Source organism: Nitrosomonas sp. (assembly GCF_024282095.1).
Taxonomy (GTDB): domain Bacteria; phylum Pseudomonadota; class Gammaproteobacteria; order Burkholderiales; family Nitrosomonadaceae; genus Nitrosomonas.
Genome location: NZ_JAMWZS010000020.1, coordinates 1 through 48,236 on the forward strand (window position 1 = coordinate 1; position 48,236 = coordinate 48,236).

63 protein-coding genes and 1 pseudogene are annotated in these 48,236 nt (G+C 43.7%); 56 read left to right on the plus strand and 8 right to left on the minus strand.

Annotated elements, in window-relative coordinates:
• The 34 genes and pseudogenes from tuf to hemB form a co-directional block, all read left to right on the plus strand.
• Window positions 1–261, plus strand: a pseudogene (gene tuf / locus Q0K92_RS07315) (elongation factor Tu); the annotation flags it as partial.
• Window positions 262–336: 75 nt separating this feature from the next.
• Window positions 337–645 carry a 30S ribosomal protein S10 gene (gene rpsJ, locus Q0K92_RS07320; RefSeq protein ID WP_013966801.1) on the plus strand — a complete coding sequence of 103 codons (309 nt, stop codon included), beginning with the start codon at window positions 337–339 and terminating at the stop codon, window positions 643–645.
• Window positions 646–741: 96 nt separating this feature from the next.
• The gene (gene rplC / locus Q0K92_RS07325; protein ID WP_297325153.1) at window positions 742–1,395 is read left to right on the plus strand and encodes a 50S ribosomal protein L3; all 654 of its coding nucleotides are present in this window, start codon (window positions 742–744) and stop codon (window positions 1,393–1,395) included.
• 35 nt (window positions 1,396–1,430) lie between these two features.
• Window positions 1,431–2,048 (plus strand): 50S ribosomal protein L4, encoded by a 618-nt coding sequence (gene rplD, locus Q0K92_RS07330; protein WP_297325154.1) that lies wholly within the window; start codon window positions 1,431–1,433, stop codon window positions 2,046–2,048.
• Window positions 2,045–2,383, plus strand: a complete 339-nt coding sequence (gene rplW / locus Q0K92_RS07335; RefSeq protein WP_297325155.1) for a 50S ribosomal protein L23 — start codon at window positions 2,045–2,047, stop codon at window positions 2,381–2,383. Before rplD ends, rplW begins: the two co-directional genes overlap by 4 nt.
• Before the next feature lies 1 nt (window position 2,384).
• Window positions 2,385–3,218, plus strand: coding sequence for a 50S ribosomal protein L2 (gene rplB / locus Q0K92_RS07340; RefSeq protein ID WP_297325156.1), 834 nt, complete (start codon window positions 2,385–2,387; stop codon window positions 3,216–3,218).
• Window positions 3,219–3,225: 7 nt separating this feature from the next.
• Complete coding sequence (rpsS, locus tag Q0K92_RS07345; RefSeq protein WP_297325157.1) at window positions 3,226–3,507, plus strand: 30S ribosomal protein S19; 282 nt, start codon at window positions 3,226–3,228, stop codon at window positions 3,505–3,507.
• Between the two features lie 8 nt (window positions 3,508–3,515).
• Window positions 3,516–3,863, plus strand: coding sequence for a 50S ribosomal protein L22 (gene rplV / locus Q0K92_RS07350; protein ID WP_297325158.1), 348 nt, complete (start codon window positions 3,516–3,518; stop codon window positions 3,861–3,863).
• A gap of 14 nt (window positions 3,864–3,877) precedes the next feature.
• On the plus strand, window positions 3,878–4,732 hold the full coding sequence (rpsC, locus tag Q0K92_RS07355; protein WP_297325159.1) for a 30S ribosomal protein S3: 855 nt from the start codon (window positions 3,878–3,880) through the stop codon (window positions 4,730–4,732).
• Window positions 4,716–5,132, plus strand: a complete 417-nt coding sequence (gene rplP, locus Q0K92_RS07360) for a 50S ribosomal protein L16 (RefSeq protein ID WP_297325160.1) — start codon at window positions 4,716–4,718, stop codon at window positions 5,130–5,132. Before rpsC ends, rplP begins: the two co-directional genes overlap by 17 nt.
• 2 nt (window positions 5,133–5,134) lie before the next feature.
• Complete coding sequence (gene rpmC, locus Q0K92_RS07365) at window positions 5,135–5,335, plus strand: 50S ribosomal protein L29 (RefSeq protein WP_297325161.1); 201 nt, start codon at window positions 5,135–5,137, stop codon at window positions 5,333–5,335.
• Complete coding sequence (gene rpsQ / locus Q0K92_RS07370; protein WP_297325162.1) at window positions 5,325–5,582, plus strand: 30S ribosomal protein S17; 258 nt, start codon at window positions 5,325–5,327, stop codon at window positions 5,580–5,582. The genes rpmC and rpsQ overlap by 11 nt, the downstream gene beginning before the upstream one ends.
• Window positions 5,583–5,764: 182 nt before the next feature.
• The gene (gene rplN / locus Q0K92_RS07375) at window positions 5,765–6,133 is read left to right on the plus strand and encodes a 50S ribosomal protein L14 (protein ID WP_297325163.1); all 369 of its coding nucleotides are present in this window, start codon (window positions 5,765–5,767) and stop codon (window positions 6,131–6,133) included.
• Between the two features lie 17 nt (window positions 6,134–6,150).
• Window positions 6,151–6,468 (plus strand): 50S ribosomal protein L24, encoded by a 318-nt coding sequence (gene rplX / locus Q0K92_RS07380; protein WP_297325164.1) that lies wholly within the window; start codon window positions 6,151–6,153, stop codon window positions 6,466–6,468.
• Between the two features lie 25 nt (window positions 6,469–6,493).
• On the plus strand, window positions 6,494–7,033 hold the full coding sequence (rplE, locus tag Q0K92_RS07385; protein WP_297325165.1) for a 50S ribosomal protein L5: 540 nt from the start codon (window positions 6,494–6,496) through the stop codon (window positions 7,031–7,033).
• A 7-nt stretch (window positions 7,034–7,040) separates the two neighbouring features.
• A complete protein-coding gene (gene rpsN, locus Q0K92_RS07390; protein WP_297325166.1) occupies window positions 7,041–7,346 on the plus strand; it encodes a 30S ribosomal protein S14 in 306 nt (101 codons plus the stop codon).
• A 60-nt stretch (window positions 7,347–7,406) separates the two neighbouring features.
• Complete coding sequence (rpsH, locus tag Q0K92_RS07395) at window positions 7,407–7,802, plus strand: 30S ribosomal protein S8 (RefSeq protein WP_297325167.1); 396 nt, start codon at window positions 7,407–7,409, stop codon at window positions 7,800–7,802.
• Window positions 7,803–7,814: 12 nt separating this feature from the next.
• Window positions 7,815–8,348 (plus strand): 50S ribosomal protein L6, encoded by a 534-nt coding sequence (gene rplF / locus Q0K92_RS07400; protein WP_297325168.1) that lies wholly within the window; start codon window positions 7,815–7,817, stop codon window positions 8,346–8,348.
• Between the two features lie 11 nt (window positions 8,349–8,359).
• Complete coding sequence (gene rplR / locus Q0K92_RS07405) at window positions 8,360–8,716, plus strand: 50S ribosomal protein L18 (protein ID WP_297325169.1); 357 nt, start codon at window positions 8,360–8,362, stop codon at window positions 8,714–8,716.
• A 33-nt stretch (window positions 8,717–8,749) separates the two neighbouring features.
• Window positions 8,750–9,265 (plus strand): 30S ribosomal protein S5, encoded by a 516-nt coding sequence (gene rpsE, locus Q0K92_RS07410; protein ID WP_297325170.1) that lies wholly within the window; start codon window positions 8,750–8,752, stop codon window positions 9,263–9,265.
• Complete coding sequence (gene rpmD, locus Q0K92_RS07415; RefSeq protein WP_297325171.1) at window positions 9,265–9,453, plus strand: 50S ribosomal protein L30; 189 nt, start codon at window positions 9,265–9,267, stop codon at window positions 9,451–9,453. Before rpsE ends, rpmD begins: the two co-directional genes overlap by 1 nt.
• Before the next feature lie 13 nt (window positions 9,454–9,466).
• Window positions 9,467–9,898 carry a 50S ribosomal protein L15 gene (gene rplO, locus Q0K92_RS07420; protein ID WP_297325172.1) on the plus strand — a complete coding sequence of 144 codons (432 nt, stop codon included), beginning with the start codon at window positions 9,467–9,469 and terminating at the stop codon, window positions 9,896–9,898.
• Between the two features lie 34 nt (window positions 9,899–9,932).
• Window positions 9,933–11,249: a preprotein translocase subunit SecY gene (gene secY, locus Q0K92_RS07425; protein ID WP_297325212.1), complete on the plus strand. Its 1,317-nt coding sequence runs from the start codon at window positions 9,933–9,935 to the stop codon at window positions 11,247–11,249.
• Between the two features lie 17 nt (window positions 11,250–11,266).
• The gene (gene infA / locus Q0K92_RS07430) at window positions 11,267–11,485 is read left to right on the plus strand and encodes a translation initiation factor IF-1 (RefSeq protein ID WP_013966779.1); all 219 of its coding nucleotides are present in this window, start codon (window positions 11,267–11,269) and stop codon (window positions 11,483–11,485) included.
• Window positions 11,486–11,518: 33 nt separating this feature from the next.
• Window positions 11,519–11,632, plus strand: coding sequence for a 50S ribosomal protein L36 (gene rpmJ, locus Q0K92_RS07435; RefSeq protein WP_297325173.1), 114 nt, complete (start codon window positions 11,519–11,521; stop codon window positions 11,630–11,632).
• A 37-nt stretch (window positions 11,633–11,669) separates the two neighbouring features.
• The gene (gene rpsM, locus Q0K92_RS07440) at window positions 11,670–12,029 is read left to right on the plus strand and encodes a 30S ribosomal protein S13 (RefSeq protein ID WP_297325174.1); all 360 of its coding nucleotides are present in this window, start codon (window positions 11,670–11,672) and stop codon (window positions 12,027–12,029) included.
• Between the two features lie 50 nt (window positions 12,030–12,079).
• Window positions 12,080–12,469 carry a 30S ribosomal protein S11 gene (rpsK, locus tag Q0K92_RS07445; protein WP_297325175.1) on the plus strand — a complete coding sequence of 130 codons (390 nt, stop codon included), beginning with the start codon at window positions 12,080–12,082 and terminating at the stop codon, window positions 12,467–12,469.
• 10 nt (window positions 12,470–12,479) lie between these two features.
• Window positions 12,480–13,106 (plus strand): 30S ribosomal protein S4, encoded by a 627-nt coding sequence (gene rpsD / locus Q0K92_RS07450; protein ID WP_297325176.1) that lies wholly within the window; start codon window positions 12,480–12,482, stop codon window positions 13,104–13,106.
• A 41-nt stretch (window positions 13,107–13,147) separates the two neighbouring features.
• Entirely contained in the window at window positions 13,148–14,152 is a 1,005-nt protein-coding gene (gene rpoA, locus Q0K92_RS07455; protein ID WP_297325177.1) for a DNA-directed RNA polymerase subunit alpha, read from the plus strand.
• Window positions 14,139–14,543, plus strand: coding sequence for a 50S ribosomal protein L17 (gene rplQ, locus Q0K92_RS07460; RefSeq protein ID WP_297325178.1), 405 nt, complete (start codon window positions 14,139–14,141; stop codon window positions 14,541–14,543). The genes rpoA and rplQ overlap by 14 nt, the downstream gene beginning before the upstream one ends.
• A gap of 119 nt (window positions 14,544–14,662) precedes the next feature.
• Window positions 14,663–15,652: a biotin--[acetyl-CoA-carboxylase] ligase gene (locus tag Q0K92_RS07465; protein WP_297325179.1), complete on the plus strand. Its 990-nt coding sequence runs from the start codon at window positions 14,663–14,665 to the stop codon at window positions 15,650–15,652.
• Window positions 15,653–15,665: 13 nt separating this feature from the next.
• Complete coding sequence (locus Q0K92_RS07470; RefSeq protein WP_297325180.1) at window positions 15,666–16,424, plus strand: type III pantothenate kinase; 759 nt, start codon at window positions 15,666–15,668, stop codon at window positions 16,422–16,424.
• Window positions 16,425–16,444: 20 nt separating this feature from the next.
• Entirely contained in the window at window positions 16,445–17,041 is a 597-nt protein-coding gene (gene yihA, locus Q0K92_RS07475; RefSeq protein WP_297325181.1) for a ribosome biogenesis GTP-binding protein YihA/YsxC, read from the plus strand.
• Window positions 17,042–17,260: 219 nt separating this feature from the next.
• Complete coding sequence (gene hemB / locus Q0K92_RS07480; RefSeq protein ID WP_297325182.1) at window positions 17,261–18,265, plus strand: porphobilinogen synthase; 1,005 nt, start codon at window positions 17,261–17,263, stop codon at window positions 18,263–18,265.
• A 2-nt stretch (window positions 18,266–18,267) separates the two neighbouring features.
• Here hemB and Q0K92_RS07485 read toward each other — a convergent pair whose 3' ends face one another.
• The gene (locus Q0K92_RS07485; RefSeq protein ID WP_297325183.1) at window positions 18,268–20,592 is read right to left on the minus strand and encodes a penicillin-binding protein 1A; all 2,325 of its coding nucleotides are present in this window, start codon (window positions 20,590–20,592) and stop codon (window positions 18,268–18,270) included.
• A 222-nt stretch (window positions 20,593–20,814) separates the two neighbouring features.
• Here Q0K92_RS07485 and Q0K92_RS07490 point away from each other — a divergent pair, with 222 nt between their 5' ends.
• The 5 genes from Q0K92_RS07490 to pilQ are packed head-to-tail and all read left to right on the plus strand — an operon-like array spanning window position 20,815 to window position 25,784.
• Window positions 20,815–21,918: a pilus assembly protein PilM gene (locus Q0K92_RS07490; protein ID WP_297325184.1), complete on the plus strand. Its 1,104-nt coding sequence runs from the start codon at window positions 20,815–20,817 to the stop codon at window positions 21,916–21,918.
• Window positions 21,915–22,472 (plus strand): PilN domain-containing protein, encoded by a 558-nt coding sequence (locus Q0K92_RS07495; protein WP_297325185.1) that lies wholly within the window; start codon window positions 21,915–21,917, stop codon window positions 22,470–22,472. Before Q0K92_RS07490 ends, Q0K92_RS07495 begins: the two co-directional genes overlap by 4 nt.
• A 50-nt stretch (window positions 22,473–22,522) precedes the next feature.
• Window positions 22,523–23,134 (plus strand): type 4a pilus biogenesis protein PilO, encoded by a 612-nt coding sequence (gene pilO, locus Q0K92_RS07500; RefSeq protein ID WP_297325186.1) that lies wholly within the window; start codon window positions 22,523–22,525, stop codon window positions 23,132–23,134.
• Between the two features lie 3 nt (window positions 23,135–23,137).
• Window positions 23,138–23,656: a pilus assembly protein PilP gene (locus Q0K92_RS07505; protein WP_297325187.1), complete on the plus strand. Its 519-nt coding sequence runs from the start codon at window positions 23,138–23,140 to the stop codon at window positions 23,654–23,656.
• A 25-nt stretch (window positions 23,657–23,681) separates the two neighbouring features.
• Window positions 23,682–25,784 carry a type IV pilus secretin PilQ gene (gene pilQ / locus Q0K92_RS07510; RefSeq protein ID WP_297325188.1) on the plus strand — a complete coding sequence of 701 codons (2,103 nt, stop codon included), beginning with the start codon at window positions 23,682–23,684 and terminating at the stop codon, window positions 25,782–25,784.
• 4 nt (window positions 25,785–25,788) lie between these two features.
• Here the strand turns inward: pilQ and Q0K92_RS07515 are convergent, their stop codons facing one another.
• Together Q0K92_RS07515 and Q0K92_RS07520 are read right to left on the minus strand one after the other, a co-directional pair.
• On the minus strand, window positions 25,789–26,253 hold the full coding sequence (locus Q0K92_RS07515; protein WP_297325189.1) for a tRNA (cytidine(34)-2'-O)-methyltransferase: 465 nt from the start codon (window positions 26,251–26,253) through the stop codon (window positions 25,789–25,791).
• 21 nt (window positions 26,254–26,274) lie between these two features.
• A complete protein-coding gene (locus Q0K92_RS07520; RefSeq protein ID WP_297325190.1) occupies window positions 26,275–26,970 on the minus strand; it encodes a ComF family protein in 696 nt (231 codons plus the stop codon).
• Window positions 26,971–27,101: 131 nt separating this feature from the next.
• Here Q0K92_RS07520 and bioB point away from each other — a divergent pair, with 131 nt between their 5' ends.
• The 14 genes from bioB to Q0K92_RS07590 all read left to right on the plus strand — a co-directional run bounded on the left by bioB (window position 27,102) and on the right by Q0K92_RS07590 (window position 37,136).
• On the plus strand, window positions 27,102–28,106 hold the full coding sequence (gene bioB / locus Q0K92_RS07525; protein WP_297325191.1) for a biotin synthase BioB: 1,005 nt from the start codon (window positions 27,102–27,104) through the stop codon (window positions 28,104–28,106).
• Window positions 28,107–28,117: 11 nt separating this feature from the next.
• The gene (gene bioF / locus Q0K92_RS07530) at window positions 28,118–29,281 is read left to right on the plus strand and encodes an 8-amino-7-oxononanoate synthase (protein WP_297325192.1); all 1,164 of its coding nucleotides are present in this window, start codon (window positions 28,118–28,120) and stop codon (window positions 29,279–29,281) included.
• Entirely contained in the window at window positions 29,278–30,048 is a 771-nt protein-coding gene (gene bioH / locus Q0K92_RS07535) for a pimeloyl-ACP methyl ester esterase BioH (RefSeq protein WP_297325193.1), read from the plus strand. The genes bioF and bioH overlap by 4 nt, the downstream gene beginning before the upstream one ends.
• Window positions 30,026–30,904: a malonyl-ACP O-methyltransferase BioC gene (bioC, locus tag Q0K92_RS07540; RefSeq protein ID WP_297325194.1), complete on the plus strand. Its 879-nt coding sequence runs from the start codon at window positions 30,026–30,028 to the stop codon at window positions 30,902–30,904. The genes bioH and bioC overlap by 23 nt, the downstream gene beginning before the upstream one ends.
• A 9-nt stretch (window positions 30,905–30,913) precedes the next feature.
• Window positions 30,914–31,588: a dethiobiotin synthase gene (gene bioD / locus Q0K92_RS07545; protein ID WP_297325195.1), complete on the plus strand. Its 675-nt coding sequence runs from the start codon at window positions 30,914–30,916 to the stop codon at window positions 31,586–31,588.
• A 60-nt stretch (window positions 31,589–31,648) separates the two neighbouring features.
• Window positions 31,649–31,945 (plus strand): DUF3175 domain-containing protein, encoded by a 297-nt coding sequence (locus Q0K92_RS07550; RefSeq protein ID WP_297325196.1) that lies wholly within the window; start codon window positions 31,649–31,651, stop codon window positions 31,943–31,945.
• Window positions 31,946–31,988: 43 nt separating this feature from the next.
• Complete coding sequence (locus tag Q0K92_RS07555) at window positions 31,989–32,627, plus strand: hypothetical protein (RefSeq protein ID WP_297325197.1); 639 nt, start codon at window positions 31,989–31,991, stop codon at window positions 32,625–32,627.
• Between the two features lie 62 nt (window positions 32,628–32,689).
• Window positions 32,690–32,875, plus strand: coding sequence for a hypothetical protein (locus tag Q0K92_RS07560; protein ID WP_297325198.1), 186 nt, complete (start codon window positions 32,690–32,692; stop codon window positions 32,873–32,875).
• Window positions 32,863–33,159 (plus strand): type II toxin-antitoxin system RelE/ParE family toxin, encoded by a 297-nt coding sequence (locus tag Q0K92_RS07565; RefSeq protein WP_297325199.1) that lies wholly within the window; start codon window positions 32,863–32,865, stop codon window positions 33,157–33,159. The genes Q0K92_RS07560 and Q0K92_RS07565 overlap by 13 nt, the downstream gene beginning before the upstream one ends.
• 294 nt (window positions 33,160–33,453) lie before the next feature.
• Window positions 33,454–34,710, plus strand: coding sequence for a glycosyltransferase (locus Q0K92_RS07570; RefSeq protein WP_297325200.1), 1,257 nt, complete (start codon window positions 33,454–33,456; stop codon window positions 34,708–34,710).
• A 126-nt stretch (window positions 34,711–34,836) separates the two neighbouring features.
• A complete protein-coding gene (locus Q0K92_RS07575; protein WP_297325201.1) occupies window positions 34,837–35,433 on the plus strand; it encodes a hypothetical protein in 597 nt (198 codons plus the stop codon).
• Between the two features lie 162 nt (window positions 35,434–35,595).
• Window positions 35,596–35,889, plus strand: a complete 294-nt coding sequence (locus tag Q0K92_RS07580; protein ID WP_366084188.1) for a DUF190 domain-containing protein — start codon at window positions 35,596–35,598, stop codon at window positions 35,887–35,889.
• Window positions 35,890–36,054: 165 nt separating this feature from the next.
• Window positions 36,055–36,579, plus strand: a complete 525-nt coding sequence (locus Q0K92_RS07585; protein WP_297325203.1) for a hypothetical protein — start codon at window positions 36,055–36,057, stop codon at window positions 36,577–36,579.
• Between the two features lie 110 nt (window positions 36,580–36,689).
• Window positions 36,690–37,136, plus strand: coding sequence for a helix-hairpin-helix domain-containing protein (locus tag Q0K92_RS07590; RefSeq protein WP_297325204.1), 447 nt, complete (start codon window positions 36,690–36,692; stop codon window positions 37,134–37,136).
• 94 nt (window positions 37,137–37,230) lie between these two features.
• On the opposite strand, the gene sixA is transcribed toward Q0K92_RS07590, so the two are convergent.
• Window positions 37,231–37,743, minus strand: coding sequence for a phosphohistidine phosphatase SixA (sixA, locus tag Q0K92_RS07595; protein ID WP_297325205.1), 513 nt, complete (start codon window positions 37,741–37,743; stop codon window positions 37,231–37,233).
• Between the two features lie 47 nt (window positions 37,744–37,790).
• Between sixA and ppx the strand changes: the two genes are divergently transcribed.
• Window positions 37,791–39,287 (plus strand): exopolyphosphatase, encoded by a 1,497-nt coding sequence (gene ppx / locus Q0K92_RS07600; protein ID WP_297325206.1) that lies wholly within the window; start codon window positions 37,791–37,793, stop codon window positions 39,285–39,287.
• A 21-nt stretch (window positions 39,288–39,308) separates the two neighbouring features.
• On the opposite strand, the gene Q0K92_RS07605 is transcribed toward ppx, so the two are convergent.
• Both Q0K92_RS07605 and Q0K92_RS07610 read right to left on the minus strand, forming a co-directional pair.
• A complete protein-coding gene (locus tag Q0K92_RS07605; RefSeq protein ID WP_297325207.1) occupies window positions 39,309–39,728 on the minus strand; it encodes a hypothetical protein in 420 nt (139 codons plus the stop codon).
• Between the two features lie 94 nt (window positions 39,729–39,822).
• Window positions 39,823–40,587 carry a glycoside hydrolase family 19 protein gene (locus tag Q0K92_RS07610; RefSeq protein ID WP_297325208.1) on the minus strand — a complete coding sequence of 255 codons (765 nt, stop codon included), beginning with the start codon at window positions 40,585–40,587 and terminating at the stop codon, window positions 39,823–39,825.
• 401 nt (window positions 40,588–40,988) lie between these two features.
• Here Q0K92_RS07610 and Q0K92_RS07615 point away from each other — a divergent pair, with 401 nt between their 5' ends.
• Together Q0K92_RS07615 and Q0K92_RS07620 are read left to right on the plus strand one after the other, a co-directional pair.
• Window positions 40,989–42,773 (plus strand): FecR domain-containing protein, encoded by a 1,785-nt coding sequence (locus Q0K92_RS07615; RefSeq protein ID WP_297325209.1) that lies wholly within the window; start codon window positions 40,989–40,991, stop codon window positions 42,771–42,773.
• Window positions 42,770–45,619, plus strand: coding sequence for an EAL domain-containing protein (locus tag Q0K92_RS07620; RefSeq protein ID WP_297325210.1), 2,850 nt, complete (start codon window positions 42,770–42,772; stop codon window positions 45,617–45,619). Before Q0K92_RS07615 ends, Q0K92_RS07620 begins: the two co-directional genes overlap by 4 nt.
• A gap of 258 nt (window positions 45,620–45,877) precedes the next feature.
• Here the strand turns inward: Q0K92_RS07620 and ppk1 are convergent, their stop codons facing one another.
• Window positions 45,878–47,953, minus strand: a complete 2,076-nt coding sequence (gene ppk1 / locus Q0K92_RS07625) for a polyphosphate kinase 1 (RefSeq protein ID WP_297325211.1) — start codon at window positions 47,951–47,953, stop codon at window positions 45,878–45,880.
• Between the two features lie 123 nt (window positions 47,954–48,076).
• Entirely contained in the window at window positions 48,077–48,208 is a 132-nt protein-coding gene (locus Q0K92_RS07630; protein WP_297325213.1) for a PQQ-dependent sugar dehydrogenase, read from the minus strand.
• Window positions 48,209–48,236: the final 28 nt, after the last annotated feature.

A 48,236-nucleotide genomic window follows, 5' to 3' on the forward strand; every position in this document is an offset into this window, starting at 1 on the left:
ATATATGTTCTGAGTAAGGAAGAAGGCGGAAGGCACACTCCATTTTTTCCTGGCTATCGTCCACAGTTTTATTTTAGGACGACGGATGTTACCGGAGCGATTGAATTGCCAGCAGGAACGGAAATGGTGATGCCTGGGGATAATGTATCAGTAACGGTGAATTTAATAGCCCCTATAGCGATGGAAGATGGGCTGCGCTTTGCGATACGCGAAGGCGGAAGAACTGTCGGTGCAGGTGTGGTTGCAAAAATTATTGAATGATTTGATAGAAACATTAGAAAGATAAAGTTCAATAAGATAAAAATCTATTGAATTGATAAATCCAAGGCTGAGTAAATGCAAAACCAGAAAATTAGAATTCGCCTCAAGGCATTTGATTATCGATTAATTGATAAATCGGCACTTGAGATTGTTGAGACTGCGAAAAGAACAGGAGCTGTAGTTAAAGGTCCTGTCCCGTTACCGACTCGAATTGAGCGCTTCGATGTATTGCGATCACCCCATGTAAATAAAACATCACGCGATCAATTTGAAATACGAACACATCTGAGATTAATGGACATAATTGATCCAACCGACAAGACAGTCGATGCACTTATGAAATTAGATTTACCAGCTGGTGTAGATGTTGAAATTAAACTATAAATTATCTTAGTTTAAAAATTAAAGAGTCATCAGTACGATTATTATTTTAATTTAATAGTACAGTTAGTTAGATAAGCGCCTTTAAAAGGGAAAAAAATGAGTTTAGGGTTAATCGGTCGAAAAATCGGTATGACACGTATATTTACTGAAAATGGGGATAGTTTACCAGTGACAGTTATAGATGTATCAAATAATCGTGTGACTCAGACCAAGAATAATGAAATAGATGGGTACCTCGCGATCCAGCTATCTTTTGGGCAAAAAAGAGCGAGTCGAATGAGTAAGTCAATTGCTGGTCACTATTCGAAAGCTGGTGTGGAAGCAGGCAGTGTCCTGAGAGAATTTAGAATCGATAAGGATGATTATTTTAAGTCGATAGAGACGGGAACGATAATCACAAGTGATATTTTCAAAGTTGGACAGAAGGTTGATGTATCTGGAGTAACAATAGGTAAAGGCTATGCCGGAGTTATCAAACGCCATCATTTTTCTTCAAATAGAGCTAGTCATGGCAATTCAAAAGCGCATAATAAGCCTGGGTCTATAGGAATGGCGCAAGATCCTGGACGTGTTTTTCCAGGTAAACGTATGTCAGGGCATATGGGTAATGTTAAAAGAACTACACAAAATCTTGAAATTCTGAAAATCGATAGTGAAAGAAATTTATTACTGATTAAAGGTGCAATACCCGGTTCTAAAGGAGGCAATGTTATGGTGCGACCAAGTGTTAAAGATAACAATGCCAATTAATAAGCATAAATATATAGCAAGAAGGTGATCGGGTAATGGAACTTAAGCTTATCGGTAGCGGAAATCAAACAGAAAATATTGTTGTTTCTGACGTGCTTTTTAATAGAGATTATAATGAGGCGCTTGTTCATCAGGTCGTAACTTCATATTTATCAAATGCGCGTGGTGCCACCAGAGCGCAGAAAGGTCGATCTGATGTAGCCAAATCTACAAGAAAGCCGTGGAGGCAAAAAGGCACTGGTAGAGCGCGAGCTGGGATGGCATCAAGTCCAATTTGGCGTGGAGGTGGGCGAATTTTTCCAAATAGTCCGGATGAAAATTTTCAGAAAAAATTAAATAAAAAAATGTACCGGGCGGGGATTAGTGTAATTCTATCGCAACTTATTCGTGATGAGCGGTTGCTAATTACAGATACGTTTAATATTGATACCTGCAAAACTAAAAAACTGTCAGAGAAATTAAAAGAAATTGGATTGAGTGAAGTTCTGGTAATAATAGATGAAATAAATGAGAATTTATACTTATCCGCTCGCAATATTCCGCATGTTGCAGTCGTTGAAGTTAAAAATGTAGATCCAGTAAGCCTGTTAAGATTTGAAAAAATATTAATTACAAAGAGTGGATTAAAGAAATTTGAGGAACTTCTCTCATGAAAAGTATAAATATCAGTCATGAAAGACTATTAAAAATAATATTAGCACCATATGTATCGGAGAAAGCGACTTTCTTGGGAGAGAAAAATAATCAGACTATATTTCGTGTTGTAACAAATGCAACTAAGAGTGAAATAAAGGCTGCGATTGAACTATTGTGGGAAGAACAGAAAATAGAAGTCACAGATGTTCGAACTATCAATGTCAAAGGAAAGCAAAAAAGATTTGGGCGCTTTTTGGGGCGAAGAAGTGATTGGAAAAAAGCTATAGTAAATATCAAGAATGGGCAAGAATTGAGTTTTACTAACTTTACAAGTATTACAGAGGCAAAGTGATATGGCGCTAGTAAAACTAAAACCGACATCTCCTGGGCGTAGGGCCGTTATTAAACTTATTAGCAAAGATCTCTATAAGGGAGGGGCTTATAAGGGATTAACGGAAAAACAGTCTAAGACAGCAGGTAGAAATAACAATGGACGTATAACAGTTAGGCATCGTGGAGGCGGTCATAAACAGCATTATAGGTTTATTGATTTCAAGCGCGATAAAATTGATATACCAGCGATTGTAGAGCGCATAGAGTATGATCCAAATAGGACCGCGCATATAGCTTTAGTTTGCTATAGAGATGGTGAAAGAAGATATATGATAGCACCCAAGGGATTGAATGTTGGTATGCAAATTTATAGTGGAAAGAATGCACAAATTAAGGCAGGTGATGCATTGCCTTTGCGCAATATTCCAATAGGCACAATAATACATTGCGTTGAATTATTACCTGGCAAAGGCGCTCAATTAGCACGTTCTGCAGGAGCATCTGTGCAATTGCAAGCTAGAGAAGGAGATTATGCTCAGCTTAAGCTTCGCTCGGGTGAAATTCGAAAAGTTCATGTTGATTGCTATGCGACTATTGGTGAAGTAGGAAACGCAGAGCATAATCTAAGATCGATTGGTAAAGCAGGTGCGATACGTTGGCGCGGAGTTAGACCGACTGTACGCGGTGTTGCAATGAATCCAATTGATCACCCTCACGGAGGAGGTGAGGGTAGGACATCAGCAGGTAGACATCCCGTTAGTCCATGGGGAACGCCGGCGAAAGGCTATAGGACAAGAAATAATAAGAGAACTGAAGTGATGATAATCCGTCATAGATATTCAAAGAAAGGATAATAATTAAATGGCACGTTCAGTAAAAAAGGGTCCGTTTGTAGATGCTCATCTATCAGAGAAAATAGAAAAAGCGCGTAATGCTAATGATAAAAGGCCAATTAAAACTTGGTCTAGACGCTCAACGATACTGCCTGATTTTATTGGAATGACAGTAGCTGTTCACAATGGGAAGCAACATATACCAGTTTTTGTCACTGAAAATATGGTTGGTCATAAGTTTGGTGAGTTTTCACTAACACGCACCTTTAAAGGTCATGCTGGTGATAAGAAGGCTGTTACGAAGCGATAGGAATAATGATGGAAACAACTGCGATATTACGAGGTATCCGCTTATCAGCGCAGAAGGGACGATTGGTGGCTGATCAAGTTCGAGGATTACCTGTAGAAAAGGCACTAAATATCTTGGCATTTAGTCCCAAGAAAGGTGCGGGTATCATAAGAAAGCTTTTAGAGTCTGCTATAGCTAATGCAGAACATAATGATGGAGCTGATATAGATGAACTTAAGGTATCAGTAATTCTGGTGGATCGTGGTACTTCAATGAAGCGTACAAGTGCGCGCGCAAAGGGTCGTGGTAATAGAATTGTAAAACCTACTTGTCATATATTGCTAACAGTCGGCGATAACATTGATCATACTAAATAAAGGCACTAACTGATATGGGTCAAAAAATTCATCCAACCGGATTTCGTCTTTCAGTTCAAAGAAATTGGTTGTCTAGATGGTATGCGAATAGCAATAATTTCGCAACTATGCTCAACGAAGATATCAAGGTACGAGAATTTCTCAGTCATAAACTAAAAAATGCTTCGGTTGGTAGGGTTTTGATTGAAAGACCTTCGAAGAATGCAAGAATAACCATCTTTAGCTCTCGGCCTGGTGTTGTTATTGGGAAAAAAGGTGAAGATATTGAAGTATTGCGCACTGAATTGCAAAAAATAATGGGTGTGTCTGTTCACGTAAATATAGAAGAAATACGAAAACCAGAGCTTGATGCTCAATTGATAGCTGATAATATCGCACAGCAATTAGAAAAAAGAATAATGTTTCGTAGAGCTATGAAACGTGCTATGCAGAATGCGATGCGTCTTGGTGCTCAAGGAATAAAAATTATGAGCTCTGGTAGACTAAATGGAATAGAAATAGCCAGAACCGAATGGTATCGTGAAGGAAGGGTACCTTTGCATACATTGAGAGCTGATCTTGATTATGGAACATCGGAAGCAAAAACTACTTATGGAATTATAGGGATAAAAGTATGGATATTTAAAGGAGAAATACTTGGTAAAGGTAATGAAGTTAACGCTACGATACCAAATGTTTCTTCTATAGATAATGAAAAAAAGAAAAATATCAAAAAAATATCTGGATCTGCTAACAAATTGACTAATTCAAGAAACAAAAAAGATCTCAGTGTCGAGAGTATTGATAGTTTGAGTGAGAATAAAGTAAGTAGTAGTGTAGTGATAAGTGAGTATATAAATTCTGGAGACAAGAATGCTTCAGCCGGCTAGAACTAAATTTAGAAAGCAGCAAAAAGGACGAAACACAGGTGTAGCAACTCGTGGTGCAAAAGTGAGCTTTGGTGAATTTGGTTTAAAAGCGATTGGAAGAGGACGATTAACTGCGCGTCAGATAGAGGCAGCGCGACGTGCTATGACAAGGCATATAAAAAGAGGTGGTCGTATTTGGATTAGAATTTTTCCAGATAAACCAATATCGCATAAACCTGCTGAAGTTAGAATGGGCAAAGGAAAGGGAAATCCAGAATATTTTGTAGCAGAGATTCAGCCCGGAAAAATGTTATATGAAATGGATGGTGTTAATGAAGAATTGGCTAGGGAAGCATTTCGGTTAGCTGCAGCTAAATTACCTATCAGGACAATGTTTACAATAAGACAGATTGGTGGATAGTAATGAGAGCAAATGATTTAAGGAATAAACAATTGCATGAATTGAATAAGGAATTGGTGTTTTTATTAAAAGCACATTTTGGATTAAGAATGCAATTGGCAACACAGCAGCTATCGAATACTAGGCAATTGAGATTAATTAAAAAAGATATAGCAAGAGTAAAAACCGTTATAACAGAAAAAATAAGCAATCATGACAAGTGAAAAAACTAATCGTACTTTAAGTGGGCGAGTTACGAGTGACAAAGCAAATAAAACTGTAACGGTGTTAGTAGAACGTCGAATAAAGCACCATTTGTATGGAAAATTTGTTACTCGCTCAAAGAAATATCATGCACATGATGATAATAATCAATTTTCTATTGGAGATATCGTGCTGATTGAAGAATGTAGACCTATATCCAAAACTAAAAGCTGGAAAGTGATAAAGCTATTAAAAGATGAGGTTTAAAGATTTGGATGATGTTTCTGAAATTATGAATGGTTTTTGGTATTAATTAAAGAAAATAATTCTTGTTTATGAACTTATAGATATGTAAAATAATAAGGTTTTGTTAATTAAGTAAATTCAAAATAGACAATCTAGATCTAGAGAAAAGTTTTACACCGTGTGAAAATTAAAGAGTAAACAAAATGATTCAAATGCAATCAATATTAAGAGTAGCGGATAATACAGGTGCTCGGTCTATTATGTGTATTAAAGTGCTTGGTGGGTCAAAAAGGCAGTATGCTGGAATAGGTGACATAATTAAAGTAAGCGTAAAAGATGCGGCTCCAAGAGGGCGTGTTAAGAAGGGTGAAGTTTATAATGCGGTGGTTGTTAGAACGGCTAAAGGCATAAGGCGACTTGATGGCTCTTTGTTGAAGTTTGATGAAAATGCAGCGGTGCTACTAAATAATAAGTTTGAACCAATTGGAACTCGTATTTTTGGTCCAGTTACTAGAGAACTAAGAAACGCACGTTTTATGAAAATTGTATCGTTAGCCCCAGAAGTTTTGTAGCTGTAAAAGGAAAATATATGCGAAAGCTTAAGAAAGGTGATGATGTTATTGTTATTTCTGGAAAGGATAAAGGAAAAAGAGGATCAATAGTGACGATTGTTGGCACTGATCGTGTTATTGTACAGGGCGTAAATTCTGTTAAAAAGCATCAAAAACCAAACCCAGCAAGTGGTAACATGGGGGGGATTATTGATAGAGAAATGCCTATGCATATATCTAATATTGCAATTTATAATTTTGCTTTGAAAAAACCAGATCGAGTCGGTTTTAAAATTGACGATAATAATAATAAAGTTCGCGTATATAGATCTAACAGTGAAGTAATTGAATCATAATTAAAATATTGGATATTGAAGTTTTATGGCACGCTTGCAAGAATATTATCGTAATACTGTTACTAAACAGTTAACAGATCAATTTAAATATAAATCATTGATGGAAGTTCCGCGTATTATTAAAATCACGCTTAATATCGGATTGGGAGATGCAACAACTGACAAGAAGATAGTTGAGCATGCTCTTTCTGATATGAAAAAAATTTGTGGACAGCAGCCTGTAGTGACGAAAGCAAGAAAATCAATAGCGACTTTTAAAGTGAGAGAAGGCTATCCAATAGGATGCATGGTTACGCTAAGGCATATTAAGATGTATGAATTTTTAGATAGGTTGATAACAATAGCTATTCCTAGAATTCGTGATTTTCGCGGAATTTCAGGAAAATCCTTTGATGGGAGAGGAAATTATAATATGGGAATAAAAGAGCAGATTATATTTCCTGAGATTGATTACGACAAGATAGATGCATTGCGTGGAATGAATATATCAATAACTACGACGGCTAAGAGCGATATTGAAGCTAAAGCGTTGTTATCGGCTTTTAGTTTTCCGTTTAAGAATTGAGGTAGGAATGGCTAAGCTTGCTACTATTAATAGAAATGACAAAAGACAAAGACTAATTCGTAAATATGCTGAGAAACGTTTATTGTTGAATGGAATAATAAGCAATTTCGCTCTAAAAGATGAAGAGAGATTAAATGCTCGTATTAAGTTACAAAAGCTGCCTAGAGACTCAAGTCCAGTGCGTTTGAGAAACAGATGCAAGTTGACAGGTAGACCGCGAGGCGTATATTCGAAATTTGGACTTGGAAGAAATAAATTAAGAGAAATTGCAATGAGTGGTAAAATACCTGGAATAATCAAAGCAAGTTGGTAATGATTGTAATTGATTTTTAATGTAAAGATAGAAAAATAACTTAAATATTTAGGTGCAATCATGAGTATGAGTGATCCAATTGCTGATATGTTAACTCGAATACGTAATGCGCAGATGGCAAAAAAGAAAATTGTTGATATGCCAAATTCGCGTATAAAATTGGCTATAACAAAAGTTTTAAAAGATGAAGGTTATGTGGAAGATTACTATATCAAGAATGATGGAAATAAAAACTTACTTGAAATAACACTTAAATATTATTCTGGAATGCCTGTTATTGAAAATATAAAACGCATAAGTAAACCGGGTTTGAGAATATATAAATCCAGTGAAGATTTACCAAGTGTTATGAATGGATTGGGTATAGCTATTGTAACTACATCGAAAGGCGTAATGACAGAGCGAAAAGCTCGTTTAGCGGGTGTTGGCGGTGAATTATTATGTTTTGTTGTTTAGAGGATTTTTTAAATGTCACGAGTAAGCAGTAACCCAATACTTATACCTTCAAATGTTGAGATTAACATTGGGTCTATGGAAATTTTTGTCAAAGGTCCTTTGGGAAATATGAAGCAAATGCTTACAGATGATGTGTTGCTGGATTTGAGTGAGAATATCTTGAGTATTAAAACCACTAATGACTCGAAACGCGCTAACACTATGTCCGGAACGACGAGGGCACTAATTGCAAACATGGTACGCGGCGTTTCAGTTGGATTTGAAAAGAGATTGTTGTTGATCGGAGTAGGATATAAAGCTCAAGCTAATCAAAATAAAATAAATCTGACTTTAGGTTTTTCGCATCCTATTGATCACATGATTCCTGAAGGAATTATTATAGAGACACCTACTCAAACCGAAATAATAATAAAAGGAATTGATAAGCAAAAGGTAGGACAAACTGCTGCAGAAATTCGTTCTTATAGAAAGCCTGAACCGTATAAAGGAAAAGGTGTTCGGTATTCTGATGAAATTATTCTTCTCAAAGAGACAAAGAAAAAATAATTGAGATAATCATGTTGAATTTAAAAGAAAAAAGAGTTAGACGCTCATTGAAAACAAGAAAAAGAATTTCCGAGTTAAATGTAATACGGCTGTCAATACATCGTACTAATTTGCATATTTATGCACAACTTATTGATAATAAAAACAATAAAACGATAGCTAGTGCATCAACTTTAGAACCTGAAATACGGAAAGGAATTTCGTCTGGAAGCAATATCACGGCAGCTGCTCTTATTGGTAAGCGTATAGCAGAAAAAGGAAAGGAATGTGGAATATCCAATATTGCCTTTGACAGAGCAGGCTATAAATATCATGGACGTGTGAGAGCATTAGCTGATGCTGCACGTGAAAACGGACTTAAATTCTAGATAAAGGTTAATATGGTCAGAGTCGGTAAAGCGATGGATAAAGCGATAGGGGCTGATGAGAATAGCGACGATCTCCACGAAAAGATGGTTGCAATAAACAGGGTCACTAAGGTTGTAAAAGGTGGGCGCATTCTTGGGTTTGCTGCACTTACGGTCGTTGGCGATGGCGATGGTAGTGTTGGTATGGGAAAAGGTAAGTCGCGTGAAGTTCCAATAGCGGTGCAGAAGGCGATGGATGAGGCACGTAGAAAAATGATAAATGTGAAATTGAAAGGTGGGACTATTTATCATCCTCTTATCGGCTCACATGGTGCTGCGAAAGTATATATGCAACCAGCTCCAGAAGGCACTGGAATTATAGCAGGAGGTCCAATGCGAGCTATTTTTGAGGTTATGGGAATGACTAATATTCTTGCTAAATGTATTGGTTCGACGAACCCATATAATGTTGTTAGAGCAACTCTCAATGCGTTAAATACTATGAGTACACCTGCACATATTGCTGCAAAACGTGGAAAAACTGTTAAAGAAATTCTTGGACAAGAATAATGAGTGATGATAAAAATAGATTTATTAAGATAACTCTTGTTAGAAGCATTATAGGAACTAAAAAATCACACCGTGCTACTATTCGCGGTCTCGGATTGAAGAGATTGAATAGTTCTTCAATTCTTCTTGATACACCTGAGACTCGTGGAATGATCCATAAAGTTAACTATCTTTTGAAATGCGACTAACATAAAATATATCATGTACTTAAATTCAATCAAACCTGCTAATGGCGCAAAAAAAAATAAAATACGAGTTGGTCGTGGTATAGGATCAGGTTTAGGAAAAACTTGTGGACGCGGGCATAAAGGTCAAAAGTCGAGAGCTGGTGGTTTTCATAAAATTGGATTTGAAGGCGGTCAAATGCCAATTCAACGTCGTTTGCCTAAGAGAGGCTTTACCGCTTTGAGTCAGTGTAAATATCCAAAAATAAGATTATCCGATTTAAATTTAATACAAGAAACCGAAATTAATATGTCAATTTTGAAAAAGAATAATATTATTTCTATTAAAGATAAGAGAATTAAGATATATAAATCAGGTAATTGCGAAAGAAAAATTACTTTAAATGGCATAACTGTAAGTGATGGCGTAAAAAAAGCTATTGAGATGATTGGTGGTAAGGTTTCATAGCGATTGAGTGAGTAAATTGGCTATAAAAAAAGAAATGACAAATAAATCCGTAGATAAGTTTGCTGAACTCAAAAGGCGTTTGTGGTTTCTACTGCTTGCATTGATAGTATATAGAATAGGTGCTCATGTGCCGGTCCCTGGAATTGACCCAATCATTTTAAAAGATCTATTCGAATCCCAAGAGAGTAGTGTTTTGGGTATGTTCAATATGTTTTCTGGTGGTGCTCTTTCGAGATTCTCAATCTTTGCACTTGGTATTATGCCTTATATATCTGCATCTATCATAATGCAATTAGGTACTGTGGCTGTACCGTATCTTGAATCCTTAAAAAAAGAAGGTGAAAGCGGAAGAAGAAAAATTACGCAGTATACTCGCTATGGAACTCTAGCACTTGCGTGTATCCAAAGTTATGGGATATCAATTGCACTACAATCTCAAGCAGGGCTTGTACTATCGCCAGGTGAAATGTTTACATTGACAACGGTTGTTACATTAGTTACTGGTACTATATTTTTAATGTGGTTAGGCGAGCAAATAACAGAGCGTGGCATAGGAAACGGAATTTCCTTAATTATCTTTGCAGGCATTGCCGCAGGACTTCCAAGTGCTATTGGTGGAACGTTGGATTTAGTAAGTACTGGTTCTATGCATTTTTTAGTAGCTTTAAGTATTTTTATTATTGCGGCACTAATTACTAGTTTTGTCGTTTTTATCGAAAAAGGTCAAAGAAGAATACTTGTTAATTATGCAAAACGCCAAGTTGGACATAAAATTTATGGTGGACAAAACTCACATTTACCTCTCAAGTTAAATATGGCAGGTGTAATTCCACCAATTTTTGCTTCGAGTATTATTTTGTTCCCTGCGACATTGGCAGGGTGGTTTGCAAATAGCGAGTCTATGATTTGGTTAAAGGACTTAAGTGCCGCTTTATCTCCTGGACAACCAATTTATGTAATACTCTATGCTGTCATGATCATTTTCTTTTGTTTTTTTTATACTGCGCTTGTATTTAATCCAAAAGAAACTGCCGATAACCTCAAAAAGAGTGGCGCTTTTATTCCGGGGATAAGACCAGGAGATCAAACAACGCGCTATATTGAGAAAATTATGTTGCGATTGACATTAGCTGGTGCTATATACGTAACACTTGTTTGTTTATTACCGGAATTTTTAATTCTTAAATGGAACGTGCCTTTTTATTTTGGAGGTACTTCTCTATTAATAATAGTTATTGTTACTATGGATTTTATGTCACAAATTCAATCCCATATTATGTCATCACAATATGAGAGTTTATTGAAAAAAGCTAATTTTAAAGGCAGTGCTGGGAAAATTCCTGTAAAATAAACTCATAATGGTAGTTAATGGCTAAAGAAGACACAATACAAATGCAAGGCGAGATTCTTGAAACACTCCCCAATGCTACATTTCGCGTTAAACTTGAAAATGGTCATATAGTTCTCGGTCATATATCTGGAAAGATGCGTATGCATTATATAAGAATATTGCCTGGGGATAAAGTAACGGTTGATCTTACACCTTATGATTTAACACGTGCAAGAATAACATTTCGTGCGAAATAAAAGATAATATTAATTAAAGGATTAAGGAATTTTATGAAGGTAAGCGCATCTGTAAAGAAACTCTGTAGAAATTGTAAAATAATCCGCCGAAATCGAGTTGTTCGTATAATTTGTAAAGATTCTCGCCATAAGCAGCGGCAAGGCTAACTACTACATAATTTAATTATTAATACAGGAAAATCAAATGGCGCGTATCGCTGGCGTAAATATTCCGAATCATCAACATGTAAGTATTGCGTTGACTGCAATTTATGGCATTGGTAGGTCATGTTCTAAAAATATTTGTCAATCTGCTGGAATCGAGACGGATAAGAAGATCAAGGATCTATCAGATGAAGAAATTGATCAATTACGCGATCATATTTCGAAGCTTACAACGGAAGGCGATCTGCGTCGAGAGATTTCGATGAATATTAAGAGACTAATGGATTTGGGGTGTTATCGTGGTTTAAGGCATAGACGCGGTCTCCCTGTACGAGGTCAGCGTACTCGTACAAATGCTAGAACGCGTAAAGGGCCACGTAAAGCGATACGAGCGAGATAATTTCTGGTTATACATTTAATTAATTTCAAAAAATAAGGGATTTTGCTTCTATGGTTAAGGCTGTTTCGCGCATACGAAAAAAAATAAAAAAGAATGTATCAGAAGGCATAGCGCATGTTCATGCCTCTTTTAATAATACCATAGTGACTATAACTGATAGGCAAGGGAATGCTCTTTCCTGGGCTACTTCAGGTGGAGTTGGCTTCAAAGGATCACGCAAAAGCACACCATTTGCGGCTCAGGTTGCTGCTGAAACTGCAAGTAAAACTGCAATTGATTGCGGTGTTAAAAACCTGGAGGTTAGAATTAAAGGACCCGGACCCGGTAGAGACTCGGCGGTTCGCGCTTTAAATGCTGCTGGTTTTAAAATCACGAGTATTTCAGATGTGACACCTGTTCCACACAATGGATGTCGACCACCAAAAAAACGCCGTATTTGAGGAGAATGCATTGGCTAGAAATATTGAACCAAAATGTAGACAGTGTCGACGAGAAGGCGAGAAATTATTTTTAAAAGGTGAGAAATGTTTCTCAGATAAATGTGCAATTGAAAGAAGGAATTATCCGCCTGGTCAACATGGACAGAAAAAAGGAAGATTATCCGATTATGGTGGGCAACTACGTGAGAAACAGAAAGTTAGAAAAATATATGGAATATTAGAACGGCAATTTCGAAATATATATAAGACCGCGGATAAACACAAAGGAATAACCGGAAATATTTTATTGCAGTTGCTTGAGAGTCGTCTTGATAATGTTGCTTATCACATGGGCTTTGGATCTTCACGCGCTGAGGCGAGACAAATAGTAAGGCATAATTGTATTCTTGTTAATGGTAAGCGCGTGAATATGCCATCATATTTAGTTAAAGCTGGCGATACAATTCAGATTACAGATAATGCTAAAAACCAATTACGTATTAAAACAGCCATAGAAGCAGCTGATAATCGTAATTTTCCAACTTGGATTGAAATGGATATTAAAGGAATGAAGGGTATTTTTAAAGCTAAACCAGATCGCTCAGAGCTACCCACATCAATAAATGAGTCATTGGTTGTGGAATTATATTCTAAGTAATTTATCTTTTATTGGTTTGCTTTACGCAAAGGGACCTTACTATGCAAGGTAATGAATTACTAACACCTCGTATTATTGATGTTCAAAATATATCACCGCTGCATGCTAAAGTTGTTATGGAACCTTTTGAAAGAGGATATGGACATACTTTAGGAAATGCTTTGCGGCGGATACTTTTGTCATCTATGACAGGTTATGCTCCTACAGAGATTAAAATTGCTGGTGTTGTTCATGAATACTCAACACTTGATGGAGTGCAAGAAGATATTGTTGATATTTTATTGAATATTAAGGGTATAGTATTAAAGCTACATAATAATAGTGAAGCTATACTATCTCTAAAGAAAACGGGCAAAGGAATTGTCACAGCTGGTGATATTGAAATCGGCCATGATGTTGAAATTATGAATCCTGACCATATAATTGCTCATTTAACTACAGATGGAAAGCTAGATATTCAACTGAAAATAGAAAAGGGACGCGGTTATGTTCCCGCTACTCTGAGAAAAAATAAAAACTCTGAGAAAGCAATAGGTACCATTTTTTTAGATGCATCGTTTAGTCCTATTAGACGTGTCAGCTATACAGTCGAGAGCGCACGTGTGGAGCAAAGAACTGATCTTGATAAACTTGTTATGGATCTTGAGACAAACGGTGTTGTTGAACCTGAAGAGGCAATTCGTTATGCTGCGCGAGTTTTGGTGCAGCAATTATCTATTTTTGCTGATTTAGAGAGCACGCCTATTGCTAAGGAGCAGCCACTCATTCCACAAATTGATCCTATTTTGCTGCGCCCAGTAGATGATTTAGAACTTACAGTGAGATCTGCTAATTGTCTTAAGGTTGAAAATATATATTACATAGGTGATCTGATACAACGAACGGAAGCAGAATTATTACGTACTCCAAATTTAGGAAGAAAATCTCTTAATGAAATAAAAGAAGTACTAGCTGCCCGAGAGCTTACTTTAGGTATGAAATTAGATAATTGGCCACCTGCAAATCTTGATAATATTGCTAAGGATATAAATCATGCGCCACAATAATGCGTTAAGAAAATTAAATCGATCAAGCAGTCATCGTGCTGCTATGTTTCGTAATATGAGCAATTCATTATTGCGTCATGAGATTATTAAGACTACATTACCAAAAGCAAAAGAACTTAGAAGATACGTCGAACCGGTAATTACTTTAGCAAAGAAACCTTCCTTATCCAATCGTAGGCTGGCTTTTAATAGACTCCGGGATCGAGAAATCGTAGTTAAATTATTTTCTGAACTGGGCCCGCGTTATGAAACTCGCCCTGGTGGATATTTAAGAATTCTTAAATATGGTTTTAGAAAAGGCGATAATGCTCCGATGGCGCTTGTGGAACTGGTTGATAGACCAAGTAATGAGCAAACTTCTGAAGCTAATCTTAAAGGAAGTGAAGAATAAGCTGAATTTACCATAGCTAATTGAGATCATATCGATATTACTCTGCTACTGTAATTATTTTGAAGAGATAAAATGAATTAGTAGGATTCGGATTTTTCTGATATTTGAATTCTACTAAAATGAATATATATACCATTTCGATACTTCGCCTACTAAGTGATGGCAAATTTCACTCCAGTGTTTCAATCGTAGAGCACTTTCAATGTTCGCGCAAAACGATTTCTAGAGCTTTAAAATGTATCAATGCCTTAGGGATTTGCTTGACTAAGCTCCGTGGAAAAGGATACCGCTGGGAGCGCCCCATTCGCTGGCTAAACTCAGACGTAATATTGAGGAATTTAGCTTCTAATATTAATTCTAGGCTTTTTGATTTAATAATTCTTGATTCTATTGATTCTACAAATAATTTCCTACTTAAGAATTTAGAGATACAGCAAGAAAGAAACACTCATATTTTAGTTGTAGCTGCTGAATTACAAACGGCCGGACGTGGCCGTCTAGGTCGCACATGGTATAGTGGTTTGGGGGATAGTCTTACATTCTCGTTGCGATGGCATTTTAACTATAGTATCTATGAGTTATCAGGCTTAAGTTTGGTGATTGGCATTGCGATAATTCGTGTTCTTAATTCTTTTTCTATTAAAGATGTGAGTCTTAAGTGGCCTAATGATATCTTGTTTCATCGCTATAAATTGGCTGGTATTCTAATTGAGCTTCGTGGCGAAGTACTTGGTTCTTCTTGTGCTGTAATCGGTGTTGGTATTAATTTTAATCTCTCCGAAAAGATTAAATCTGCTATTGAACAAAAAGCTACAGATTTATTTACTATTACTGGTGATTATATTGATCGCAATGTGATACTCGGTGCATTATTATCAGAACTGAGAGATATTTTAATTGCATTTGAGAAATACGGTTTTGTACATTTTAAGAAAGAATGGATAAGCTACCACGCTTTTGAAGGTGAAAAAGTTTATCTCACTTTGCCTAATGGTTCGGTAATTGAAGGTATTGCTGATGGCATCAATGATGATGGGGCGCTATTTTTAGTAACTGCTGCGGGTAGGAATTCTTATAATGTCGGAGACGTTTCTTTGCGCATGAAGTGACGATGATGATCTTATGGCTTATATATTAGCGATAGATTCTGGAAACTCATATATTAAATGGGGTTTATATGCTGATAATCTATGGATCCAGAAAGGTAAAGTTCTTTATAGTGAAATATCTACCTTAAAAGAAGAATTTTCTGACTTACCTAAGCCGACATTGATTGTTATTTCACATGTCGCGCGTGCTATTACGCGAAGTCAACTCGATATAATCGTTTCAATTTGGTCAACCAGAACGCATTGGGTTGTCGCACAAGCATTTCAGTGCGATGTTTTGAATGGTTATGCAAATCCCGCACAATTAGGCAGTGATCGATGGGCTGCCTTAATCGCTGCTTGGGAAATTCGGCATCATGCTTGTTTGGTTATTAATGTTGGTACTGCTGTGACTATCGATGCACTTTCGGATTCAGGCAAATTCTTGGGGGGGATCATTATGCCGGGAATGCACTTGATGCTTAATAGCCTATTATCAGGTACACAATTGATAAAAGCCGACGCTGGAAGTTATAGAAATTTTCCGCAAAATACCAATGATGCAATTCAAAGTGGTGTAATCCAATGCCTAGTGGGAGCCATTGAGCGAATGTACAACTTACTTTCATTACAACAAGATCATCCAGTTGAAACCTGTATCATGAGTGGAGGAGGTGCTTCTAGCCTTATACCTTTTATTAAGATTCCAATTATGATTGTCGAAAATTTAGTGCTGGATGGATTAGTTATAATTGCTAACGATCTTCGATTAAATAAGGAATCTTCCTTTTAATTTTCAATAAAGTGTTTTTTATGTCTCAATTTCAGAATGCTGTTTTTTATACATCGGTGAATGATGCTCGAGATTTGCCACAACATTCGGGTATTGAGGTTGCATTTGCTGGGAGATCTAATGCTGGCAAATCAAGTGTCATTAACACGCTGGCTAATCGAAATCGTTTGGCTTTTGTCAGTAAAACGCCAGGCCGTACTCAACATATTAACTTTTTTAAATTGGATGCTGAACAGTTTCTTGTTGATTTGCCGGGATACGGGTATGCCAAGGTTCCGCATCCTATTCGTGAACACTGGGAGAAATTATTAAGTAACTATCTGCAAACACGTGAGTCACTCAAAGGGTTAGTATTGATAATGGATATCCGTCACCCACTTAAATCTCTAGATACCCAAATGCTCGATTGGTTTGCACCAACTGGAAAGGCAGTTCATATTTTATTGACAAAAGCTGATAAACTGAGCAAGCAGCAAGCAAATAATACTTTAAAAGATGTAAACTTGTATATCAAAGATGCGTATCCACACTGTACCGTTCAGTTGTTTTCTAGCTTAGCAACTACAGGTGTTGAAGACGCAAGCAATGTTATTAATGGCTGGCTGCGGAATAGTTAGAAGTTGTGAGTTTTTTATATACTGCTATATATAAAAAACCCCCCGGCTAAAGGGGAGTAAAACCGGGGGGAGCTGCCTTAATATCACTTAAGGCCCTGTCTCAGGGAGGGAAGACAGGGGATACGATCAAGACCGTCCCTTTATAAGAGGATATAATCACCTAATAAGTTCCCAAAGTTATTTTTTAAAAATTTTATTTATTTATTTCATTTTCCGATTATGTTTTCTCATAGCCAATTTCCTCAAAGAAGGATGCGTCGCATGCGGCGTGATGAGTTTTCTCGTCGCCTTGTACGAGAAGCTTGCCTTCAAGTCGATGATCTGATCTATCCGGTTTTTGTATTAGATGGGAAAAACCAGATTGAGCATGTTGCGTCAATGCCTGGTGTAGTAAGACAGAGTGTTGATAATTTAATGATGCAAGCTGAGAAATGCTTACAGCTAGGCATTCCTGCAATTGCTATTTTTCCGGTTATTAGTACCGAACATAAAAATCTTACGGCTAGCGAAGCATATAATCCTGATGGATTAGTGCCAAAAGTAATCAGGCAATTAAAAAGGAATTTCCCTGAATTGGGGATTATTACGGATGTGGCACTGGATCCATATACAGGCCATGGCCAAGATGGTTTAATTGATCAATCCGGTTACGTCATGAACGATGAAACTGTCAGTGTTCTCTGCCAACAGGCATTGGTGCATGCGCAAGCCGGTGCGGATGTAGTGGCACCATCCGATATGATGGATGGACGTATTGCAGCGATTCGGAGTGCTTTGGATAGTCAACAATTCATTCATACGCGTATCCTGGCTTATTCAGCTAAGTATGCTTCGAGTTTTTATGGGCCATTTCGTGATGCGGTTGGATCTGCAGCAAACCTTGGCGCGGGTAATAAATATACCTATCAAATGGATCCTGCAAATTCAGATGAGGCGTTATGGGAAGTTGGGTTGGATCTCAACGAAGGTGCTGACATGGTGATGATTAAACCTGGGATGCCTTATTTGGATATTGTGCGTCGCATCAAAGATCAATATGGTGCACCGACATTTGTATATCAAGTCAGTGGTGAGTATGCCATGCTCAAAGCTTCTGCACTTAACGGATGGTTAAATGAAGAAGCTTGTGTGTTGGAATCCTTGCTTGCATTTAAGCGCGCTGGTGCAGATGGGATTTTAACTTATTATGCAATAGAAGCTGCAAGTTGGTTAAAGAAGAATTGATATCAGAACAATTGATCTTTTAAATCTCTTGTGACTTTGGGGGCTTGATCAATAAGGGATGGAGAGTCTGAAAGTGGCGGAAGCTGTTCGTTAAAAAAATATTCGACTACATCTCCGGCAGATTCCCGAAATCCTGTTGATGAATTGATTTTTGTTGCAAGGATCCCATTAGGGAGTTTGTATTCTGCCATTGGAATACCTTTTAGCACCGGACCCATGTAATCCATCCAAATTGGCAATGCAACACGTCCCCCGGTTTCGTTATTTCCTAATGATCTCGGTTCATCGTATCCTGTCCAGGCAATTGTCACCAGATCTTTTTGAAAGCCGCAGAACCAGGCATCGACAAAATTACTGGTAGTTCCGGTTTTTCCTGCCAAATCGGTACGCCCCAGTTGTTTGGCTTTAATAGCTGTACCATGATTGATCACATCTTGCATCATGCTAGTCATGATAAATGCATTACGTGGATCGACGACCCGCTTGGCGCCATTTGAGACGGTTACAGGTTGGAATTGTTCAAGCGTATTACCTTTCTCATCTTCAATACGCTTTATAAAATAAGGCGCAACACGAAAACCGCCATTTGCAAAAATGGCATATCCGACAGCCATTTGCATTGGTGTAACCGAACCTGAACCTAATGCCATGGGTAAATAGGGAGGATGGCGATTGGCTTCAAAGCCAAATCGGGTAATATAATCCTGAGCATACTGAATGCCGATGGCTTGCAATATTCGGATCGACACGAGATTCTTCGATTTGACTAATGCAGTACGCATACGCATAGGCCCTTCAAATTTGCCATCAAAATTTTTGGGTTCCCATAATTGACTCCCTGTCTGGGTTGCACTAAATGAGAGTGGTGCATCATTGATAATTGTGGCCGGCGTGAAGCCTTTTTCCAAAGCTGCGGAATAAATAAAAGGTTTAAAGCTGGAGCCGGGTTGGCGCCATGCTTGTGTGACGTGATTGAATTGATTTTTATGAAAATCAAATCCACCGATTAAAGCACGGATAGCACCATCATTGGGATCAAGAGAAACAAGGGCAGCTTCTATTTCCGGGAGTTGAACGATATGCCATGCATTCTTTTTATCTTTTTGTATACGAATTAATGCACCGGGGGTAATGTATTTTTTTCCAGCTTCTTTTTTGTCGCTTAGAAATTTTTGTGCAAATTTAAGCCCTTCACCTGTAATCTCAACAGTTTCTCCACCTTTCCGATAAGCTCGTACTGCATTGGATTTGGCGGCTAATACAATCGCTGCGTAAGCATCATCGCTATCGCTGACTTCATCCAATGCATCATCAAGCGTTTTTTCCTGGTTGGTGCCATACTTCAATAAATCGATATAGGCTTCAGGGCCACGGTAACCACGACGTCTGTCATAATCAATGATATTTTTTCGCAGCGCATGGTAGGCAGCTTCTTGGTCCAGCTGGCGGATAGTCGTATAGACTTTGATGCCCTTACTATATGCTTCTTCTTGGTAACGATCATATATGACTTGACGAACCATTTCAGAAATATAGTCAGCAGGCATTGCAAAGACTGTTGATTGCTTTTTAATGGGAATGGGTTGTTTTTCTAATGCACTGAGTTCTTCGCTTGAGATGTGATTGAGCTTGTGCAACCGACCCAGTACATAGATTTGCCGACTTTTGGCGCGTTTAGGATTACTGATTGGGTTATAACCAGAAGGCGCTTTGGGTAATCCTGCCAACATAGCGGCCTCAGCCACATTGATTTCCTGTAGCGATTTTCCGAAATACGTTTGCGCTGCTGCCGCAAAACCATAACTGCGTTGACCGAGATAAATTTGATTGATGTAAAGCTCCAGGATCTTGTCTTTACTCAGGTTATGCTCAATTTTGAAGGCCAGCAGCGCCTCACTGAATTTCCTTGTCAGTGTTTTTTCTCTTGTTAGAAAAAAGTTTCGCGCCACTTGCATGGTGATGGTGCTGGCACCCTGACGCACACTCCCCGCTGAGAAATTTGAATGGGCGGCGCGCAATACACCCAGATAATCAACACCGCCATGTTCATAGAAACGATCATCTTCTGCTGCAAGGATCGCTTGTTTGAGATGCTCCGGCACCTCAGAGATTTTTACAACGTTTCTGCGTTCCGCGCCAAATTCTCCTATGAGTAGACCTTCATCGCTGTATATGCGCAATGGAATCTTAGGACGATAATCAGTCAATGTATCCAGTGATGGTAGGTTGGAATAGATGACCAGCGCAGCAAATCCGGCTAGTAGCACACCAATCAAACCTAATGCGGACAGAGTAACAAAAAAATAATAAAGCCAACGAGCGAACATGAAAATGGATTTAATTAAATGGCGTGAACAAACATCAATTTACAATTATAGGGGCAATATATGCTGTTTTTCTTAGGATAAGAATTTGTCAACTCTGTCAGAATCTACTTCACAAGTAAGTTGTTTAATCTATTCTATAAATTTAGCGAAACGGGTAGTTTACATATATTTAGCGTTAATTGGGTAATTTAATAATCTGCGAGTATTACTTCTTACAAACCAATGTTCAAGGAAAATTTGGATCTCAGTCTAGACTTTTTTAGGATGAAATCGCCTCGGTTAATAGGGGTGGATATCAGTTCTTCATCTGTGAAAATGGTCGAATTATCAATGACTGGCAAGAGAAATCAAGCCTATTGCATTGAACGCTACGCAATTGAGCCTATGCCGGCGGATGCAATGCTGGATGGCGGAATTGTTAATTTAGAAGCAGTGGGCGAATGTCTGCAACGTGGATGGAAGCGTATGGGAACACGTCAAAAGAGCGTGGCGCTCGCACTACCGGTCACCGATGTAATTACTAAGAAGATCATTGTACCAGCCGGTCAGCGTGAAGAAGATTTAGCTTTTCAGGTTGAAAATGAAGCCAGTCAATACATTCCTTTTCCGCTGGATGAGATTGACCTAGATTTTCAGGTGGTTAAGCCGGTGCCAAACAGTCCAGAAGAGGTTGAAGTCCTGATTGCCGCATCGCGTAAAGAAAAAGTGGAAGATCGAGTGGCCGCTGCTTTATCGGCCGGTCTGAAAGCAATAGTCATGGATGTTGAATCTTATGCGGCGCAAGCGGCATTTGAATTAACGCTCGGTCAGTTACCCGAAGGTGGTAAGGATCAAGTGATTGCATTGGTTGATATTGGCGCAACTGTCATGAAAATTAATGTTTTTCACAATGGTGAACCGGTATATACACGAGATCAGCCATTTGGCGGTAACCAGTTGACGCAGGAGATTGGTAATCAATTTAATCTCTCGTCGGAAGAGTCGGAAATTGCCAAACGCAGTGGGAATTTACCTGATAACTATAAAACAGATGTTTTGCAACCATTCTGTGAAACATTAGCGATAGAAGTGATGCGGGCGATTCAATTTTTTTACACGTCGACCCAATATACCGAGGTCAATTATATTTTTATAGCAGGTGGATGTGCAGTGATTCCAGGTCTTAAAGAAATTATCGCGTCACGTACACAAGTGAGTACTTTCGTTGTTAATCCTTTCTCAAATATGGAATTATCGAGTCGTATTATTGCGAGACAACTTAACTTAGACGCATCTTCCTTGTTGATTGCCTGCGGCTTGGCATTGCGAAGCTTTGATCCATCATGATACGAATTAATCTACTACCTCATCGTGAATTAAAGCGCAAGGCGCAACAACAGCAAATTGCAGTGCTGGCGGGGCTGGTCAGTTTGCTGGGCATCCTTGTCGTTTGGGGGGTATATACGATAATCGCTGGAGAAATAGAATATCAGAATGGTCGCAATCAGTATTTGAATGACCAGACTGCTATTTTGGACAAAGAAATTGCTGAAATTAGAGAAATAAAGGCGCGTACCAAAGAATTATTGGCACGCAAAAAAATTGTTGAGACATTGCAGCATAGTCGGTCTGAAGTTGTTCATTTATTGGATCAGCTAGTGAGATTGCTGCCGGATGGTGTGTATCTGCAGAGTGTAAAACAGGTGGATCACGATATTAATCTGGTAGGGTACGCGCAATCGAATGCGTGGGTTTCTACGTTGATGCGTAATCTCGAATCTTCTCCACATCTAGAATCCGCATTGTTGATAGAGATTAAAGCGATTACTGTAAACAATGCACGCCAAAACGAATTTAATATGAAGGTAAAGCTCAAGCGTACAGCTATTGATGAATTATAGAATTTATTCCTCAACTCAATCAGACAAACTTAACTTAAGAATGTGTCGCAATGAATCTACTTATCGAATTACGTCAGCTTGACATAAATAATGCAGGAAGTTGGCCAGTTGCATTTAAGGTGAGTGCGCTGGTGATTTTGTTTGTTGCCATTATATTTGCAGGCTATTTTTTCGTTTGGGAAGAACAGGTTAAATTACTGGAGGATGCCCAAGCCCAAGAAGAAACATTAAAAACTACTTATCTGGCTAAAAAAAGAAGTGCTGTGAATTTGCCGGCTTTGCGTCAGCAGTTAAAGGATATTGAACACTCATTAACTGCTTTGTTGAGGCAATTGCCGGATAAATCAGAAATGGAAGCGCTATTAGTCGATGTTAATCAAGCAGGTTTAGGTCGAGGGTTACAGTTTGAGTTGTTTAAACCGGCCGCTAATGAAACTATCAATGCATTTTATGCCGAGCTGCCAATTTCAATACGTGTGATCGGCGGATACCATGATATTGGCGCATTTGTCAGCGATGTTGCACAATTACCACGGATTGTAACATTGAACAACATTGGCATAACACCTGGAACTGATGGGAAATTGGTACTGGATGCCGTTGCAAAAACATTTCGTTATCTGGATGAAGAAGAAATAGCAAAGCAGACTGGAGGAAAATGAATTATGATTAGAAACATATTCCTACTAGTACTACTGATTATTTCAGTGATGATGATAACGGCTTGTAGTCAGAATGGTTATAGTGATCTGGAAACATTTATTAATGATTCAGGTAATGGTTTACATGGGCAGATTGATCCACTACCGGAAGTTAAACCCTATAAGCATTTCACATATCAGGCTTTTGATATTCCCAATCCATTTTTGCCACGTAAAAGTGATCAAGCGCAGAATACAATGAGTGGCATTCAACCAGACTTAAATCGCAGCAAGGAAGTGTTGGAATCTTATTCGTTGGAGAGTTTATCGATGGTTGGTTCACTGCAACGGGAAGAGTCGATCTTTGCTTTGATAAAATCTCCAGATGGCACATTGCATCGCGTTAAGAAAGGCAATTATTTGGGGCAGAATTTTGGGAAAATCGATCATATTTCAGAAGCGGAAGTTAAGCTGGTGGAAATTGTACAGGGGGGCGTGAATGAATGGACTGAGCGGACTAGTGCACTCATGCTGAAGAATTAGAAATAGGACCATGTAGCTATCGACAATGAAAATAAATATTCTAGGGTTGGGAATAGCAGCGCTGTTGATTTTTTTTGTTACCACGGTTTTTGCTGAAGAGATTCAGCTTTCAGAGACACCTCAAAATAGTAATCATATTCGGTCAATCGATATTTCTAACATCCAGAATGGTGAAGTAGTTGCCAAATTAGCGCTAGATCGCCCATTGCCAGCCCTTCCAATGGGTGTTTCACTCAGTAATCCTTTTCGTATTTATTTTGATTTTTACCAGGTTGCCAATGGCATGGGTAAGAATATCCAAGAAGCTGCAGAAGGTGATTTGCGCAGCATCAATATCGTACAGGTTGGAGATCGGACCCGTGTGGTGTTGAATTTATCAAAACTAATGCGGCACGATATTCGTGCGATAGACAATACGCTGTTTATCCGGCTTGTTGCGGTAACTGAGAATCAAGTAGTGAATGCAGCTGTTCGATTTGCTGAAGACACCCCCAATAAGCAGATGAATAGCTTGCGCGATATAGATTTCCGGCGTGGAACAAATGGCGAAGGCCGTATCGTCGTTGATATGACGAAAGTTAATGCTGGTGTTGATGTTCAACAGCAAGGCGATGAAGTTTTTGTCGAGTTTGTCGATACTTCGCTACCCAGCAGCCTGAGAAGGCGATTGGATGTTGTGGATTTTGCGACACCTGTCAGTACTGTTGAAACTTCCAAGAAGGGCGACAATGTCCTCATGATTGTTAGATCCAGTGGCCGATGGGAGCACTCTGCACGTCAATCCGGCTCACAGTTTATTCTGGAAGTGCGTGCGCTGACGGATAGCGAAGAAGAATTGGAAAAAAGAAAGCGAATCAATGGTGGCTATACGGGTGAGCGATTATCACTTAACTTTCAAGACGTAGAAGTAAGAGCGATATTACAAGTCATTGCCGACTTTACCAATCTTAATATTATCGCCAGTGATTCTGTCAGTGGAAATCTTACCTTACGGCTAAAGGATGTTCCCTGGGATCAGGCGCTGGATATTGTGTTGCAAGTGCATGGCCTGGATAAGCGCAAAACGGGAAACGTCATTTTTGTAGCGCCGCGTAAAGAAATGGCGGACAGAGAATTACTGGATCTGGAAGCACAGTTGCAGGTAACTGAAATGGAGCCGCTACGTACAGAAATTTTCCACCTGAATCATCGCAGAGTGAACTCCATATCGTTTGAAGGAATGCTTAGTAAGCGCGGTACGGTTAATTTAGATGAAATCAGTAATACGGTCACGGTAACTGATATTCCTGTCAGATTAACCGAGATCAGAAAACGTATACAGCGCTTAGATGTTTTTGAAAGACAAGTCATGATTGAGGCGCGTATCGTTGAAGCGACTGAAACATTCAGCCGAAATCTGGGTGCACGTTTTGGTATACAAAATTCAACGAATGTGGGTGGTCAGGGGCTGGGAATTTCAGGCAATTTGGCAGACTCAAGCGCCTTGGCCGCAGGCGGTTCAGCGGGTGGTGGGGGCAATTTGAATGTCAATCTGCCTGCTGCTGCTGGGGTTGGATTGCTGGGCGGGCCTGCAGCATTGGGATTGAGTTTATTGAAAATTAACAACGGCCGTTTGATTAATCTCGAGCTATCTGCTTTGGAAACTGATCAGAGGGGGAGGATTATTGCAAGTCCTCGTGTGGTAACCGCGCATGGCATCGAAGCCATTATTGAGCAGGGTGACCGGGTGCCGTATCAGCAAGCGACAAGTAGCGGTGCTACCAGTATCCGTTTTATGGATGCAACACTCAGATTAAAGGTAAAGCCATTGATTACCTACAATGGTCAGATTGATATGGAATTAAATGTCAATCAGGACAAAATTGGCACGGCGATTAATCAATTCCTGCCGCCACCGATTAATACCAAGCAAGTCACGACCAAAGTTTTGGTGGAAAATGGTGGCACTGTCGTGATTGGCGGTATTTTTGATCGCACTGAGAATCTGATCGTCAATAAGGTGCCTATGTTGGGTGATATTCCGGTGCTGGGCAATGTTTTCCGCAATACGACCAGGGTGGATAACAAGCGCGAGCTATTGATTTTTGTGACGCCACGCATCTTGAGCGAGAATCTCAACCTGCAGTAACGATTTATTGTCCCGATGGAAATCCAGCCTGACGCCATGCCTCATAAGCGATAATGGCGACAGCGTTGGATAAGTTCAGACTGCGGCTGGTTGCAACCATGGGGACTCGAATACGCCGAGACTCCGGAAACGTTTCCAATAGGTGCATGGGTAAACCGCAACTTTCTGCACCGAATAAAAAAGCATCTCCCGCGGCATAGGCAACTTTGTCGTAGCGCTGTTTTCCCTTGGTAGTCACCGCGAACACGCGATGTCCCTGTAAACTTTGACTGCAATTCAGCCAATTTTCATGCACTTTGATCCGGGCAAATTCGTGATAGTCCAGGCCGGCACGCAATAACTGCTTGTCTTGCAGCGGAAACCCCAATGGCTTCACAAGATGCAACTGCATGCCGGTATTGGCGCACAGGCGAATAATATTGCCCGTATTGGGTGGAATCTCAGGTTGATGGAGAATAATGTTAAACATAGGACTTATGAAAATGGTTTTTTACACCGCGTAAGGACCGGTTTGATGGACCTCGGATAGCGTTCGGGCAACTACCCAATTACTGATTTCAGCAGCGCCCTGTTGATGTAGCGTCTTCGCCAATTCGTTCAATGTGGCACCGGTTGTCATCACATCATCAACTACCGCGACATGCTTGCCCGACAGATCAATTTTACAGCTAAACGCCTTGTGAATGTTTTTCTGACGGTCTTTCCAGGGTAATCCGGTTTGTGGCAATGTATGTTTGATGCGGCTACAACTGTCTGGCAGAATCATGATTCCCATATGCTTCGAGATATAGCGGCTGATTTCCATCGCCTGATTAAAGCCACGTTCGCGCAGCCTGATCGGGTGTAGCGGCATCGGTATGATGACATCTGCGCGCGTTTCTATTGCGGTTAGTTTTTTGATGAGCAAGTCAGCAAGAATCGGCGCGATAGCCAGATTGGCTTGATATTTGAACGACTGGATCAGCGCATCAATCGGAAAGGTATAGCGCAATGCCGCAATGGTACGTGTGAAAGCCGGCGGTTTTTTCAAGCAAGCACCACATATTTCCGCTGTTGGCACCGGCCACAGACAAATGGGGCAATGGTTATCCGGCAGTTGCGGCAAGTGAGTCATGCATGGGTTGCATACATCCTGGTTGGCGGCAGTTCCACACAGTACGCAATTTTTCCGGGTGAAGATTTGCACGGTAATTAATCAGTTATTAAAAAATGCATGGCGGAAAAATTGACAGCGTGCATTGAATCCTTGATCATCCAAGGTTATCGGCAATTGAAATGATCCATTGTCCATTTGAACGGAACGACAGGTAAATCGGCATGAATTACAATTCACTTACAACGCACGAAACACAAAATAACTCAATCAGTATAACCGGAAAATCGGAAGACTCGACATATTGGAGCGTGGCGGACATCGAGGCATTATTGGACGCGCCGTTTAACGATCTGATTTATCGCGCACAATGTGTGCATCGTCAGCATCATGATGCCAACGGTGTGCAATTATCGACGCTGATTTCCGTAAAAACCGGCGGTTGCCCCGAAGATTGCGGCTATTGTCCGCAAGCGGCGCGCTATCATACCAGTGTTGAGAGTCAGGACATGCTGTCGCTCGATGACGTGGTATCCGCCGCGGCTGCCGCAAAAGCCAAAGGTGCTTCGCGGTTCTGCATGGGTGCCGCGTGGCGCGGTCCGAAACAACGCGACATCGAGAAAATGACCGAAATGGTGCGCGCGGTCAAATCACTGGGGATGGAAACCTGCGCTACACTGGGCTTGTTGAAACCCGGTCAGGCGGAACAACTCGGTGAAGCCGGTCTGGATTATTACAACCATAATCTCGATACGGCGCCGGAATATTATGAAGAAATCATTACCACGCGGCAGTATCAGGATCGTCTGGACACATTGCAGGAAGTGCGCAATGCCGGTATTAATGTATGTTGCGGCGGTATCGTCGGCATGGGAGAAACCCGCCAGTCGCGCGCTGGATTGATTGCGCAATTGGCCAATCTGAATCCGTATCCGGAATCGGTGCCGATCAACCATTTGGTGCAGGTTCAGGGTACGCCACTGTACGGCACCGCAGCGCTTGATCCGCTCGAATTTGTACGCACCATCGCTGCTGCACGGATTACCATGCCCAAAGCCATGGTGCGTTTGTCCGCAGGCCGGCAGGAAATGTCCGAAGCCGTGCAAGCGCTGTGTTTTCTTGCAGGTGCCAATTCCATCTTTTATGGCGACAAGCTGTTGACGACGGGAAATCCGGAAACGGATCATGACCGGGCATTGCTGGATAAATTGGGACTTCACGCGTTGTAATGCTGTAAACCATGTTTCCAGACCTGGCTGAACAGCTGCGTGTCCGTGAGCAACAAGGGCTGCGGCGCTTCCGGCAAGTCGTGGAAAGTCCGCAAGCAAGTCACATCACTATTGATGGTTGCGACTATCTGGCATTCAGCAGCAATGATTATCTGGGTTTGGCCAACCATCCGGACTTAATCCAGTCAGCCTGCGAAGGCGCACAACGCTATGGTGTCGGTGCAGGCGCTTCGCATCTGATCAATGGTCATTCCACTGCGCATCATGATTTGGAGCAGGTGCTGGCACAATTTAGCGGTTTCCCCAAAGCGTTGTTATTTTCCACCGGCTATATGGCGAATATCGGTGTCGTCACTGCCTTAGTGGGGCGTGAAGATGCGATTTTTGCCGATAAACTGAATCATGCCTCGCTGAATGACGCGGCCTTATTGTCACGAGCGAAATTCATTCGCTACCCACATCTCGATCTTGCTGCTTTGGAACAACATCTGGCAACTTCGAATGCGCGGCGCAAGCTGGTAATCTCTGATGCAGTATTCAGCATGGAAGGCGATATTGCGCCGGTTCCTCAGCTGGTCGCCTTATGCGAGCAGTATCATGCGTTGTTGTTACTGGATGATGCACATGGTTTTGGTGTATTGGGCAAGCAGGGACGGGGCAGTTTGTTTATGCCCGATCATCCCAAGCAACATTCGCCGAACGTCGTGTACATGGCAACGCTGGGCAAAGCCGCCGGTGTATTCGGTGCATTCGTTGCGGCGCAAACGGAAGTCATCGAAACCTTGATCCAATCCGCGCGCAGTTATATCTATACGACGGCTACACCGTCATTGTTATCGCACGCATTATCGACAAGTTTGCGGCTGATTGAACAAGATGAGTGGCGGCGCGATGCATTGGCGCGAAACATTGCACAATTGAAGGAGGCGTTGCAATCATCGCCGTGGCAATTACTGCCTTCCAGTACGCCGATCCAGCCGCTGTTGATCGGGGGCAATGCCGAAACCGTGCGCATCAGCCAGGGGCTGCGCGAACGCGGCATTTTGGTGCCGGCAATCCGCCCGCCGACGGTGCCGCAGGGCATGGCGCGATTGCGTATCTCGTTGTCTGCTGCGCATCAACCGCATGATATCCTGCGGTTGACACAAGCCTTGCACGAGCTGGCAGTATCATGATGCAGTTGCATATCGAAACCGTGGGGCAAGGCCCCGATCTGGTTCTATTGCACGGCTGGGCGATGCACAGCGGCATATGGAGCAGTGTTCGCGAGCAATTGAGTCAGCAGTTTCGTTTGCATCTGGTGGATTTGCCCGGGCATGGTTTGAGTCCTGCGCGTGAACCGGGGACATTGGATCATCTGGTCGACATCATCACGGAAATTCTGCCTGAACGTTGTATATTAGGTGGTTGGTCGTTGGGTGGACAGATCGCCATCGAGTTGGCGCTACGTGAACGGGAACGCGTGCAGAAGCTAGTGCTGATTTCCACCACCCCGTGTTTTGCCAAGCGCGACGATTGGGAATCGGGCATGGAACGCAAATTACTTCAGCTTTTCCTGGAAAATCTGAAACTCAATTATGCCACCACGATCAACCGTTTCCTGACGCTGCAAATGAGTGGTGACCGCGATGCAAGCAAGATCCTGTCGCAACTGCGCAAGCATTTTTTTCAGCGCGCCGAGCCGGATCCCGGCGCATTGGAGAAAGGTTTGAAGATTTTGCAGCATAGCGATTTACGCGACCGCATTAGCGCGATCCGGCAACCGGTCTTATTATTGCACGGTGAAAATGACGTGATTACTCATCCGGCCGCTGCCGACTGGATGCATCAACAATTGCCGCAATCGCAACGGGTGATGTTTCCGCACTGCGGCCACGCACCGTTTTTATCGTATCCTGAACAATTTGTGACTTGCCTCAATGAATTCCGAACACACGCTTGATAAAAAACAATTACGCACCGCGTTTGAACGTGCCGCCGACAGCTACGACCAGGCAGCGGTGCTGCAACGCGAGATCAGCAATCGCATGCTGTCACGCCTGGAATACATCAAATATCGGCCCGATGTGATTATCGATGCCGGTAGCGGCACGGGTTACGGCAGCCAACAGTTGGCTAAACGTTATCCTGCCAGCCAATTGATCGCTGTCGATATCGCCTGGGCGATGCTGTCGCATGCGCGCCCCAATACCGCCTGGTGGCAACGCCTATTGCCGTCGCAGCAACGCACGGATTATGTATGCGCCGATATTGAACAAATTCCGTTTAAAAATGCAAGCGTCGGTATGATCTGGTCGAACCTCGCGTTTCAGTGGTGTAACGACTTGGAACACACATTCGCCGAAATGTACCGCATTCTGCGCACCGACGGCCTGCTGATGTTCAGCACTTTCGGCCCGGATACGCTGAAGGAGTTGCGTCAATCCTTTGCGCAAGCCGATACCTTCAGCCACGTCAACCGCTTCATCGACATGCACGATATCGGCGATTTGCTGGTGCACAACGGTTTTTCCACACCGGTGATGGACATGGAATATATCACCCTGACGTATTCCGACGTCATCAGCGTGATGCGTGATTTAAAAGCCATCGGCGCACATAACGTATTACTTGGCAGGCGGCAGGGATTGATGGGGAAAAACAAGTGGCAAAAAGCGATCAGTGCATACGAAAAATTGCGCCGTGACGGCAAATTGCCTGCGACGTTTGAAGTCGTCTACGGTCATGCCTGGAAACCGCTGGATCGCCGCTCCGTGTTGACGCCGGAAACCCGCAGGCAACTGGGTTTAATGGGTTAACTGGTTTCTATGGCTGCGGGTTTTTTTGTCACCGGAACCGATACCGGCATCGGTAAAACCACCGTTAGTTGTGCTCTGTTGCACGCATTTGCTGCGCAAGGTAAAAAAGTAGTTGGCATGAAACCGATTGCCGCCGGGAGTGAAAACGGAAAGTGGTTGGATGTCGAGCAACTATTGGCCGCAAGCAATGTGAATATTACCCGCCAGCAAATCAATCCTTACGCATTCGATCCACCGATTTCCCCGCATCTCGCCGCGCAACAAGCGGGCACAGAAATTGATTTGGCAGTCATTCATCAAGCCTATCTCGAATTAAGTAAGCAGGCCGAGATCGTTATTGTGGAAGGTGTCGGAGGGTTTCTGGTGCCATTCAGTCAACATCAGACGGGAGCGGATTTGGCAAGAATACTCGATTTGCCGGTGATATTAGTGGTCGGCATGCGTTTGGGTTGTCTGAATCACGCGTTGCTGACAGCCCAGGCAATACGGACTGCCGGCCTGACATTGGTTGGATGGGTGGCAAATTGCATCGATCCGCAGATGTTGGTTTTGGCGCAAAATATTGCGACGCTGAAGCAACGGCTGGACTGCCCGTTGCTGGGAGTATTGCCATTTGATTCGAAAATGAATGCGCAAAAAGGTGCTGAATTTCTGGATGTTGCAAGATTGGGAAACTTCAGATAAGTTGCAATACGATTGTGATATATCGCTTTATGCTATTAAATTAACCGCAACCTAAGTCCAATGCCTCAAAACAACCCACGCCATTGGTCGCAACAAGTCACCGGAACCAGCAACGCATTGGATCTTGAGCCCGGTGTTTTTTCGTGGGATGATCCGCGCAAAATTGCGTTGTCGCTCAAGCATTCCGCTGACAACAGTCAGCGGCGTAAGGCTGCACCGTTTGCAGCGGCGATGTCGATGCTCAATTTTTATATCAACCGGGCGGGAAAGCATTTGTCCGCGCAGCAGCGGGATGTGTTGGAAAGAGCTAAGAATGAATTGCGTGAATTGTATGGGAAATCGCACATCAAATCTTGATAGTTTTTGTTAACCTGTTAACTGGAAAATATTTTTTGTACCCATGTGTTACTTAGATTTAACCAACAATCAATTGAATCCCCAAGGCTATTGGAATCAACCGCTTGAAAGTTTGGATTCCCCCACAGCCCATGAGCTTGCGCTTTTTGATCAAAACGGCTACGACCTGACGGATTTGGAACAGCGCTATGCCATAATGAACTTGACGCCTGCTAAAGCGCATCGGGAACATCGGCGCGCCTTAAAAGCGCCCTGGTTTACGCAACCGGAGCGGATGGAGGGAGCTGTGCTTAACCACAGTTTGTTGTTCGAACGGAAAGGCTATAGCGGGGAAGCGCTGGAACAACTCGAACGATGGGCGCAGACAAATCCTTTGGTCTATAAAATCATCAAGATGCGCCCCAAGTGGGGACTGGATTTCAGTATGGATTATGTGGATCGTGCCGGCAACGTATTTGAAGTATTGCACTGGGAATACGACGGTTTTGATTTTGACGAAGTAGCGGTACGCAAGCAACAGTTAGAGGCTAAATTCGCAGCTACGGATTGGGACGATGCGGCGGCCAGCATCCTGAAACGGAAAGACCAATGGCATCATTTGGATTTCTTTGCGCAAAGCGATTGGAAATGTAACTATTTTGGCATCGTTAAAGAACGCTTCAAGATGGTGATTTGGGAGTAGGATAGGAAAAGCTATTGAAACAGTAAAGGTAAGCAAGAATTCAGTACATCACGGAGGTTGGTATGTTCAATGCGAAAGAGAAAATGGCTGAAGTGATTCAGGCGCAACCGGAAGACGCCACTTATGAAGAAATCATGCGGGAGTTGGCATTCGAAAGAATGGTGGCGCGCGGCCTTGAAGATTCCCGGCAGGGATGGGTTATTTCTAATGGCGAGATAGAACAGCGAATTCGTGCATGGCAGAAATAGTTTGGACTGAAGAAGCGGAGCGCTGGCTCCATGATATTTATGATTATATTGCGGAAGATAATCCGGCAACGGCTTCGAAAGTTGTGACAGGAATTTTTGAGAAGACTCAAGTTCTGTATCATTTCCCGGAAATTGGACAGAAATATCGCGCTGAATCCGAAGGGGAAGTCAGAGTTCTGTACTACGGTCATTATCGCATTGCATACTTGCTACGATCGTCACAGGATACTGATATTTTGGGTGTATTTCATGGAGCTCTGGACATCAAAAGGTATCTTCCGTGATATCAAAGGAACGGGTAGCGAAACTGCACGAAATCTTTGCATTGCCATTTTATAATGACTCAGACCGTATCGATAAAGGCACCTCCCCAAGCCTTCGATGCACTGCAACAGTTTAAGGAGAATTCCTGGAATGTTCTGAATTCTTATGCCCATGTCGGAATACACCCGCTTCGCAGGCATGAATAAGGTTATCCGCCTATGCTGATGGATGAAATTCATTCATGGCAGTTCGAATACAAAGCATGTTTGCCTCCAGTAAAGTGATGCCTAATCGTTAGTTCTCAGAAGAAACCCATGAAATTCACAGTCGTCACATACGGAACCGAAGGTGATACCCGTCCGCTGGTCGGGTTGTGTCGTGGCTTGCTGAATGCGGGTCATGACGTTCAACTCTTGGCTGACCGATCCACGCTGGCAACTGCGCAAGCGCAGGGAGTTCCTGCGCAGGCACTGAGTGGTGATATGAAGGCGACGGTCGGGCCGGGCGGTGTGTTGTCGGAGCTGATAAAGGAGAGCGGCGATGTGACGCAGATGGCCAAGGCGGTTGCGCGCATTGCCGACGAGAACACGGTTGCCTGGATGAAAGAAATCGTGGAACAGGCTGCGTCTTCTGACGCCATTCTGTCTTCAGGGATTACGGGCTATGTCGGGTTATCGGTGGCGGAACACTTGCATATATCCGCCATCGGTTTGGGTCTGTGGCCGTTATCTCCGACCCGGGAGTTTCCTTCTCCGTTGCTGCCGTCCTGGCAGATGCCCGGCTGGCTTAATCGGCTGAGCCATCATGCGGTCAATGCGTTGATATGGCGGCTATTTCGCAACAGAATCAACGAGGCGCGTCGCACAGTGTGCGGGCAAGCACCGCGGCAGCAGATGTGGCGTGATTTTCCAACGCTGTATGGTGTGTCGCGCCATCTTGTGCAGCAACCGTCGGATTGGCCTGAGATCTGGCAAATATGCGGCGCATGGTTTGTAGACTCCGGTGCCTGGGAACCGCCAGCCGCTTTGGCCGAATTTCTTTCCGCTGGAGAGCCGCCGATTTATGTCGGTTTCGGCAGCATGGGCGGATTCGACCGGAAAAAACTCCTCACGGCTGTCGTAGGCGCGGTGGCCGGACGCCGCGCTTTGTTCTTCCCGGGTTGGAGCGGCATTGATCCCGCTTTGCTGCCCAAAAATTTCTTTGTCATTGGCGACACACCGCACCATTGGCTGTTTCCCCGTACCGCGATGGTGATCCATCACGGCGGTGCCGGTACTACGCATACCGCGTGCCGGGCGGGTGTGCCATCGGTTGTTATCCCATTCACCGGAGATCAATCCTTTTGGGCCGGCAGACTTGCATCAATCGGCGTTGCGCCAAAGCATGCGCCCCATGCCAAGATCGATGCGCAGAAACTTTCCAGCATGATCGCCTTCGCTGAGAATCTCGAAGTGATGCAACGCGCAAAGGCGCTGGGTGCAGCGATGGCGCAGGAAGATGGCGTGTCGTGCGCGGTTGAGCAAATTGAAAGGCTCATGAGCAATCATCGTGACTTAAGAAACCCTCGATAACTGTCATTTCGAACAGTGTGAGAAATCTTATGGTTGATTGGTTGAGGTCGAAGATTCCTCACGTTGTTCGGAATGACAAGTGTGGGTTATGTAGAGTTTTCGCAAGCGCAGCAGAACAAGGGAATCATGTTTTACAAAGAGATCTTAAGCGTTATCGCTATCGTGTTGACACTGGCGGCGTTCGTTCCGTATATCCGCGCAATCTTTAACGGTGCTATCCGGCCGCATGTGTTTTCCTGGGTGATTTGGGGTGCGACCACTTTTCTGGCATTTCTGGCACAGCTTGAAGACAAGGGCGGTGTGGGTGCCTGGCCGATTGGTGTTTCAGGCAGTATCACGATTTTTATTGCCTGCCTGGCCTACATAAAACGTGCTGACGTGACCATCACCAAAACCGATTGGTTGTTCTTTGTTGCGGCACTGTCGTCTTTGCCGCTGTGGTATTTGACATCAGATCCATTATGGGCGGTTGTTTTGTTAACAATCGTCGATGTACTCGGGTTTGGGCCGACGGTCAGAAAGGCTTATCATCTTCCGTATTCGGAATCCCAACTGTTTTTTGGTTTGTTCACAGTGCGTAATCTGCTGGTCATGATGGCACTGGAGAACCATTCAATCACCACCCTGTTGTTTCCAGCCACCATTGCGGCGGTTTGTGTGCTGTTAATGATGATGATCGCTTATCGTAGGCGGGTTCTTGCCAGCAAAGTGAGTATTGATTAATGGTTTCCTTTAAGCAAGAACAAGGGTTTCCTTAATATGCACATAGTACCGGGTGTATTAAGATCAGCCATATCTTGATTGTGTAAACAGATTGTTATCAGTGATTGCACAGCAAGTGATTTGATGATTCCCGGAGGAAAATGAATGAATGGTTCAATAGTAATGAAAAGATTCGAAATCGTTATCGGAACAGAGCAACTTAATCAGTTGATTGAGTTGTTGGAAAGATCCGGAATACGCGGATATACTGTTATCAAGGATGCGGGAGGATTGGGGACACGAGGCATACGAAATCCCGATGATGTTCTTCTAACCGATGAAAATGCGGTAATAATTTTCGCTTGTAAAGAAGATCAAGCACAGAAAGCGCTTGATGAACTGCGACCCGCAATGAAAGGCTTCGGTGGTATGTGCCTGATTTCAAATTGCCACGCACAAACACATTCTTCTTGCTAAGAATATGCTCTGAACTCGTTCAGCGAGTATATTCTGCTGCTGTTCAAAATAAACCGCAGGATTCAACAACGGTTTTTCCGCGTATGATATGCATGGCATTTGAGTAGTTTATCCACATTCTGGCCGTTCTTCCTGATTCAGTAATCTGCCGCAGGACTTTATCTTATGCAAGGTTGGCTACGTTTTATTCTATTTAGCACCGCTTTTGCGGCACTGTTCGTTGCCGGGGCGCTATCCATGCAAAATGTCAGGGCTGAGAAGATATGGAACTGGCGCTATACCGGGAGCAACGTTGCCGCCAGTGGGACGATTACGACATCCGAAACGGTGGATTCGCAGGGTTTTTATCAAATTTCCAGCATTACCGGTCATCGCAATGGCGAGCTTATTACCAGATTGTATCCGTCTGGTAGCGCGATTCCAGGAAATGAGCCTTATGTGCTTGATAACTTGATCCGCACCGGTACATCAGGTCAGATCACCCTGTATGGATTCGGTTTTTCCACAGTATCAGGTAACTACGTCAATCTTTTTTTTGCCGATTTTCTTACGACGCCGGCCACTATGGAAATGTTTACAACATCTTCGACCTATAGGGAACTGCCGGTCACGTTTTTAGCTACGCCAGTGTCCGAGTCTGAAATCAATGTGGAATCGCCGTCCGGGCAATCGGGGAATAAGGATGAATAAAATCGGGTACGGCATCGAGGAATAGATTGCATGCCGTATGTACTTAAAGTTCGTTGTATTTAATCAACAGCCGGATATAATGGGTTTTTCAAGCAAACTGGAGTCTAGTCATGGTCAAATTAACGGATGTCGCTGGAATCGGCCCTGCTGCGGTCAAGCTGTTGGCTGAGCATAATATCAAGACGGTTGAAGCACTGGCATCGATCAGCTTGGCGGAATTGCAAAAAATATCGGGTTTTAGTGGTGACATACGTGCGAGGGCGGTTAAGAAATCGGCGTCGGATTGCTTGCATAAAGCGGCGAAACAACTGGCTGCTCCGGTCAAAAGTGCGCAAACGACTGTTAAAAAGCCTGTCAGTGAGAAGCCTGTAGTCAGTCGAGCTTTAAATCAAGCTGCAACAGGTGCAGCAGAGGACAAGAAGAAAAATAAAAAGGATGATGAGAAGAAAGAGAAAGTAAAAGATAAGGATAAGAAAAAGAAAGAAAAAAATAAAGATAAGAAAAAGAATAAGAATAAGGATAGTAAAAAGAAGGGAAAAAATAAGAAAAAATCATGATTGAGCATGCATGCGGATGACGCAAAGATCAATGACTTAACTCATGAGCGCATGGGTGGTTTTTTCGTCTTTGTGATTGAAGTAAGAAAGCCTGTCAGGATAATTCTTTCGGTCTGACCAAGCATTGCAGGTATGCGTGACCGGGTTGTGCGGTGATGGCGGTATCGCCATAATCAAGCACGGCGATTGCTGCGGTGGTCAGTAGCTTGCCTGTGCTGTTAACAGGGGGTGGATCGCGCGACAGGTAACAGAGTAATTGGTCGAGTCCGGGATTATGGCCAATAAGTAGTAATGTATGGATATCCTCGCTATATTTCTTGATAACAGAGATCAAATCATTTAATGATGCATCGTAGATTCCGGATTCCCAACGGATATGATTCTGTGGCAAGCGTAGTTGCTCCGTTACCAATTGACAGGTTTGTTTTGCCCGTACTGCGGGTGAACAGATGATCCGATCGATGCGATATCGGTGCTGCAGCCATTTACCCATTTGCTTAGCAGCTTTTTCTCCGCGCGGTGTCAAAGGGCGTTCAAAATCGGAGCCGTTCCCTTCAGACCAATCTGATTTGGCATGCCGCATAATGATCAGCTGATGTTTTTGCATAAGTCTCTTTAAAAAATGCCCTCATTAATTTACATATTACCATTCCTATGACAACCAACATGGATGAATCCTATGCTGCTGTAGATCTAGGCTCAAACAGCTTTCACATGATTGTAGCCAGCTTGGTGGATGGTCGCCTGCAGATTATTGATCGCATGAAAGATATGGTCAGATTGGCTTCGGGACTGAACGACAAGCACGAGTTATCGAAGGAATCCATGCAACAGGCGCTGGAATGTCTGCAACGTTTTGGCCAGCGCATCAGGGAAATTCCTCATGTAAATGTGCGTGCGGTAGGAACCAATACGCTGCGTCAGGCGCGAAATGGCGGCGTTTTCTTATCTCAGGCGCATAGTGCGCTGGGTCATCCGATAGAGATCATCGCCGGACGCGAAGAAGCAAGACTGATTTACTCAGGTGTCGCACACAGCTTATACGATGAAGTGAACAAGCGGCTGGTTGTTGATATCGGTGGCGGTAGTACCGAATTAATCATTGGCCGGGGGTTTGACACCTACTATACCGAAAGCCTGTATATGGGATGCGTCAATGTGGAGCAACGTTTCTTCGATGATGGCAAGATCAAGGCCAAGAAAATGCGCAGAGCCGTATTGTTTGCGATGCAGGAACTGGAATCGATTGAAACGGTGTATAAAAAAATGGGTTGGGACCAGGCATTGGGGTCTTCCGGCACCATTATGACCATACGCGATGTGGTGCAGGCGCAGGGATGGTGTGATTCAGGTATCACAGCTTCAGCGCTGGCTCGATTGGTCGACGCACTGATTGCCATCGGCGATAGCGCGTTGCTTGATTTTGCCGGTTTGTCAGAACGCAGGAAGCCTGTGTTTGCCAGTGGCGTGGCGATATTGTACGGTATTTTTGAAACCTTGAATCTGGACAGGATGAGCGTGTCCGACGGCGCATTACGCGAGGGGCTGTTATATGACCTGATTGGCCGGATACATGATGAGGATATCAGGGACAAGACTATTGCGGCGGTAGCGCAAAGATATAGTGTCGATATGGAGCAGGCGAACCGGGTCCGGGACACGGCCGAGAACTTGTTTCATCAGGTAAAAACCGCTTGGGAGCTGGACGAGAAAACGGATCTGAAATTGCTCATGTGGGGTGCGATAATTCATGAAATCGGATTGTCGGTTGCACATAATCAGTATCACCGGCATGGCGCGTATTTGACTGCCAACTCTGATTTGGCAGGTTTTTCCCGTCAGGAGCAAATGAAACTCGCGATGCTGATTCGCAGTCATCGCCGTAAATTCCCTATGGAAGAGTTCGAATCAATCACCATGTCGATGCGAACTTCGGTGATCAGACTCAGTATCTTGTTAAGGCTGGCAGTGGTATTGCATAGAAGCCGATCCAACAGCACCTTGCCGGAGATACGCATCAGTGTGAACAAAAACCGCGTTGATATGGATTTTCCGCCGGGCTGGTTGGACAAGCACCCTTTAACGCTGGTTGATCTCAGTACTGAGCAAGGCTTTCTTCAGGTTGCGGATATTAAGTTGTTGTTCAGCTGATAGTGCTCATTTTGCTAGTGATCAGTCTGCTGATAATCTTTTCAAAGTAAAAACCTTGCCATCGGCTCTGATGAATTGACCGGAATTATAAGAATTATCATCAAAGACGAATTGATCCCGTCCTTGTCCCCGGTCTTTAGAGACAAATATCGGTTTACCATCCGCTGTTGTCTGACTATAGAAAAAATGCATGACTCCTTGTCCTTTGAGCCACTTCACTTCGAAAGCCATTTTGACCGGAATAACGATGCAAACTGTATTGCCGACTTGATAGCGGCCTTCGAATTCAGACAGCGTAGCGGATGCCGTGGAAGAATTCGAGTCCGGTTTGGGCAAGCGTGCACTCGCATCAGAGATCGATTCGGCCCGTGGCTGATGAATGCTCGATATACAGATGCAGAGCGCGAGTATGCAGTGGCAGATTATTACTGAGATGCGCATACTGTATGGTGGGATCCGATTAATTTGCGGTCGAACGATTCCGGTGTGCTGGATTCAGTACCAACCGCTTGGTGTCAGATGATTACAATGACGGCTATAAGCTGGCAAGGTGATTTTTTGCTAACTCAGCGATTTCATTGGCTTTGTCTTGCCCATTGATACAATAACGGGCTTTTACGAAATCGGTGGCATGCGCATTGATGTAATCGGAAATTTTCCGACCCGTGAATGCACCGGTTTTAAATCCGTGCACCAGCACAAACAAAGCGATTTCAGGTTTCAGCGCTAGTTCTGGATGATGGAGCAAATCTTCACCAACCAGTTTTCCATACTTCTCATAATTATAATCCCAAGTTAGTTGCACATATCCCCGACCATAATAAGGATAGTAGTCGGCATGATGCTGTTTTAAATAGGTATCCGGGTCAGCTAACCAATAAGCTTCGGTAACCGGTTTGAAAGTATGATTGGTTTCATGGTCTGCAGTGGCAAGTACATAAGCGATCTGGCTTTTTAAGCCAATGCCCTGGCGTATACATTCCTGCTTTATGGCGTTTATGGTCCCGGCCTTGGAAGAGAAATCATAACCCTGGATTTGACCGGCATCGTCCAGGCTTGCCTGGAGTTGCGCAACCGTTACTGAATCAATCGCATCCTGGGCGATAGTCTGATGGGTATCCTGCAAGAATTCCGCCCACGCATTGCGGGTTTTGGCACCATATTTGCCGTCGATATCACCGGCCGGGTAACCCAATGTAATCAGGGCGGTTTGCAATTCAATGAGTTGGGCACTGTCAAGCGACTTAAGCGCTGTGGGTTGGCCAGCATCTATGCGCATCAATTCAATCAGTTTCTTCATGATCTCACTCCGAAAATTTTATTGCGATTTGGGTATCCGTCATTTTGCTGTCCTACCTGCATTGAAATGGTACCTAAGCATGCACAATACTTCAACAACCTTGTTTGTAACCGAAAAAACAATCCGTCACTGAAGCGTTATTTCAATATTTATGCGGTTTATCAGCAGCGGCTATTGATCATGCATGACGCTAAAGATAGACTGTTCATGCAGTTGTGAATAATTCGTGATATTCAAATCAGTTTGATCGGCAAGGACCATGAGCTGCGCACGATTCCTATGACAGATTGGTTGACAACGGGTGTACAAAGCTTGGCGGTTGAGATGAAGGTTTCTCAGGGATGATTATTCTGTCGATGCATTCCTCAAGAGAAGGAATAGGCAATGATATGCAGCTAAACATGCTTAACAGGCCGCTGAAAAACGTTTTCGAGGCAGCCGATGCCAGGCAGAAACGGGCGGGAAAGCGCAGTTTATGCGTAATCAATGCGCATTTTGAGCCTGTTTTTAACACCGCAGCGGCAACGCAGATCGTTTTTCAACGGCCTGTTAACAGCAACTTTGTCAGATTACGCGGGCTGTTATTGGCGGCTTTAATGGCGTTATCTGTTCCGGTTGCCGCCGAGGAGTGGATTTATACCGTGCGGCCCGGCGATAATCTGTGGAATTTAACCGAGCGCCATCTCAAAAGCATCGACTATGTACAAAAGCTGCAGCAGTTGAATAATGTACGGAATCCCTATGTCATGCCGCCCGGAACCCAGCTGCGAATTCCTACGGCATGGACAAGATTCATCGGCGACGCACTGGCACAGGTGACCAGCGTATACGGCACGGTCACGCTGCAACGCAGCGGTCAGGAGGACAAGCCGGTTGAACTGGGCATGCAGTTATTGGTGGGTGATGAAATACGCAGCGGAAACGACGCATTTGCCGTCATCGAATTTGCCGATAAATCACATCTGCGCGTGCAGAACAATACGCGCCTGCGCTTGGAGAATATGCGGATATTCGGCGATTATGGCTTGATCGATACGTTGATTGACCTGCAACATGGCCGCACCGAGAGTTCGGTACCCGGAAAGTCGCAAAAGAGCACGCGCTTCAGGATTAAAACACCTTCCGCAATTAGTCTGGTGCGCGGTACTGATTTCCGTGTCGGTATCATTGAAGAAGCGCAATCCAGTGGCAGCGAAGTGTTGACCGGTGTAGTCGAAGTCAACAGTGAAAAAAAACCTATCAAGGTACCTGCCGGCTACGGGATTACCACATCCAGGGGAATACCGCCGGGAGCGCCGATAAAGTTACTGCCACCCCCCGATCTGTCTGAAACAGCCGGTTATTATGAGCGACTGCCGCTCGTCATTCAATTAAAGCCACTATCCGGTGCGCATGCATACCGCGCGCAAATAGCGATTGATCGGGATTTTGCAGATCTGTGGTCTGAATTTGTTACCACCGCTTTACCTTTCCGTAACGGTGAGATTCCGGATGGTGATTACTGGCTGAGAATTCGTGGTATTGATGAATCACGGATTGAAGGCAAGGATGCGGTGATTCCTTTTTCGCTCAATGCGCGTCCGGAAGCACCTTTCATCATCGCGCCACTGCCCGGCGGTGCGACAGCGCCGCAACAGCAGGAATTCAAATGGGCGCTTCAATCCGAAGCGTCTCATTACGCCCTGATGATTAGCCCGGATTCCGATTTTACCCGCGTGATTTACTTTAATCCCGAAGTGCAAGGAAACAGCCTGACACTTTCTGAATCGTTGACGCCGGGCCATTACTTCTGGCGTATTTTTTCTGTCTCGGCCGGTGAAGGCGCGGGGCCGATGAGTGACGTCATGCCTTTCAGAGTGCCTTATCCCGGGCCATCGCTGGAAGCTACCCAACTCAATGAAAAGGAAATGACGTTTGTGTGGCGTGCCGCCGCGGAAGGGCAAAGCTTTCATTTTCAGTTGGCTCGTGATCAAGCGTTCACCGGTATTATCCATGATGAGATGACGCCGATGTCTCAGATAACCGTAGCGAAGCCGGGTGGCGGTACTTATTATCTGCGTATCAAGACGATTGAGTCGGACGGTTTTCAGGGACCATGGGGGGCGTTGCAGACGGTTGAAATTCCATACAGTATACCGCCTTGGTTGATGCTGCTGATGTTGCTGCCACTGCTTGTATTGTTATGATGCAATGGGACGATGTAACGAGGCAATGGAATACGCTCGCTCTGCGGATGGCGGTGCTTTTGGTTGGCATCGTGCTCATCGCATATACAGAAGCGCTGGAGCGTTTCGATTTCATTATCTATGACAAGCTATCGACATTGCAGCAATATCCGCAGGATCCCAATATCATCATTGTCGCCATCGACGAAGAAAGTTTCAAGGCTTTAGGCCGTTGGCCTTGGTCCAGAGGGGTACACGCAGAATTAATCAAGCGTCTGGCCAGCATTGACAACAAGGCGGTGGCTGTGGATATCCTGTTTTCAGAAGCACAGGAAACGGATCCGTATGCCGACCATTTACTCGCTCTGGCGATCGCTGCACACGGCCATGTCATTTTTCCGGTCGCACCGGTCGCTGCCGCAGATTCGGAATCCATAGTCCTGGCGCAACCGCTGCCGCTGTTCAGTGAACAGGCTGTTTTGGGTCATGCTGACGTTGAGCTGGATAGCGACGGTGTTGCACGGCGCGTTTTCCTGCACGCCGGCATCAACGCGCCGACGTGGCCGGCATTGGGTTTGGCGCTGGCAGATCCGGCGAGCGCAAAGAAATCGTATCCATCACCGGATATCGACAAAGAAATACCAGAGCAATGGCAACACTGGGTGCGATCGCAGGAAGTGCTCATACCCTATACCGGTCACCCCGGCAATATCCAAAAAATATCCTACTCCCGGGTATTATTCGATGATGACGCGTTAGTCAGTCTGAGAAATAAAACGGTCATTGTCGGCATGACGGCGGCCGGTATGGGAACACGGTTTGCAACGCCGGTATCGCCGCTCAATCGCCAGCCGATGACGGGGGTGGAATGGCATGCGAATGTTTTCTCGATGTTAACGCACAACCGTGCTGTTTATCCGGTTTCCACGGTCACGACAGCGATCATTTCAGTGTGTTGGGTAGCCGGTATTTTGGCAATGATTGTTTTGATGAGAAGCAATCTCACGATTCCCATGCTGTTGGGAATATTGATACTCACTGTGTTTCTTGCCGGCGTGATACTTACGTTGGGTCACATCTGGATTCCGCCTGGTGTGGCGTTATTGGGCACACTGTCACTGTATCCGCTGTGGAACTGGCAGCGCATCAATCAGTTTCTGCATTCGCTGTGGATTACCAAAGCGCATTCGAGTACTGCATTGGAATCGATTCGTGACGGCGTCATCATTACCGATGCTTGCAATCATGTCATTTACATCAACAAAGGCGCTGAAAGGATCCTGCAAACACAGCTCGATCAGATCAAAGGAAAGCTTTTGCAGGAAATTCTGGGGCTGCATGCAAAAACCGACAACGCATCGACGATGTTGGCTGAAGCAACTATTCCGGGCTCGAATTCGGATCTGGAGCAAACTGGTATGATCGAAGGCGCACTCAAAACAGCCTATGGCAACGAGCGCACGGTTCGCATCGTCCGCAACCAACTGTACGATGACCGTGAAGTCATGATGGGTGCAGTGATTGCCATGACGGATATTACCGATAATGTTGAACTGGCGCGGCAGGTCGCGTACCAGCAAAGTTATGACGCATTGACGAAGTTGCCGAATCGCTCCCGCTTGTTGATGCAATTTGACCGCATGATTCAGGCGATCCGGAATACGGAGAAGATCATTACAGTATTCTTTGTCACGCTGGATAATTTTAAGAAAATTAATGATGCGATGGGGCATCATGCGGGCGATAAATTGCTCGAGATGGCTTCTAAGCGCCTGTTCGATGTCATGCATACCGAAGATGTTGTGGCGCGTTGGGGGGGAGATGAGTTCGTGTTACTTTCCGACCGTCTCAGTAAAGAAAATCCTCCGGCTGATATGGCGCAGGAAATTCTCGACATTATCAGGCAACGATTTGAAATTGACGGCTTGGAAGTGTTTGTTTCGGTCAGTATCGGCATTAGTTTTTATCCGGAGAATGGACTGACCAGTGAAACAGTATTAGAAAGAGCGGGTACGGCAATGTACCGTGTCAAGCGGGATGGCGGTGATCACTTCGGTTTTTATTCGCCGGAATCTTCAGTGGTGTGGACACGTGATCAGCTTGAACTGGAAAGGGAATTGCGCGCGGCGATAAAAAATGGCGAACTGCAGGTATTGTTCCAACCGATAGTCAACGCGAAATCGCATCATATTTCACACATGGAAGCGTTGGTACGCTGGCCGCACCCTAAACGGGGATATTTATCACCCAGTGAGTTTATTCCGTTGGCCGAAGATATCGGGCAGATCGAGCAGCTGGGCGAAATGGTGTTGAGAGTGTCGTGCACCGCTGCATACAAGCTTGCGCAATTGGGATATCCAGTCGTGGTGTCGGTGAATGTCAATCCGCGCCAGCTATCGAACAGGAATTTTTCTCAAACGATTGCACAAGTACTGCGCGATACCGGCTTGCCGGCAAAATCCCTGATACTTGAAATCACCGAGAGCGCCATTGTCAACGACATGGAGCGTGCCGGCAAGGTGCTGAGAGAAATAAAGAATTTGGATATTTTGATTGCCTTGGATGATTTTGGCACGGGATATTCCTCGCTGACATTGCTGCGTGAGTTTCCAATCGATATTTTGAAAATTGACAAAACGTTCGTGCGTACACTAGACCAGAATTTTAACGATCTGAAGATTGTGCAGGCGATGATCGGCCTGGGTAGGAATCTGGGACTGACAGTGATTGCGGAAGGGGTGGAAACAGAGCGGCAGGTTGGATTATTGCTGCAGCATGAATGTTATTTCCACCAGGGCTATTATTTTAGTAGACCCATTCCTTATGAAGCGTTGTTTGAATTGATGCATCATAAATTACCCTGCTAATGCTGGCGCGTAGCGATCCTTGAGGAATCTCTGGGGAAACTCTGAATAATTCATGTTTGTCATTCCGAACAAAGTGAGGAATCTTTGTGAATCAATGTCATAGATTTCTCGCTGTGCTCGAAATGACAGTTATTGAGAGTTTCCCTGGATAACCCGCCTTTGTCATACCGAAAAGAGTGAAGAATCTTTTCTAATCAATTGCATAAATTTCTCGCCATGCTCGAAATGACAGTTATGCAGAGGCTTCTTAACAGTCTGTTAAGACAGACCGCAATAATGTTCCAACAATAATTGCTGTGCCGAACGTGGTTTAGCGGCGCCGGGTTTTAAACGTTTGTAGGAACCATCGCTTTGCAGTATCCAAGCCTGCGTGTTGTCCGACAGATAACTTAACAATCCATGATCGATGACTGTGTCGCTGGTGCGTTTTTCTTCGATCGGAAAACACACTTCAACCCGATAATGTAAGTTACGTGTCATCCAGTCAGCGCTGGAACAAAATACCAACTCTTCGCCGCCGTTATGAAAATAATAAACACGGGTATGCTCCAAAAAACGGCCCACGATGGAACGCACAGTGATATTTTCCGAGATATCTTTGACCCCGGGACGCAGGCAGCATATGCCGCGAATGATCAGGTCGATTTTTACGCCTGCCCGCGATGCCTTATACAAAGCAGCGATGATTTCCGGATCGACCAATGCATTCATTTTGGCAATGATCCAGGCTTTTTTTCCTTCATTGGCAGCGCTGATTTCTTTTTCGATATGGCTCAGTATTCCCTTGTGCAGAGTGAATGGTGACTGCAAAAGCTTTTTCAATCTGCCTGCACGACCGAGGCCGGTCAGTTGATGGAACAGTTTGTTGACATCCTCGCCGATTGCTTTGTCGCAGCTCAGCAGGCCGTAGTCGGTATACAAACGCGCAGTCCGGGCATGATAATTGCCGGTTCCCAAATGAACATAGCGGCGCAAGGTGCGGCCCTCCCTTCTCACGACCAGGATCATTTTGGCATGGGTTTTATAATTGACCACACCATAGACGACGTGCGCGCCGGCTTGTTGTAATTCACTGGCCAACTCGATATTGGCTTCTTCATCGAAGCGTGCCCGCAATTCGATCACCACGGTGACTTCCTTGCCGGCGCGCGCGGCAATCTTTAATATTTCGACGACTGCCGAATCGATGCCGGTGCGATAGAGCGTTTGTTTGATGGATAACACATTGGGATCGGCTGCGGCCTGACGCAAAAAATCAATGACGGGTGCAAACGATTGGAATGGATGGTGCAGCAGAATGTCGCCATTATGCAGCGCGTCAAAAATATTGGAATTCTTCAACAAACGTTTCGGTACTTCCGGTGTAAATCCGGCATATTTGAGTTCCGGGCGGTCAACCAGATCACAGATCGCAAGCAAACGCCCCAGATTGACGGGGCCGGTGACTTGGTACAGATCATTTGGCTGCAGTTCAAATTTTTGTAACAGGAATTGACTTAGATTATCCGGGCAGTTATCGGCAACTTCCAGGCGCACGGCATCACTGAATCTCCGTGAAGGCAATTCGCCTTCAAGCGCGCGCAGCAGATCGTCGATTTCTTCGTCGTCGATCAGCAAATCGCTATCGCGCGTGACTTTGAACTGATAACAACCAGTCGCATTCATGCCGGGAAACAGATCGCCCACATGGGCATGGATAATCGATGAAAGCATGACAAAATCATGATTTCCACCACTATATTTTGCCGGAATATGGATTACCCGCGGTAACGAACGTGGCGCTTGTACGATGGCTAATCCCGAATCTCTGCCGAAAGCGTCTTTTCCCTCCAGCGATATGATGAAGTACAGGTTTTTGTTCAATACCCTGGGAAAGGGATGTGCCGGATCCAGGCCCAGCGGACTCAGTACCGGCAATACTTCATCCTTGAAGTAGCGGTGTATCCAGCGACTGAGTTGGGGTTTCCATTGGGAACGGCGCAATAGCCGGATTTTATCCCTGGTTAATGCAGGAATGATCATGTCATTCCAGACATGGTATTGCTCTTCAACAAACTGATGGGCTGTTTCACTGACGCGTGCCAGCACTTCGGCCGGAGACAGATTGTCCGCGCCTGTCTGTGTCGAGCCGTACTTGACTTGTTGCTTCAAACCGGCGACGCGTATTTCAAAGAATTCATCCAGATTGGTACTGGCGATACATAAAAACCGTAATCTCTCCAGCAGCGGCAGATTTTCATCTTTTGCCTGTTCGATGACGCGCCGGTTGAATTCAAGCAGACTCAATTCGCGATTGATATACAGCGTGGGGTTCTTGAGATCGACGATATCCATCAATGGTGGCTGTTAGAAAAGATTAGCGGAAGAAAAATAAAACGGGCCTCATTCTAGCGTAGTTTTTAATCACTATGATTGTTTAATCGATAGGAAGTTATTTCTGTGCGTGTTCGAGCGAACTCAAGGCTTCGGTACCAGCTTCAACAATTTACCGTTTTCCTCATCCGTCAATACATACAATGCCCCATCCGGGCCTTGTTCGATATCGCGGAAACGTACTGTTTGTGTCAATAGTTGTTCTTCACCAAGAATGCGCTAGCCGTCCGTCGACAGTAGCGAT

Excerpts from the sequence above, each read along its gene's own strand:
- rpsJ (WP_013966801.1), top strand. The coding sequence starts at position 337 with ATGCAAAACCAGAAAATTAGAATTCGCCTCAAGGCATTTGATTATCGA.
- rplC (WP_297325153.1), top strand. The coding sequence starts at position 742 with ATGAGTTTAGGGTTAATCGGTCGAAAAATCGGTATGACACGTATATTT.
- rplD (WP_297325154.1), top strand. The coding sequence starts at position 1,431 with ATGGAACTTAAGCTTATCGGTAGCGGAAATCAAACAGAAAATATTGTT.
- rplW (WP_297325155.1), top strand. The coding sequence starts at position 2,045 with ATGAAAAGTATAAATATCAGTCATGAAAGACTATTAAAAATAATATTA.
- rplB (WP_297325156.1), top strand. The coding sequence starts at position 2,385 with ATGGCGCTAGTAAAACTAAAACCGACATCTCCTGGGCGTAGGGCCGTT.
- rpsS (WP_297325157.1), top strand. The coding sequence starts at position 3,226 with ATGGCACGTTCAGTAAAAAAGGGTCCGTTTGTAGATGCTCATCTATCA.
- rplV (WP_297325158.1), top strand. The coding sequence starts at position 3,516 with ATGGAAACAACTGCGATATTACGAGGTATCCGCTTATCAGCGCAGAAG.
- rpsC (WP_297325159.1), top strand. The coding sequence starts at position 3,878 with ATGGGTCAAAAAATTCATCCAACCGGATTTCGTCTTTCAGTTCAAAGA.
- rplP (WP_297325160.1), top strand. The coding sequence starts at position 4,716 with ATGCTTCAGCCGGCTAGAACTAAATTTAGAAAGCAGCAAAAAGGACGA.
- rpmC (WP_297325161.1), top strand. The coding sequence starts at position 5,135 with ATGAGAGCAAATGATTTAAGGAATAAACAATTGCATGAATTGAATAAG.
- rpsQ (WP_297325162.1), top strand. The coding sequence starts at position 5,325 with ATGACAAGTGAAAAAACTAATCGTACTTTAAGTGGGCGAGTTACGAGT.
- rplN (WP_297325163.1), top strand. The coding sequence starts at position 5,765 with ATGATTCAAATGCAATCAATATTAAGAGTAGCGGATAATACAGGTGCT.
- rplX (WP_297325164.1), top strand. The coding sequence starts at position 6,151 with ATGCGAAAGCTTAAGAAAGGTGATGATGTTATTGTTATTTCTGGAAAG.
- rplE (WP_297325165.1), top strand. The coding sequence starts at position 6,494 with ATGGCACGCTTGCAAGAATATTATCGTAATACTGTTACTAAACAGTTA.
- rpsN (WP_297325166.1), top strand. The coding sequence starts at position 7,041 with ATGGCTAAGCTTGCTACTATTAATAGAAATGACAAAAGACAAAGACTA.
- rpsH (WP_297325167.1), top strand. The coding sequence starts at position 7,407 with ATGAGTATGAGTGATCCAATTGCTGATATGTTAACTCGAATACGTAAT.
- rplF (WP_297325168.1), top strand. The coding sequence starts at position 7,815 with ATGTCACGAGTAAGCAGTAACCCAATACTTATACCTTCAAATGTTGAG.
- rplR (WP_297325169.1), top strand. The coding sequence starts at position 8,360 with ATGTTGAATTTAAAAGAAAAAAGAGTTAGACGCTCATTGAAAACAAGA.
- rpsE (WP_297325170.1), top strand. The coding sequence starts at position 8,750 with ATGGATAAAGCGATAGGGGCTGATGAGAATAGCGACGATCTCCACGAA.
- rpmD (WP_297325171.1), top strand. The coding sequence starts at position 9,265 with ATGAGTGATGATAAAAATAGATTTATTAAGATAACTCTTGTTAGAAGC.
- rplO (WP_297325172.1), top strand. The coding sequence starts at position 9,467 with ATGTACTTAAATTCAATCAAACCTGCTAATGGCGCAAAAAAAAATAAA.
- secY (WP_297325212.1), top strand. The coding sequence starts at position 9,933 with ATGACAAATAAATCCGTAGATAAGTTTGCTGAACTCAAAAGGCGTTTG.
- infA (WP_013966779.1), top strand. The coding sequence starts at position 11,267 with ATGGCTAAAGAAGACACAATACAAATGCAAGGCGAGATTCTTGAAACA.
- rpmJ (WP_297325173.1), top strand. The coding sequence starts at position 11,519 with ATGAAGGTAAGCGCATCTGTAAAGAAACTCTGTAGAAATTGTAAAATA.
- rpsM (WP_297325174.1), top strand. The coding sequence starts at position 11,670 with ATGGCGCGTATCGCTGGCGTAAATATTCCGAATCATCAACATGTAAGT.
- rpsK (WP_297325175.1), top strand. The coding sequence starts at position 12,080 with ATGGTTAAGGCTGTTTCGCGCATACGAAAAAAAATAAAAAAGAATGTA.
- rpoA (WP_297325177.1), top strand. The coding sequence starts at position 13,148 with ATGCAAGGTAATGAATTACTAACACCTCGTATTATTGATGTTCAAAAT.
- rplQ (WP_297325178.1), top strand. The coding sequence starts at position 14,139 with ATGCGCCACAATAATGCGTTAAGAAAATTAAATCGATCAAGCAGTCAT.
- Q0K92_RS07465 (WP_297325179.1), top strand. The coding sequence starts at position 14,663 with ATGAATATATATACCATTTCGATACTTCGCCTACTAAGTGATGGCAAA.
- Q0K92_RS07470 (WP_297325180.1), top strand. The coding sequence starts at position 15,666 with ATGGCTTATATATTAGCGATAGATTCTGGAAACTCATATATTAAATGG.
- yihA (WP_297325181.1), top strand. The coding sequence starts at position 16,445 with ATGTCTCAATTTCAGAATGCTGTTTTTTATACATCGGTGAATGATGCT.
- hemB (WP_297325182.1), top strand. The coding sequence starts at position 17,261 with ATGTTTTCTCATAGCCAATTTCCTCAAAGAAGGATGCGTCGCATGCGG.
- Q0K92_RS07485 (WP_297325183.1), bottom strand. The coding sequence starts at position 20,592 with ATGTTCGCTCGTTGGCTTTATTATTTTTTTGTTACTCTGTCCGCATTA.
- Q0K92_RS07490 (WP_297325184.1), top strand. The coding sequence starts at position 20,815 with ATGTTCAAGGAAAATTTGGATCTCAGTCTAGACTTTTTTAGGATGAAA.
- Q0K92_RS07495 (WP_297325185.1), top strand. The coding sequence starts at position 21,915 with ATGATACGAATTAATCTACTACCTCATCGTGAATTAAAGCGCAAGGCG.
- pilO (WP_297325186.1), top strand. The coding sequence starts at position 22,523 with ATGAATCTACTTATCGAATTACGTCAGCTTGACATAAATAATGCAGGA.
- Q0K92_RS07505 (WP_297325187.1), top strand. The coding sequence starts at position 23,138 with ATGATTAGAAACATATTCCTACTAGTACTACTGATTATTTCAGTGATG.
- pilQ (WP_297325188.1), top strand. The coding sequence starts at position 23,682 with ATGAAAATAAATATTCTAGGGTTGGGAATAGCAGCGCTGTTGATTTTT.
- Q0K92_RS07515 (WP_297325189.1), bottom strand. The coding sequence starts at position 26,253 with ATGTTTAACATTATTCTCCATCAACCTGAGATTCCACCCAATACGGGC.
- bioB (WP_297325191.1), top strand. The coding sequence starts at position 27,102 with ATGAATTACAATTCACTTACAACGCACGAAACACAAAATAACTCAATC.
- bioF (WP_297325192.1), top strand. The coding sequence starts at position 28,118 with ATGTTTCCAGACCTGGCTGAACAGCTGCGTGTCCGTGAGCAACAAGGG.
- bioH (WP_297325193.1), top strand. The coding sequence starts at position 29,278 with ATGATGCAGTTGCATATCGAAACCGTGGGGCAAGGCCCCGATCTGGTT.
- bioC (WP_297325194.1), top strand. The coding sequence starts at position 30,026 with ATGAATTCCGAACACACGCTTGATAAAAAACAATTACGCACCGCGTTT.
- bioD (WP_297325195.1), top strand. The coding sequence starts at position 30,914 with ATGGCTGCGGGTTTTTTTGTCACCGGAACCGATACCGGCATCGGTAAA.
- Q0K92_RS07550 (WP_297325196.1), top strand. The coding sequence starts at position 31,649 with ATGCCTCAAAACAACCCACGCCATTGGTCGCAACAAGTCACCGGAACC.
- Q0K92_RS07555 (WP_297325197.1), top strand. The coding sequence starts at position 31,989 with ATGTGTTACTTAGATTTAACCAACAATCAATTGAATCCCCAAGGCTAT.
- Q0K92_RS07560 (WP_297325198.1), top strand. The coding sequence starts at position 32,690 with ATGTTCAATGCGAAAGAGAAAATGGCTGAAGTGATTCAGGCGCAACCG.
- Q0K92_RS07565 (WP_297325199.1), top strand. The coding sequence starts at position 32,863 with ATGGCAGAAATAGTTTGGACTGAAGAAGCGGAGCGCTGGCTCCATGAT.
- Q0K92_RS07570 (WP_297325200.1), top strand. The coding sequence starts at position 33,454 with ATGAAATTCACAGTCGTCACATACGGAACCGAAGGTGATACCCGTCCG.
- Q0K92_RS07575 (WP_297325201.1), top strand. The coding sequence starts at position 34,837 with ATGTTTTACAAAGAGATCTTAAGCGTTATCGCTATCGTGTTGACACTG.
- Q0K92_RS07580 (WP_366084188.1), top strand. The coding sequence starts at position 35,596 with ATGAAAAGATTCGAAATCGTTATCGGAACAGAGCAACTTAATCAGTTG.
- Q0K92_RS07585 (WP_297325203.1), top strand. The coding sequence starts at position 36,055 with ATGCAAGGTTGGCTACGTTTTATTCTATTTAGCACCGCTTTTGCGGCA.
- Q0K92_RS07590 (WP_297325204.1), top strand. The coding sequence starts at position 36,690 with ATGGTCAAATTAACGGATGTCGCTGGAATCGGCCCTGCTGCGGTCAAG.
- sixA (WP_297325205.1), bottom strand. The coding sequence starts at position 37,743 with ATGCAAAAACATCAGCTGATCATTATGCGGCATGCCAAATCAGATTGG.
- ppx (WP_297325206.1), top strand. The coding sequence starts at position 37,791 with ATGACAACCAACATGGATGAATCCTATGCTGCTGTAGATCTAGGCTCA.
- Q0K92_RS07605 (WP_297325207.1), bottom strand. The coding sequence starts at position 39,728 with ATGCGCATCTCAGTAATAATCTGCCACTGCATACTCGCGCTCTGCATC.
- Q0K92_RS07610 (WP_297325208.1), bottom strand. The coding sequence starts at position 40,587 with ATGAAGAAACTGATTGAATTGATGCGCATAGATGCTGGCCAACCCACA.
- Q0K92_RS07615 (WP_297325209.1), top strand. The coding sequence starts at position 40,989 with ATGCTTAACAGGCCGCTGAAAAACGTTTTCGAGGCAGCCGATGCCAGG.
- Q0K92_RS07620 (WP_297325210.1), top strand. The coding sequence starts at position 42,770 with ATGATGCAATGGGACGATGTAACGAGGCAATGGAATACGCTCGCTCTG.
- ppk1 (WP_297325211.1), bottom strand. The coding sequence starts at position 47,953 with ATGGATATCGTCGATCTCAAGAACCCCACGCTGTATATCAATCGCGAA.